The 57,671-nt window shown below is 44.5% G+C and carries 48 protein-coding genes, 1 tRNA gene and 1 riboswitch; of the genes, 18 read left to right on the forward strand and 31 right to left on the reverse strand.

Annotated elements, in window-relative coordinates; genetic code table 11:
- Nucleotides 1-98 precede the first annotated feature (98 nt).
- The 5 genes from K7R11_RS12710 (at nucleotide 99) to K7R11_RS12730 (ending at nucleotide 5,159) form a co-directional block, all read left to right on the forward strand.
- Nucleotides 99-311, forward strand: a complete 213-nt coding sequence (locus K7R11_RS12710; protein ID WP_224491115.1) for a hypothetical protein — start codon at nucleotides 99-101, stop codon at nucleotides 309-311.
- Between the two features lie 93 nt (nucleotides 312-404).
- Nucleotides 405-590 (forward strand): hypothetical protein, encoded by a 186-nt coding sequence (locus K7R11_RS12715; protein ID WP_224491116.1) that lies wholly within the window; start codon nucleotides 405-407, stop codon nucleotides 588-590.
- Between the two features lie 82 nt (nucleotides 591-672).
- Nucleotides 673-1,755, forward strand: a complete 1,083-nt coding sequence (locus tag K7R11_RS12720) for a flavin monoamine oxidase family protein (RefSeq protein ID WP_224491117.1) — start codon at nucleotides 673-675, stop codon at nucleotides 1,753-1,755.
- A gap of 75 nt (nucleotides 1,756-1,830) precedes the next feature.
- Nucleotides 1,831-2,595, forward strand: a complete 765-nt coding sequence (locus K7R11_RS12725) for a DUF6090 family protein (RefSeq protein WP_224491118.1) — start codon at nucleotides 1,831-1,833, stop codon at nucleotides 2,593-2,595.
- Between the two features lie 329 nt (nucleotides 2,596-2,924).
- Entirely contained in the window at nucleotides 2,925-5,159 is a 2,235-nt protein-coding gene (locus K7R11_RS12730; protein WP_224491119.1) for a DUF748 domain-containing protein, read from the forward strand.
- A gap of 363 nt (nucleotides 5,160-5,522) precedes the next feature.
- Here the strand turns inward: K7R11_RS12730 and K7R11_RS12735 are convergent, their stop codons facing one another.
- Both K7R11_RS12735 and K7R11_RS12740 read right to left on the reverse strand, forming a co-directional pair.
- The gene (locus K7R11_RS12735; RefSeq protein WP_224491120.1) at nucleotides 5,523-6,110 is read right to left on the reverse strand and encodes a WG repeat-containing protein; all 588 of its coding nucleotides are present in this window, start codon (nucleotides 6,108-6,110) and stop codon (nucleotides 5,523-5,525) included.
- A 251-nt stretch (nucleotides 6,111-6,361) separates the two neighbouring features.
- Nucleotides 6,362-7,663, reverse strand: a complete 1,302-nt coding sequence (locus K7R11_RS12740; protein ID WP_224491121.1) for an O-acetylhomoserine aminocarboxypropyltransferase/cysteine synthase family protein — start codon at nucleotides 7,661-7,663, stop codon at nucleotides 6,362-6,364.
- Between the two features lie 118 nt (nucleotides 7,664-7,781).
- Nucleotides 7,782-7,906, reverse strand: a riboswitch (SAM riboswitch).
- A 194-nt stretch (nucleotides 7,907-8,100) separates the two neighbouring features.
- Between K7R11_RS12740 and K7R11_RS12745 the strand changes: the two genes are divergently transcribed.
- The gene (locus K7R11_RS12745; protein ID WP_224491122.1) at nucleotides 8,101-8,313 is read left to right on the forward strand and encodes a YgaP family membrane protein; all 213 of its coding nucleotides are present in this window, start codon (nucleotides 8,101-8,103) and stop codon (nucleotides 8,311-8,313) included.
- A 327-nt stretch (nucleotides 8,314-8,640) separates the two neighbouring features.
- On the opposite strand, the gene K7R11_RS12750 is transcribed toward K7R11_RS12745, so the two are convergent.
- Entirely contained in the window at nucleotides 8,641-9,882 is a 1,242-nt protein-coding gene (locus K7R11_RS12750; protein WP_224491123.1) for an NAD(P)/FAD-dependent oxidoreductase, read from the reverse strand.
- Between the two features lie 207 nt (nucleotides 9,883-10,089).
- Entirely contained in the window at nucleotides 10,090-10,698 is a 609-nt protein-coding gene (locus K7R11_RS12755; RefSeq protein ID WP_224491124.1) for a peptidylprolyl isomerase, read from the reverse strand.
- Nucleotides 10,699-11,019: 321 nt separating this feature from the next.
- Here K7R11_RS12755 and K7R11_RS12760 point away from each other — a divergent pair, with 321 nt between their 5' ends.
- On the forward strand, nucleotides 11,020-12,669 hold the full coding sequence (locus K7R11_RS12760) for a dipeptidyl-peptidase 3 family protein (protein WP_224491125.1): 1,650 nt from the start codon (nucleotides 11,020-11,022) through the stop codon (nucleotides 12,667-12,669).
- 206 nt (nucleotides 12,670-12,875) lie between these two features.
- On the opposite strand, the gene K7R11_RS12765 is transcribed toward K7R11_RS12760, so the two are convergent.
- From K7R11_RS12765 to K7R11_RS12800, 8 genes are all read right to left on the reverse strand, one after another.
- Nucleotides 12,876-13,847: a type I phosphomannose isomerase catalytic subunit gene (locus K7R11_RS12765; RefSeq protein ID WP_224491126.1), complete on the reverse strand. Its 972-nt coding sequence runs from the start codon at nucleotides 13,845-13,847 to the stop codon at nucleotides 12,876-12,878.
- A 23-nt stretch (nucleotides 13,848-13,870) separates the two neighbouring features.
- The gene (locus K7R11_RS12770) at nucleotides 13,871-15,703 is read right to left on the reverse strand and encodes a glycoside hydrolase 5 family protein (RefSeq protein ID WP_224491127.1); all 1,833 of its coding nucleotides are present in this window, start codon (nucleotides 15,701-15,703) and stop codon (nucleotides 13,871-13,873) included.
- Nucleotides 15,704-15,707: 4 nt separating this feature from the next.
- Nucleotides 15,708-17,081: an MFS transporter gene (locus K7R11_RS12775; protein WP_224491128.1), complete on the reverse strand. Its 1,374-nt coding sequence runs from the start codon at nucleotides 17,079-17,081 to the stop codon at nucleotides 15,708-15,710.
- The gene (locus tag K7R11_RS12780) at nucleotides 17,066-18,328 is read right to left on the reverse strand and encodes an AGE family epimerase/isomerase (protein ID WP_224491129.1); all 1,263 of its coding nucleotides are present in this window, start codon (nucleotides 18,326-18,328) and stop codon (nucleotides 17,066-17,068) included. The genes K7R11_RS12775 and K7R11_RS12780 overlap by 16 nt, the downstream gene beginning before the upstream one ends.
- A gap of 4 nt (nucleotides 18,329-18,332) precedes the next feature.
- Complete coding sequence (locus K7R11_RS12785; RefSeq protein WP_224491130.1) at nucleotides 18,333-19,523, reverse strand: glycoside hydrolase family 130 protein; 1,191 nt, start codon at nucleotides 19,521-19,523, stop codon at nucleotides 18,333-18,335.
- A 152-nt stretch (nucleotides 19,524-19,675) separates the two neighbouring features.
- Nucleotides 19,676-21,361, reverse strand: coding sequence for a hypothetical protein (locus K7R11_RS12790; protein WP_224491131.1), 1,686 nt, complete (start codon nucleotides 21,359-21,361; stop codon nucleotides 19,676-19,678).
- A gap of 18 nt (nucleotides 21,362-21,379) precedes the next feature.
- Nucleotides 21,380-22,975, reverse strand: a complete 1,596-nt coding sequence (locus K7R11_RS12795; RefSeq protein WP_224491132.1) for a RagB/SusD family nutrient uptake outer membrane protein — start codon at nucleotides 22,973-22,975, stop codon at nucleotides 21,380-21,382.
- Between the two features lie 11 nt (nucleotides 22,976-22,986).
- Nucleotides 22,987-26,073 carry a SusC/RagA family TonB-linked outer membrane protein gene (locus K7R11_RS12800; RefSeq protein ID WP_224491133.1) on the reverse strand — a complete coding sequence of 1,029 codons (3,087 nt, stop codon included), beginning with the start codon at nucleotides 26,071-26,073 and terminating at the stop codon, nucleotides 22,987-22,989.
- Nucleotides 26,074-26,500: 427 nt separating this feature from the next.
- Here K7R11_RS12800 and K7R11_RS12805 point away from each other — a divergent pair, with 427 nt between their 5' ends.
- The 5 genes from K7R11_RS12805 (at nucleotide 26,501) to K7R11_RS12825 (ending at nucleotide 31,340) form a co-directional block, all read left to right on the forward strand.
- Nucleotides 26,501-27,373 (forward strand): AraC family transcriptional regulator, encoded by an 873-nt coding sequence (locus K7R11_RS12805; protein ID WP_224491134.1) that lies wholly within the window; start codon nucleotides 26,501-26,503, stop codon nucleotides 27,371-27,373.
- Between the two features lie 189 nt (nucleotides 27,374-27,562).
- Nucleotides 27,563-28,621, forward strand: a complete 1,059-nt coding sequence (gene rsgA / locus K7R11_RS12810; RefSeq protein WP_224491135.1) for a ribosome small subunit-dependent GTPase A — start codon at nucleotides 27,563-27,565, stop codon at nucleotides 28,619-28,621.
- A gap of 65 nt (nucleotides 28,622-28,686) precedes the next feature.
- Complete coding sequence (locus K7R11_RS12815) at nucleotides 28,687-29,481, forward strand: HipA family kinase (RefSeq protein ID WP_224491136.1); 795 nt, start codon at nucleotides 28,687-28,689, stop codon at nucleotides 29,479-29,481.
- Complete coding sequence (locus K7R11_RS12820; protein ID WP_224491137.1) at nucleotides 29,459-29,842, forward strand: DUF3037 domain-containing protein; 384 nt, start codon at nucleotides 29,459-29,461, stop codon at nucleotides 29,840-29,842. The genes K7R11_RS12815 and K7R11_RS12820 overlap by 23 nt, the downstream gene beginning before the upstream one ends.
- Nucleotides 29,843-30,017: 175 nt before the next feature.
- A complete protein-coding gene (locus tag K7R11_RS12825) occupies nucleotides 30,018-31,340 on the forward strand; it encodes a DEAD/DEAH box helicase (protein WP_224491138.1) in 1,323 nt (440 codons plus the stop codon).
- Between the two features lie 1,267 nt (nucleotides 31,341-32,607).
- Here K7R11_RS12825 and K7R11_RS12830 read toward each other — a convergent pair.
- Nucleotides 32,608-32,692: transfer RNA gene (locus tag K7R11_RS12830), tRNA-Ser, on the reverse strand.
- 198 nt (nucleotides 32,693-32,890) lie between these two features.
- Here K7R11_RS12830 and K7R11_RS12835 point away from each other — a divergent pair.
- The 4 genes from K7R11_RS12835 to K7R11_RS12850 all read left to right on the forward strand — a co-directional run bounded on the left by K7R11_RS12835 (nucleotide 32,891) and on the right by K7R11_RS12850 (nucleotide 36,250).
- Nucleotides 32,891-33,643: a sulfite exporter TauE/SafE family protein gene (locus K7R11_RS12835; protein ID WP_224491139.1), complete on the forward strand. Its 753-nt coding sequence runs from the start codon at nucleotides 32,891-32,893 to the stop codon at nucleotides 33,641-33,643.
- 62 nt (nucleotides 33,644-33,705) lie between these two features.
- Nucleotides 33,706-34,335: an NAD(P)H-dependent oxidoreductase gene (locus tag K7R11_RS12840; RefSeq protein ID WP_224491140.1), complete on the forward strand. Its 630-nt coding sequence runs from the start codon at nucleotides 33,706-33,708 to the stop codon at nucleotides 34,333-34,335.
- 75 nt (nucleotides 34,336-34,410) lie between these two features.
- Nucleotides 34,411-35,607 (forward strand): DegT/DnrJ/EryC1/StrS family aminotransferase, encoded by a 1,197-nt coding sequence (locus K7R11_RS12845; protein ID WP_224491141.1) that lies wholly within the window; start codon nucleotides 34,411-34,413, stop codon nucleotides 35,605-35,607.
- An 88-nt stretch (nucleotides 35,608-35,695) separates the two neighbouring features.
- A complete protein-coding gene (locus K7R11_RS12850; RefSeq protein ID WP_224491142.1) occupies nucleotides 35,696-36,250 on the forward strand; it encodes a hypothetical protein in 555 nt (184 codons plus the stop codon).
- 26 nt (nucleotides 36,251-36,276) lie between these two features.
- Here K7R11_RS12850 and K7R11_RS12855 read toward each other — a convergent pair whose 3' ends face one another.
- The 10 genes from K7R11_RS12855 to tpx form a co-directional block, all read right to left on the reverse strand.
- A complete protein-coding gene (locus K7R11_RS12855; RefSeq protein ID WP_224491143.1) occupies nucleotides 36,277-37,254 on the reverse strand; it encodes an amidohydrolase family protein in 978 nt (325 codons plus the stop codon).
- Between the two features lie 97 nt (nucleotides 37,255-37,351).
- On the reverse strand, nucleotides 37,352-38,137 hold the full coding sequence (locus K7R11_RS12860; protein WP_224491144.1) for a PhzF family phenazine biosynthesis protein: 786 nt from the start codon (nucleotides 38,135-38,137) through the stop codon (nucleotides 37,352-37,354).
- An 86-nt stretch (nucleotides 38,138-38,223) separates the two neighbouring features.
- The gene (locus K7R11_RS12865) at nucleotides 38,224-39,534 is read right to left on the reverse strand and encodes a dipeptidase (RefSeq protein WP_224491145.1); all 1,311 of its coding nucleotides are present in this window, start codon (nucleotides 39,532-39,534) and stop codon (nucleotides 38,224-38,226) included.
- A gap of 193 nt (nucleotides 39,535-39,727) precedes the next feature.
- Nucleotides 39,728-40,768 (reverse strand): acetylserotonin O-methyltransferase, encoded by a 1,041-nt coding sequence (locus K7R11_RS12870; protein WP_224491146.1) that lies wholly within the window; start codon nucleotides 40,766-40,768, stop codon nucleotides 39,728-39,730.
- Nucleotides 40,769-41,094: 326 nt separating this feature from the next.
- On the reverse strand, nucleotides 41,095-42,228 hold the full coding sequence (gene ribB, locus K7R11_RS12875) for a 3,4-dihydroxy-2-butanone-4-phosphate synthase (RefSeq protein ID WP_224491147.1): 1,134 nt from the start codon (nucleotides 42,226-42,228) through the stop codon (nucleotides 41,095-41,097).
- 40 nt (nucleotides 42,229-42,268) lie between these two features.
- Nucleotides 42,269-43,741: an LptF/LptG family permease gene (locus K7R11_RS12880; protein ID WP_224491148.1), complete on the reverse strand. Its 1,473-nt coding sequence runs from the start codon at nucleotides 43,739-43,741 to the stop codon at nucleotides 42,269-42,271.
- A 3-nt stretch (nucleotides 43,742-43,744) separates the two neighbouring features.
- The gene (locus K7R11_RS12885; protein ID WP_224491149.1) at nucleotides 43,745-44,389 is read right to left on the reverse strand and encodes a LolA family protein; all 645 of its coding nucleotides are present in this window, start codon (nucleotides 44,387-44,389) and stop codon (nucleotides 43,745-43,747) included.
- A gap of 4 nt (nucleotides 44,390-44,393) precedes the next feature.
- Complete coding sequence (locus K7R11_RS12890; protein WP_224491150.1) at nucleotides 44,394-46,811, reverse strand: FtsK/SpoIIIE family DNA translocase; 2,418 nt, start codon at nucleotides 46,809-46,811, stop codon at nucleotides 44,394-44,396.
- 61 nt (nucleotides 46,812-46,872) lie between these two features.
- Entirely contained in the window at nucleotides 46,873-47,232 is a 360-nt protein-coding gene (locus K7R11_RS12895) for a diacylglycerol kinase (protein ID WP_224491151.1), read from the reverse strand.
- Between the two features lie 3 nt (nucleotides 47,233-47,235).
- Complete coding sequence (gene tpx, locus K7R11_RS12900) at nucleotides 47,236-47,733, reverse strand: thiol peroxidase (RefSeq protein ID WP_224491152.1); 498 nt, start codon at nucleotides 47,731-47,733, stop codon at nucleotides 47,236-47,238.
- A 122-nt stretch (nucleotides 47,734-47,855) separates the two neighbouring features.
- Here tpx and K7R11_RS15135 point away from each other — a divergent pair, with 122 nt between their 5' ends.
- Nucleotides 47,856-48,203: a four helix bundle protein gene (locus K7R11_RS15135; RefSeq protein WP_224491207.1), complete on the forward strand. Its 348-nt coding sequence runs from the start codon at nucleotides 47,856-47,858 to the stop codon at nucleotides 48,201-48,203.
- 112 nt (nucleotides 48,204-48,315) lie between these two features.
- Here the strand turns inward: K7R11_RS15135 and K7R11_RS12910 are convergent, their stop codons facing one another.
- The 4 genes from K7R11_RS12910 to nhaC all read right to left on the reverse strand — a co-directional run bounded on the left by K7R11_RS12910 (nucleotide 48,316) and on the right by nhaC (nucleotide 51,178).
- Entirely contained in the window at nucleotides 48,316-48,579 is a 264-nt protein-coding gene (locus K7R11_RS12910; RefSeq protein WP_224491153.1) for a DUF6952 family protein, read from the reverse strand.
- A complete protein-coding gene (locus tag K7R11_RS12915; protein WP_224491154.1) occupies nucleotides 48,560-48,874 on the reverse strand; it encodes a thioredoxin family protein in 315 nt (104 codons plus the stop codon). The genes K7R11_RS12910 and K7R11_RS12915 overlap by 20 nt, the downstream gene beginning before the upstream one ends.
- 6 nt (nucleotides 48,875-48,880) lie before the next feature.
- The gene (locus tag K7R11_RS12920; protein ID WP_224491155.1) at nucleotides 48,881-49,519 is read right to left on the reverse strand and encodes a peroxiredoxin; all 639 of its coding nucleotides are present in this window, start codon (nucleotides 49,517-49,519) and stop codon (nucleotides 48,881-48,883) included.
- 207 nt (nucleotides 49,520-49,726) lie between these two features.
- Nucleotides 49,727-51,178 carry a Na+/H+ antiporter NhaC gene (gene nhaC, locus K7R11_RS12925; RefSeq protein ID WP_224491156.1) on the reverse strand — a complete coding sequence of 484 codons (1,452 nt, stop codon included), beginning with the start codon at nucleotides 51,176-51,178 and terminating at the stop codon, nucleotides 49,727-49,729.
- 256 nt (nucleotides 51,179-51,434) lie between these two features.
- On the opposite strand from nhaC, the gene K7R11_RS12930 reads away from it, so the two are divergent.
- Nucleotides 51,435-52,394 carry a UDP-glucuronic acid decarboxylase family protein gene (locus K7R11_RS12930; protein WP_224491157.1) on the forward strand — a complete coding sequence of 320 codons (960 nt, stop codon included), beginning with the start codon at nucleotides 51,435-51,437 and terminating at the stop codon, nucleotides 52,392-52,394.
- A gap of 76 nt (nucleotides 52,395-52,470) precedes the next feature.
- Here the strand turns inward: K7R11_RS12930 and proB are convergent, their stop codons facing one another.
- The 4 genes from proB to argH all read right to left on the reverse strand — a co-directional run bounded on the left by proB (nucleotide 52,471) and on the right by argH (nucleotide 57,488).
- Nucleotides 52,471-53,247 (reverse strand): glutamate 5-kinase, encoded by a 777-nt coding sequence (gene proB, locus K7R11_RS12935; RefSeq protein ID WP_224491158.1) that lies wholly within the window; start codon nucleotides 53,245-53,247, stop codon nucleotides 52,471-52,473.
- 129 nt (nucleotides 53,248-53,376) lie between these two features.
- On the reverse strand, nucleotides 53,377-54,573 hold the full coding sequence (locus K7R11_RS12940) for a glutamate-5-semialdehyde dehydrogenase (RefSeq protein WP_224491208.1): 1,197 nt from the start codon (nucleotides 54,571-54,573) through the stop codon (nucleotides 53,377-53,379).
- A 184-nt stretch (nucleotides 54,574-54,757) separates the two neighbouring features.
- Complete coding sequence (gene proC, locus K7R11_RS12945) at nucleotides 54,758-55,552, reverse strand: pyrroline-5-carboxylate reductase (protein ID WP_224491159.1); 795 nt, start codon at nucleotides 55,550-55,552, stop codon at nucleotides 54,758-54,760.
- 652 nt (nucleotides 55,553-56,204) lie between these two features.
- Nucleotides 56,205-57,488: an argininosuccinate lyase gene (gene argH, locus K7R11_RS12950; RefSeq protein WP_224491160.1), complete on the reverse strand. Its 1,284-nt coding sequence runs from the start codon at nucleotides 57,486-57,488 to the stop codon at nucleotides 56,205-56,207.
- Nucleotides 57,489-57,671: the final 183 nt, after the last annotated feature.

A 57,671-nucleotide genomic window follows, 5' to 3' on the forward strand; every position in this document is an offset into this window, starting at 1 on the left:
AAACTTCATTCATCAATAACAGGATGATACCGATTCGCCCAAATTTACAGCTATCAACCGCAGTTATAACGAAATTGAAAATTATAAAAACACATATCATGAAAACTTCTTTAATGAATTACAGGCATTATTTTCTTTTTGGCATTGTGGTGATGATCTTCGGAATTATCCTGGCTACCACATGGCTGGGTAATGATATCACAGCCCTTGGAAGCGGATTAATCGCCTTTGGGGCCCTGTTGGTGATCATTGGGGTCAAACAAATATGGGATAATACAGAATACCGCAATCATTTGGGTGACCACTGGTGACCTTCCGGGGTATAATCTTTCTTATTGCAGGTCTGTAATCAAATTACCCCTAAGGAAACAACATGTTCCTGAGGGTTCAAAACGATGACAATCATGAAGGGTGATGATGAAAAATACCGGCGCTACCTGCTTTTTGGAATGTTGCTGATTTCCCTGGGTATTGTATTCAACACAACGCTCAGGGAGATTTCCCATTCCTTTGGGATCGTACTCATCGGCTTCGGCGGCTTACTTTTTATTAAGGGGATGAAGATGAAAGGAGAGCAGGATAACGACTAGGAAATTCAACGAAATCTCCAGTAACGTATTCATTGACGAAGAGGATGTCTTATTTTTACAGTCTAGCTGTGAATATAAGGATATGGATAACAACATAAATGATCGCATTCAAGCCGACATCGTTATCATTGGGGCCGGATTAACGGGGTTATCCCTGAATTATTTTCTGCGAAACAGTGGTTTACGCGTATGTATAGTCGAGGCACGGGAGCGAGCCGGTGGGCGGATATGTACGGTAAAAGAGAAAAACGAACCCACTGTGGAAATGGGAGCTACGTGGTTCGGACCCAAACATCAAAACCTGGTAGCCCTGCTTAGAGAATTAAAACTCGAAGCCTTTCCGCAACACATGGGAACCACCGCTATTTATGAGTATATGTCAACCAGTCCGCCCCAAATGGTCCGGCTGCCTGAAAATGAAGAACCAACCTATCGTATCCGGGGTGGCACACATGTGCTTATCAATACCTTGATGCAGTACCTGGAGAAGGACACCTTATTTAACGGGAGGGAGGTGCGTGATATCAAAACAGAGAATGGGCAGGTGCGAATTACCACGGGGAAGGAGACTTTTGTCGCCAAAAAGGTCGTATCCACATTACCACCTCATCTATTTCTGAACAAGATTCAAACCGACCCGCCGGTTCCCGAAAATATGCGGGAATTAATGGGACTCACTCATACATGGATGGGCGAATCCATTAAGTTCGGACTAACTTATAAGACGCCATTCTGGAAGCGCGAGGGAAGTAGCGGAACCGTTTTCAGTAATACCGGTCCGGTTACCGAGATGTATGACCATTCTGATTTTGAAGACGAACATTATGCCTTAAAGGGGTTCCTCAATGGGGTGTATTATTCGCTTTCAAAGGAAGAGCGCCTGGAAATGATCTTAGCTCAGTTGCGCAGATATTACGGGAAATCTGCAGATACCTATACCAATTACCACGAATGTGTCTGGACAAAGGAAGCCTTTACCCATTCCCCGTATGAGCGCCACGTGCTGCCCCATCAGAATAACGGACATCCTGAATATCGACAACCTCTTATGTCAGGAAAACTCTACCTGGCCGGTTCAGAGACCGCTTCCCAATTCCCGGGATATATGGATGGAGCTGTAGAGAGTGCGAAATGGGTATATCAACAACTCTGCGATAGTTTATAAGCCTGAAGTTATCCCTGTTATTTTTCCTGCATTTAATAGATTTTATTAGCTTTATTAAGATGTAAAGCTTTAAGAATGTTCAGGATATTTAGAAAAGTAAGAGAGAAACTCCTCAGAAAAGGAGCCATTGCCGCCTATTTAAAATATGCCATTGGAGAGGTTGTGCTTATCATCATGGGTATATTTCTGGCCTTACAGCTGAACAACTGGAATGAAGAACGAAAGCAGGGGGAAGAGGCTCAAAGATATATGAAAGCGCTTAGATCCGAATATCGTTCCAACCTTCAAAACCTGGAGGAGATCATGGAAATTAATACCAGAAATTTACAAAGTGCAAGAGAACTCCTGAACTATATGGGGCCCGACCCAAAGGACATTTCTGATGAAAAATTAAGTGCCTTGTATTTTGGAGTTATGGCCTGGGAAGTGGAATTCAGGCCGGGTTCCGGGGTATTGAATGAGGTGATCAATGCCGGAAAGTTGTCCATTTTTGATCATGAAGAACTTAAGGCGCTGCTGTCTTCCTGGGATGGAGAGGTACTAAAGGTAAGATTTCAGGAAGAAGAGCATGGAGCCACGAGAATGGAATTCATAGAGATTCTGAAGAATTCCGGGTTCAGTTTCCGCAAGAGCGTTTATGATAATTTCAAAGATCATTTTGGATTTGACCAGACCGACTTCAGCACGAATAATAAGAAGATATTACAGATACAAACAGTAGAAAATTCCTTGGTAAGTTTTATTGTAACCGGGGAATTGCTCCACCAGAATTACTATATGGATATTCATGAAAAAACCCTGAGAATTCTGGATATCCTGGACAGGGAACTAAGCTCCTGAGTTTGTATAGGCAAGGTTTTCTTACACTATAGATTCATTATCGATGTGATCAACTGCCCGGAACTCAGCGTAGAATCCGGTTTCTCTTAATGAAGTCATTGGATTTATTGATATTAAAACAGGATTGTCAGTTTTTTAATGATTTGATATTCAGTATTTAAGGGTTATATTTAAAGTCCTTATTCAGGATACCGGGAAGCAGTTCGTTTCTCCATCCAATTACTTCCCCTTATCCCTGAACTTCTTCCTTTACCGATTCCGGTAGTACTTTAACTGTGGTTTAGATAAATTAAAAATGAACTTTAAAGAAAATGCTCTAATCGAGATCTATGTCAATTAGAAAAACCACACTAAGAAACATATTCGTAATTGCCCTTGGGGTTATTTTGGTCTTTTTAATTCTATTGCCCGGAATAGTTCGAAGATATGTAGTGAATAACAGTAAAGAGCTTTTAGGACGGCAGGTAGCTATAGAAAAATTACGCATTAACTATTTAACAAGTACCCTGAAGGTATTTGACTTTAAAATGTATGAGGCAAATGATAAGGAAGTCTTTATATCCTTTGACACCCTTATCGTGAATTCCGAACCCTACAAGTTTATCGGTAAAACCCTTTCCCTGGATCAATTCTATCTCAGGGGATTAAATGTACAGGTTAGCAAAAGGGATTCTGTTTTTAATTTTGATGACCTGGTCGCCTATCATTCCAGTCCGGATACCCTTACTACCGAAGATGAGGGAGAAGATTCGCCCTTTAAGTTTGAACTCCGGGATATGGAGTTGAAGGACGCTACCCTGGAGTTTCACGACCAAAACGTAGATCAGACCTTTGGGGTGGAAGACCTCGTTTTCTTTGTTCCCTATATTGAATGGGACCAGGAGAATAACAGTGAGGCCGATTTTGAACTGAACTTTAAGCGGGGAGGCACCCTGCGTTCAGATTTTACCTATCAACCGAAAACCAGGGATTTCCAGGGGTCCATCAACCTGGATAAAATGCCCCTGGAGGCCTACGGGAATTATGTAGCCCAAAGTGCGGATATCAGCTCCCTCGACGGAAAGCTGAATGCAGAGATCACGCTCAGGGGAAATTCGCAACAACCGGACGAAATTCTTATCTCAGGTGAGATAGAAGTGGATAACCTGGAATTAAAGGACACTCAGGATAAGAAATTCCTTGGGGCTGCCATGGTTGAATGTACCATTGATGAGATCGCTTTTGCAAAAAAAGAATTCCGGCTTGGTCAGCTGGTTGTCGATCAGCCATACATCCGTTTCGAGCTGGACTCGGTTTCCAATAATTTTTCGAGGATCTTCAGGGTGGATTCGCCCAGGGAGGCCACTGCCGAAGAGAGTGCCGAAGCCGGGGAGGACAGTCTGAATACGGAGATGGCAAATAAGACCGGCGATACCTTGAATACATCTTCGGGGGGTAATGATATCTTTTATGCCCTTAGAAAATTCCAGGTTAAAAACGGCGTACTGGATTATACCGATAATTTAACCGGAGAACCCTTCGATTATCATCTGAGTGAAATCGAAATCGACACCGATAGCATTTACAGCGATACCGATTGGTTGGATATCAATGCCGATATGGTGCTTAACGAAAGGGGAACCCTGGATGCAGCACTTGGCTTTGATCCGGGAAACCCTAAAAATTTGGACCTGGATATTGCTATCAAAGATTTTGTATTGTCTGATCTTAATATCTATTCGACCTATTACACCGGGCATTCGATTCTCAAGGGCGACATGTTTTATTTTTCGGATTCAAAGGTGGCAGATGGTAAGATAGAAAGTAACAACACGCTTCTCGTCAAGGATGTGTCTGTGGAAAATACCGAAAGCGGAATCATGTCGATCCCCCTGAAACTTGCCGTATTTATACTTAAGGATAAAAACGGGGATATCGAACTGAGTGTTCCCGTTCGCGGGGATCTGAATGACCCCGAAGTGGATATTTGGGACCTGGTTGGTAACACGTTTAAGAAAAAGATATTTGATACGGCAGAGAACCCGGCCCGTGGGTTGGCCAAGGTCGTTGATGCTGCTCCCGAAGATATAGAAGTCCTGTTTTTGAATTATCCGGATACCACCCTGACAGAGCGACACCAGGAACAATTGGACCTGATCCTGGAACTGGAAGAGAAAAAGAATGGTTTGGGAATAGAATTGAGCTTTATGTATGACAAGGAGGTGTTTATGGATTCCTTGTTTAAGAAGCAGGAGAAAGGGGTAGGAAGCATTTCCGGGGGATCAGCAGATCAGGCCAAAGCAGAACTAACCGTAGCGGGTAATCTTCCGGAGGAAGCAGAGCTGGATACGGTGCTCGCCGATTATGGGAGATCTTTCCGGGGAAAGATTGAAAACTATATAGAGGCGAAGAACAGCAATTCAGGGATCATTGTTAGGTTAGCAGAATTGAGTGATCCCAGCCAGGTGGAAACGATGCCTCAGTTTAAAGTTAAGTATACCCTGCGGGAGGAAGAAAATCCGGAGCGACCTTCGGGAGATTCTCAAAACTCAAACAAAGGGGAAGGTGATACCCAATCCCGGTAATTGTTAAAAAGGATAATCACAGGTTTTCGGGGGCTGACTTCATTTTGTTGCCCCTGTGTTATCACCCATGTATGCCCTTGGCAGTTCTTCCCCGGGAGCGATCATGATAATTACTCATTGAGCTTTTTCAGGATTACAGGTCTTAAGAAAAAGGTTGCTGGCATAAGGGCAGAAAGTGCAATCAGGGGTAAGGGGTTCTATTGCACCTGAACATCAAGGTCGGCAATGAGGTGCCGGAAAAGCAAACCTTATCTTTGGAAAGAGTAAGGGCGGAGGAACCGGATTTGCTTTTCGCATAATGCTAACCGGGGAGCCCCCCGGGAAATGTTATTATGATCCCCTGGGGGTAAGAGATATTCACCTTTAATATTTAATGACCTTCCACGTGCCCTGATCATCGAGGGTGGCTACGAGGTCTTCAGAAAGGATCCTGGAGATAATTTCCGGTTGTTTGTACTTCCTGGCATCCAGCATTACATCCTTGTGAGGGTTGAGGTACTTTAATTCATCTCCCATCCTGTTAATGAGCACCTCGTCATAATTTCTTGAAATGATATTCTTGTTGAGGTATTCGTTGGTTCCCCGTACCTGTTCTTCCACCTTAAGCACCACGGCGTGCCCGTCTTTGAATTCACTTGCATTAAGGTATTTGGGCTCGATCACCGTTTGGCCATCTACATCCATATACCCGTAATATGGAATCCCTTCCCGGGTTGTATGTATCCTGCAAAGTCCCTCTTTAAAAGCGGGGGCCTCATCAGTTGGTGCAAGATCGTCGCGATAACCGATCACCGGGGTTCCGCTTGTGTCAATAAACCCCCATTTTCCGTCTTTCTGTACGGCGATCAGGCCGTCAGATAATTCCCCGATAGCTGTAAATCCGCTAAGCTCCTGAGCCGAAAGCGAAAATATCATGACTATCGGAAGCATGATGTATAAGAGCTTTTTCATTGTATTGGGTTTTAAAGGTTAAACATAAAGGTATAGCGGTACATCACAACAGAAAATGACAGGGGTCAATTTGCATCGGGATTAAGGGGCATTTTGAAGGCGTAGGGTAGGACCCTTCATTCCTGGCAGGAGGGAATTTCAATAAGCATTCAGATCATCTGTTTTTCTTGTGTTGGAAGAATGTGTAAAACAAAAAAGCGTTTCAATGTGAAAGTTAAAACGCTTTTGGTTGGTACAGCCGTACCGTATGGCTATGAAGGTGATACCGGGGTGTTATTCCTTACCCGTTTTAAGGCCTCTTTCAGATCGGCCTTCAGGTCCTCAATGTTTTCCAATCCCACCGACAGGCGGATCAGATCCCTGGAAACACCTGTTAAAAGCTGGTCTTCCTCACTTAATTGCTGGTGGGTGGTGCTGGCCGGATGAATAATAAGGGATTTGGTATCTCCGATATTGGCGAGAAGGGAAAACAGCCGGGTGGTATCCGCAATGGTCTTTGCGGCCTCATAGCCTCCCTTCACTCCGAAAGTTACAATGCCGCTTTGCCCTTCAGGCAGATACTTTTCTGCTAAAGCCTTGTAGGCACTGCTCTCCAGGCCGGGATAGTTTACCCAGGTTACCTCGGGCTGCTTCTCCAGCCATTGGGCGAGCTCCAGGGCATTTTCGCTGTGTTTTTTGATCCTGATCTCCAGTGTTTCCAGCCCCTGAATGATCTGGAAGGCGTTAAACGGACTTAAGGCGCTCCCGTAATCCCGGAGCCCTTCGATACGCACCTTGGCGATAAAGGCTGCGGCCTCCAGGGCTTCGCTGTACACCAGGCCATGATACCCGGGCGAGGGTTCGGTGAATTCAGGAAATTTTCCGTTGCTCCAGTCAAAGGTACCCGCATCTATAATAGCGCCTCCCAGGGCCGTTCCATTCCCATTAATGTACTTGGTCAGGGAATGGATAACTATGTTTGCCCCGTGGGCAATGGGATTTAATAAATAAGGGGTAGCCACGGTGTTATCTACAATAAGCGGAACCTTATGGGCCCTGGCTTCTTTTGAAATGGCTTCAATGTCCAGTACGTCCAGCTTCGGATTTCCCAGTGATTCAATAAAGAATGCCCGGGTGTTCTCTTTTGCAGCCTTTTTGAAATGGTCCGGATCAGACGGGTCAACAAAGGTGGTGGTGATCCCATGTCTCGGCAGGGTAACATTAAGCAGGTTAAAAGTACCTCCGTACAAGCTGTTGGAGGCCACAATATGATCGCCGGCTTTAAGCAGGGTGAGCAGGCTGGTGGCTATGGCTGCTGTACCCGAAGAAGTTACAACAGCGGCGATCCCGCCTTCCAGTGCAGCAAGTCGCTGTTCGAGAATGTCGTTGGTCGGATTGTTGATCCGGGTGTAAATGTTTCCCGGTTCGGCCAGGGAAAATAAATTGGCAGCGTGATCGGAATCTTTGAACACGTAGGCTGTGGATTGATAAATGGGAACGGCTCTGGTTCCTGCATTCGACCGGACATCGTGCCCTGCGTGCAAGGCCTGGGTTGCAAATTTTTGTGTACTCATTTTTCTTTTTTTTGAGTTTGTAAATAATTAAACCCAAAGTCAAATAAGCCTCTGAAGAAGCATACTTAATAGAAAAATGTTAAAAAGAATGACGTAAAAGCCGGAGAGCTGTTACGTTAAGTTATCTATCCGAAGCAGCAGCGTACGCCTGCGGTCTTCAAGTAGAATGTAGCACCTTCTTAAACGGGTTAAGGGTTGCTAAGGCTTCACAGGGTCTATTCCCTCCGCCTTTCTTGATAACATTTCAGTAAGTCTTTGAACTTTGTGAGTACAAATATTTTAAATTAAAAATGAAATATCCAAGTATTTTGGTGTTTTTTATATAAATTCTATCGGGTAACTAGAATAATTGCTAGCAATAAAAGGAGTGATTCGTTACATCTTGAAAATATCACGGAATTGCGTAACTTCCATTTAAATCAACTAAAACCATTATTATGAAAAAAAACATGGGTTCTGCCGACCGGATTATTCGGGTAATAATCGCAGCGATCGTTGCCGTATTGTATTATACGGGTACTATTTCCGGAACACTGGGTATGGTGTTACTGGCCCTTGCCGGGGTATTTGTTTTGACAAGCTTTATTAGTTTTTGTCCGCTATACGCCCCCTTTGGTATTAGCACCTGCCGCATGAAAGAGAAAGGATGATGTAATTCGCGAATACAAAAAAACCGGAGGCTGCAACTGCAGTCTCCGGTTTTTTATATTCCCCTGTTTCAGGAATAATGCCTGTTGTCAAGGTACCAAATAACAGATTACATAAAGGTTGAAGAACATTTGTGCTTAGAAGTCATCAGGTTCCCATTTCGCCTTTGTCCCTTCACTCATAATCCTGCCTTCGATTTAATGCTGTGGAAACCTGGGGAGATCGCCACGGCCATTTAATGGCCTCGCGAAGATGAATAATTTTAACTGCATAACCCCTAACGCGTAACCCGTACCTCGTACATCGTACCTCGTACCCTGTCACCCCGGTCACCCTATCTTCTCTGCTACTCCTAAAGCCGCCCGTTCTCCCGATAGCATAGCCGCATTTAAGGACCCATTAAGCAGGTAGTCTCCTGCGAGAAATATGGTGGTAGTTAATTGGGTCTCCGAGGGAAGCATTTCATAATGCAAACCGTTTAACTGCGGTAAGGCCTGCGATATGGAATAATGTTTAAGAAGGCTGAGCGTATCAATATTACATAGGGTTTTCAATTCATTTCGCACCTGATCTATGAGGTCCTGGGCTGATAACTGGTGTTCCTTTACAACAGTAACCGATAACAGATGACGCTCACCTTTAGAAATTGAAGGCAGGCTGGTATGGTAAAAAATATTATTGATCAGGGCATCCTTTTGGGCAATGAGTCCGATCAGGTGTTTTTTAATGCGGGGGGCGCCCGTTTCAAAATACAGGGTATCACAGGATACCCATTGTATATCCTGATTCTTTAAATTGGAAACCAGCGGGCCGGCTGCCGTTGCTATAATGGTATAATCACTTTCCAGGGAGGTGCCGTCAGCGAGTACGATCTGGCCGTCTGACACCGACCGGGCTTTGGTGTTAAAAAGAAACCTGGTGTTTTTCAGCTGACCTTTTATCTGTTTCGGAATGGCTTCCATCCCTGCTTTAGGGAGGGCAGCATATCCTTCTCCAAACATTTTGTACACAAACTCAAACATTCTGCTCGGGGTTTCCAGGCGCGGCTCCAGGAAGATACCGCCGAAGAATGGCCGGAAAAACTCTTCGATCATTTTTTCCGAAAACCCGAGATCCTGCAGGTACTGCATGGTGGTCTTTTCGGGTTTTTCGAATATTTCAGGTAAAGTACTTCTCTTTAGGCCACTGTTTAGCTTCAGCACTTTTATTTTATCTGCCAATGTCCCGGTTCCTGAGAAGAGGGTAGGCAGCAGGAGACGGATATTGCGGAGAGGATCCCCGAGAACGTTTATTTTACCATCCTTAAAAATAGCCGCACCCGGGAGAAACCGCTGTAATTCCAGGGCCTCAAGATCTAAATAGTTTTGGGCCGCAGGGTAGGCGGTAAGCAGTACCTGGAAGCCGTGATCCAATTGATACCCATTTACGATATCGGTTTTCACCCTGCCCCCAACCCGGTCGGTGGCTTCTATCACCACCGGTTGATAACCATGTCTTTCAAGGATCAGGGCTGCAATGAGACCGCTGATCCCGGCTCCTATAATATGTATTTTATGATCTTTCTTTTCCATAAATAACTATTAACAATGCCAGTATATCCTACTATGAATTTAACGGTTTTATTCGTTAGTACTACCATGTTTGAGGATATTCAAAAGAGTAGGGGCTTAATCTGAAAAGCTGAAAGAAAAGAGGATGTAGCCGGGAACCGGGGAAGGAAAGAATTAAAGATTTGGCAGTACAAGAATCAAACTGGTATGTACTTGACCTTATTCCGGTTACTGATCCACCTGGTACCCCAGTTTTGCCAGGTATTCTTTACTCAAATACAGGATGTTCACATCGAGGGTTATGATCTTTTCAGGAGCATCCAGAGAATCGGTGGGTACTGTCGCAATTTCTTCGAGCACATCGAGCCCTTTTATGACCTGGCCAAAAATAGTATAATTTCCGTCCAGCCTTGGAATACCTTCTTTGTTATGTACAATGTAGAACTGACAGCCTGCCGATAACTTTTCCGGATTGTTATCACGGCCTGCACCAACAGCACCATAAATATGCTTCAGTTTGTTATTGAATTCCGGTTCGATCAGGTAGGGGGAATCACTGAATCCTTCCGGGGTATCCGGACAGCCACCTTGTATCACAAAATCTTTGATCACCCGGTTAAAGCTCAAAGAATCCCAATAGTGTTCTTTGGCGAGCTTAATAAAATGATCCTTATGATTCGGGGTTTCATCATGAAGCCAAATAAGCATTTCCCCTTTCTCGGTAATAATCTGACCAATAGGATAGTTTTCGGTTTGCCCCTTTGTAACAGTTCCCGAAAAAAGGATTCCTGCTCCAAGGGTCAGGCAAAAGCTAATGGCAATGTAGAGGGTTCTCAAGAGCTTGATAAATTATAGGTTCGACTGACGTTGTGGTTTCTTGTTCAAGATAGGAAATAAGTGGTAAAGCCGATGTATTCACGCATCCCTGTTCCTGTAATTTGTATTTTTTGATCTTTCTTCTCCACAGCTAATTATCTGTGAATTAAGGGAATGACACCACGAACTCAGAAGATTTATTCTTGGTTTAGAATTTGAGCCGGTTTATCACTTGAGCAGGAGCGTTTATAATTGTTACTACTAGTGCTCACATGTGACCTATCACGTGAAACTTTATTTTTTCGTAATTTTCAGAGACAATTAATAACAATCAAAAACGCCATGAAAAAACTGATCCTGACCGGGTTAATCCTGAGTCTTGTTGCCTGCCAATCAAAAAAGGGAGAGCAAAAAAGCGATGATACCACCAATGATACCACCACCATGAATCCTATAGAGCAAAAAGTGGATGAATTTGCCGAGTTCACTTTGACAACCGATTTATCCGTCCTCAGTGAAAAGGAAAAGCAAATGTTACCCCTGCTCATTGAGGCCGCGCAGATCATGGATAAACTGTTCTGGAAAGAGGCCTATGGCCATAAGGATTCCTTATTGGCGAATATAGGACCTGCAGAAAAAGCCTTTGCTAAAATAAATTATGGCCCCTGGGAGCGCCTAAATAATGACAAGCCCTTTATAGAAGGAGTAGGGCCAAAGCCGGAAGGAGCACAGTTTTATCCGGAAGATATTACCAAGGAAGAATTTGAAGCCTGGGACAACCCCGACAAGGCAAACGCCTACTCTTTTGTGAGAAGAGATGAGCAAGGAGAACTCTACCTGGAACCCTATCACGAGGCGTTTAAGGAAGAAGTGACCAAGGCTGCCGGTCTGCTGCAGCAAGCGGCCGGGCTCGCTGAAGAAGAAGGACTTAAAAAGTATTTGACGTTAAGGGCTGAGGCCTTGTTGAATGATGAATACCTGGAGTCTGATATGGCCTGGATGGATATGAAGAACAATACCATTGATATTGTAATCGGTCCGATTGAGAATTATGAAGACAAGCTCTATAATTACCGTAACGCACATGAGGCTTATGTTCTTATTAAGGACAAGTCCTGGAGCGAGCGGTTGGAGAAGTACGCTTCTTTCTTACCCGAGTTACAAAAGGGATTACCTGTTGATGAGGCCTATAAAAAAGAAATGCCCGGAACCTCTTCCCAGTTAAATGCCTATGATGTGGTTTATTATGCCGGAGATTGTAATGCGGGAAGTAAAACCATCGCGATCAACCTGCCTAATGATGAAAGGGTGCAGCTTGAAAAAGGATCCAGAAGATTACAGTTAAAGAACGCTATGAGAGCTAAATTTGACAAGATCCTGGAGCCGATTTCGGAGGTTCTGGTTACTGAGGAGCAACGAAAGCATATTACCTTCGACGCCTTTTTTGCCAATACCATGTTTCATGAGGTTGCCCACGGATTGGGTATTAAAAATACGATCGACGGAAGTGGGACCGTCAGGGAGGCACTTAAGGAAAAGGGATCAGCCCTGGAAGAGGGTAAGGCCGACATTCTGGGTTTATACATGGTAACTAAATTGCATGAGATGGGGGAAATTGAAGGGGAACTCATGGTTTACTATGTGACCTTTATGGCTGGGATCTTCCGTTCGGTACGTTTTGGAGCGGCCAGTGCTCATGGCCAGGCGAATATGGTGCGTTTTAACTATTTCCAGGATATGAATGCCTTTAGTTTTGATCAGGCCACCGGACAGTATGCGGTGAATTTCGAGAATTTCCAGCAGGCCATGAATGCACTGTCAGAGACAATACTGACCCTTCAGGGAGATGGCGACTATGAAGGGGTAACCCAACTTTTTGAAGAAATGGGGCACGTGAGCCCTGAACTGCAAAATGCCCTCGACAGGGTATCAGAGGCCGGTATTCCAAGGGATATAGTTTTTGAACAGGGTACAGCGGTATTAGGCTTGTAAGGAGAATTCATTTCAGAAGAATAAAAAACCGATGCTTTAAAGTATCGGTTTTTTTGGTTAGTGATTGATTGGGAGGTTTTCATTTTGATTTCCATGATACTGTGGTTTCCATCGCGATCAATGGGATTACGACATGTTATGCGGAGCGTCCTGTGGGTATTTTGACCGCAATTAACGGGGCTGAAAGATTACAGATGATGGAATGACTATATATAGACTTCCAGAATTCTGGCGGACTCAGACTTCAGGCGTATTTTCTTGATACAAGCCGGTATAAGAATGATTTCTCCGGTATTTAGCGCAAAGGTCTCATTATTCCAATATAATTCTAAAGACCCTTCAACGCAGATATAGATCACAAATGAGTCCAGGTGCCTGAAATCCTTATTTATCAGGCCTTCCAATACTACAATATCAGATTTAAAATGAGCTGTGTGCACCAATTTGCACGATGTATTTGCATTGGTAGTATAGGTGGTCTTATACGCTTTGGGAAGATGATAATCTAAGGCGTCCAGGGCCAGATCGGTATGCAATTCTCTTTTTGTTTTAGATACGGGATCAACACGGTCGTAATCGTAAATACGGTAAGTGATATCGGAAGGTTGCTGAATTTCTGCTAATAGTACTCCGGCCCCTATGGCGTGTATTCTTCCGGAAGGAATGAAGTACGTATCACCTTTGGATACTCTTTCGGTGTTTAATACCTCGAGTACCGTTCCACGGGCAATATGCCGGGAGCATTCGTTCTTTTCTATGAGTTTATTAAAACCAACAATGAGCTCCGCAGTCTCGTCTGCCTGCATGATATACCACATTTCGTTTTTTCCAGGGGAATTGTGACGTTGTTTCGCTAAAATATCATTTGGATGAACCTGAACGGATAACGGAGCCTGTGCATCAATGAATTTTATAAGTAAGGGGAATTCATCACCAAACGCAGTATATACCATGGAGCCTACAAAATCAGCTTGATAATCTGTAATCAGTTCGCTGAGAGTACGTCCTTTAAGTGCGCCATTGGAGACGTGCGTTTCCATTCCCTGAATCCCGGAAATCTCCCAGGACTCTCCGATGTTATTTTCTGTATAATTTTTATTAAGCTTTGTTTTTAGTTTTTCACCTCCCCAAATCCGATAGCAAAAAACAGGGTCAAATTTTAATGGATACAGTTTCATTTCAAAGGTTGGATGAAAATGGATTAATTATAGGTGATCAAAACCCTGCCAAGTTGAGCCTGGTTATTAAATTCTATTTTCAAAAATTGTGTGGAGTTCAGAACATTGGATACCTCATAAAGTTTGGCATTCCAATACCCATAATCGCCTTCTCCTGAATTTTTTCCGGATACATCTGATTGTAAACCCTGAAAATCTGCACCATCATGGGAGGCCAGTAATTTCAATCCTTTTTCTGAAGAGGTTTCGAAAGCATAAATTTTAATTTCCTTGATGTTTCCGGGAACAAAGTATATTATTTCACTATTGGCCTTCCCCTGAATACGGTCTGTGTCTTCTTTAAACTTCCTGTCGTCTCCTGTCTCAAGGGTAAGGTCTTTATATGAATAAAGAGTCATCAGGTTATTCATTTCATCGATCAAAGCTTTTTCTCTAACTGTGATAGGGCCGATGGTATTGGATAAGGGCGATACCCCGGAAGCGTTCAGCGCTTCGGCTCTGTAGAAATAAGTCTTCCCTAATTCTGCAAGGCGATCATTAAACAGTGATGAATATTGAACTTTAGCATCACAAACATTATAACCAATTTGCTCCCAGGGACCTTTTTCTGATTCTGACCGATAGATGTTATATCCGGTGGCACCGGCAGATCCTTGCCAGGAGATGGAATATACATTTTCAGAGGGTAAAAGGGTAGGAGCCTCCGGAACAGGAAGATCGGGAGGTGTTGTCCCATTAATTTCATAGGCCTTTCTTCTCATTAGGGCGAGTAATCCTTTTTCGTCATAGGCATTACCTGAATTAAAACCGGGCCAATGATATGATTTATAGAGGCCATGTCCCACAGGTTCGGAATGCCAGTAAAACCCTCCTTCGCGCCGGTGAGATCTGATGCTCCAATTTAAGGTTCCGGCTATTTGCTCGTTGGCAATGATATAATCGTATATCCGTTCATGGGCAGAGGTACTTTCAAACCCTAATTCACCAAGGATATAGGGTTTTCTACCTTGGATGATATCGAGGTTAACTTTAATGTTTTCTAATTGACGGAGGGGGTCTCTTTCGTAATGATGTGAAGATAGAATGTCAATATTAGGGTCCTCAACAGATTCTTCATGTACATACCTGTAATCATCTACGGCATGAAATCCGTCCATTAACAGGTGATTCGAATCGATCTCTTTGATGTATGCGGCGATTTCCTTTACCCAGGGATAAGGAGACATCAATTCATTTCCTGTTTCCCAGCAAAGAATTGCTTTGTCATCTTTGTATTTAATCCCCGTTAAAGTATTGATCCGGTTAAGGGTGAATTCAATGGTTTTTTTGAAATCATTAATTAGTTGTTTATCGGTCCAGAAGTCCTCGGGATTTTTACCTCTGAAAGCAGCATACTGTGGGACTCCTCCCATCCATTTCCAGTTATTGGAGAGCGAAAAAATGATGCGTATTTCCATTTCATTGGCGATCTTCAGCATCAGGTCATTCACTTCAAAAGCTTCCTCTACAAACTCTCCCGGACCAGTAATGAAGGTTGGATTATTGGGCTCGTCTTCTCTTTTAACAGGAAGGGTATAAATTCGAATGACCTTCCCACCCATTTGTTTCACAGTTTTGAAAGCATCCCTGATTTCATATTCATCAGGATACCTGTAGGGCCCTTCAGCAGAAAAACTTAATTCGTCTTCAACATAGTTCAGGTTTGGAACATTCATGGAGATAAAGCGAAACTCCTGATCCCCATCCATGAGCATATGTCCGTTTTTAGTTATAAAATTTTCAAAACCCGATTCTTCAGGCCTGGAACAGCTAAAAATAAAGGAGGTAATTACTAATAAGAATAGTATTTGTTTCATGATCTTAAAATCGTCTTGCTGCCAGGGTGCTGGTGATACCATCCATTACCGTGTCATTCAGTTTATAAGTTGATAATACAAGCGAAGCCAGTAGTGCCCCTAAGGCAGGGTAAATGCTCATCATCATTTTAATACCTTCTAAGGATTCTGCCGATTGTTGTGTATTGGCTTCAAAGCCGTAAATAGCCAATAACCACCCTGTAACAGCACCCCCAAGGGTCCAGCCCAGTTTTTGTGACATCGAAGAAGAGGAAAACACCAGGCCTGTGGCTCTTCTACCGGTTTTCCATTCAGAATAATCAGCGATGTCGGCGTACATGGACCATATTAAGGGTAAAACTACTCCGGCAGAGAGGCCAATGATCAGATTGAAGGCAAAGATGACCCCTACGGCCTCTGGGTCGACCCAATAAAAGAGAAAGCTAAATATAGATGAGATGAGCATGGAGGCAATGAATGTGCTCTTCTTTCCAAATTTTGCTGAAACAGGTTTTGCCAAAAGAACTCCTAACAGGTTAGCTACCAGCCATAGGGTCATATAGGCTCCTGCCAGTTTATCCCATTCCACTAATCCTACAATGGGTAAATTTTGATCTTCGGTGAGGTATTTAAAATAAAACATGATACTACCATCACGAAGAGAGTTAAATATTAAAACGGCGACCCCGGCTCCCAGCATGATAAACCATTGACCGTTTTTTGCCAGGTCCTTTAAATCATTTGCGATGGAAGATTTTTGAGTTAATGGTGCAACACGCTCCCGGGTCCATTTATAGGTCATGATAAAAAAGATGGCGGCTATAACGGCATAAACCGCTACGGTAAGTTGATAGCTTTGAGCTTCGTTTGAGCTAAAGCTTTCGAAAAAATCCAACAAATAGGGTACGGTGGCAGTCATAAAGATTCCTCCGGAGTAAGCTCCGATAAACCTGAAAGAAGCTAAGGATGTACGTTCTTTCGTATCGGAAGTCATAACTCCCATTAAGGATGAATAAGGAACATTAATGGCGGTATATATCATCATCATCAGGGTATAAGTAACGTAAGCATAAATGAGCTTACCAGACGGGCTGAAATCGAAAGTTGAAAAGGTCAGCACCCCTATTATCCCGAACGGAATGGCTATCCATAACAGATAAGGTCTGAATTTCCCCTTTTTAGTATTAGTCCTGTCTGCAATGATACCCATGATAGGATCATTCAGACCGTCCCATAATCGGGTAAGTAAAAACATGGTACCCACAGAGGCAGGAGAAAGCTCCACCACATCGGTGTAGTAAATCATAAGAAACATGGAGAAGAGTTTCCAAAACATGGAGGAGGCAAAGTCTCCAAATCCATAGCCTACTTTACCTTTAAGTCTTAAGGTGTCTTGCATAATGTAAGTTGGTTAGTTTGGTCAATTCGCTTAATGAGTTCAATCAGGGCTCTGGAGTTGTGATAAGGGCATTTCCAAAGGCCCAGTTTATCATCGTTCGGGTTGGGGTGTCCATGTTCATCAACACGCCAGAACCATTCGCCATTTTCCCGATCAATAAGCTTTCCCTTTATAAATATCCAAAGGTTAATTACGGCATCAAGATATTCAAGCCTGGGGTCGATTGCAAATGCATCCATAAAACCAACCATAGCTTCGGCTTGTGGCCACCAGTGCTTGTCTTTATCCAGAATATCATTTTCAATGCCGTTAAATACAGCACCATCCTTGTCCCTTCCATGCACCATGGTATTATTAGCTAATTTTAAGGCAGACTGCCTTATCGAGTCAATGAGGCTTTGATCTTCCAGAACTTCGGCTGCCTCGTTTAACAACCAGGCACCTTCAATATCATGTCCGAAGGAAACAGATTGAGATCTCACCTGCCAATCGATATCAAAAAATAAATTGAAATGCCCAGTAGCTTTATCGATGATTTTATCTTGAAATATAAAGAGCAAATTAGCAATACTTTTTTTAAGGGTTTCATCCTTCCAAACCCGATAGAGGTTCGTGTAGGGTTCAATAATATGCAGATGCGTATTCATTGTTTTCGGGACATTGAGTTCTTTCTCGCTTAAGCGCATATCTTCAATATGACTCCAATCATTTTGTAAGGCTTCTATATATCCCGAATGCTTTTGATCTTTAAATTTTTCCTCGAGCAGGTTGAATAGTGTTACAGCATATTTTAGACTCAGGGAATTGTTGGTTGCGCTGTAGTATTCTGAAAATGCATAAATTCCGAAACCCTGAGCATAGGCCTGTTTCCTTTTATTTGTGGGAATGCCTTTAAAGTCAACCTCCCAAAACAATCCGCCGTATTGATAATCCCAGAAATGTTCGAGAAGATAGGCGAATATCGCATCCGCTTTCACTTTAAATGCCGGGTTCAGTGTTGTTTTGTAAGCTGCCGAAAAAGTCCATAACAACCGGGTGGTTAGCACGCAGCCTTTTGGTGCTGTATCATAGCGATTGCCATAATGATCAATTCTTCCTATGACACCGCCGTTTTCCAGATCCAGGGCTTGATTACTCCAGAATTTGAGTAAAGTTTCTAATTCGCATTGCAATTCTCCCTTAAGCGAAACTAGTTTCCGGGGATATCCCTCGAGGTTGTATTTTGTAGAAGGAGTGTTAAGTTTCATCAATTTACGGTTGAAGGGATGTTGGGTTAAGAATACTGGTGTTGGATTTAATTAATTCATTAATGGTCTCCACAGAACAATGCGAGTATAATTTATCTTCAGGTGAGTTGATGCAATAGTCTGTCAGCTTTTCAACACTTGTAGTAGCAACGTGCATTCTGGTATCTGAAGATGCGTAATAGATAAATACCTTTCCGTCTTCATCTTTAATCCATCCATTAGAAAATGCAACGTTGGAAACATCTCCCACACGCTCCTTTTTAAGTGGAGCAATTAAATAACCGTGGGGTTTATGGATGATTTCCCATGGTTTTTCCAAATGCGTCATGAACAGATATAAAGTATAGCGTAAGCCAGCGGCGGTATTTCTAACGCCATGGGCCAGGTTCAACCATCCTTCATCGGTTCGGATAGGGGCAGGGCCCAGGCCATTCTTTACTTCATAAACCGTGTGATATCTTTTAGAATCTACAATCGTTTCACTTTCTATTGTTGGATTCTCAATGGTTTCGGATAATCCAAAACCTATACCTCCACCTTTACCGGTATCAATAAATCCGTCTTGGGGTCTGGTGAAAAAAGCATATTTCCCGTTAATAAAATGAGGGAATAAAACTACATTTCGCTGTTGACCGGAATGGGTTATGAGATCCGGCAAGCGTTCCCAGGTTATCAAGTCTTTAGTTCTTACAATCCCTGCCGCAGCAATTGCCGATGAGGTATCTCCCTCAGGTGCATGAGGGTCTTTACGTTCAGTACAAAACACGCCATAAATCCAGCCATCATCATGCTGGGTTAATCGCATATCGTAAACGTTGGTATCCGGGTTACTGGTTTGCGGAATGCTGATGGGACGATCCCAAAATTTAAACTGGTCGATTCCATTTGGGCTTTCTGCAATGGCGAAAAGGGATTTTCGGTCATTGCCTTCGACCCGGGCTACCAATAAATATTTCCCATTCAGTTTGATAGCTCCCGCATTGAAAACAGCGTTAAAACCAATACGCTCCATAAAAAATGGATTGGTTGTTTCATTAAAATCAAAACGCCAGTTCAGGGGTATATGCTCCCTTGTTAATATGGGGTATTTATAACGGTTGTAAATTCCATTAGTACTAAACAATTTAATATTGGATCTGTTGACCAAATTGCTGTGCTGGTCTGTGATCTTTTGCATTCGATCTGAAAAATTCATATCTCTTTAGTAATTCGTCAAATGTGATTTAAGCGATGCTGCTTTTCGGTGAAATGCTTATATATTGATCGTAAGCATGTTGAAATGGGGTATTAAAACAATACCCCATTCAACACAGAACAATAAATCAACCGGTGTTGAAATCGCTAATTTTAATATCTGGGGCCCTCTGTAATTACAACTTCATCGATACTAATCCCAATGGTATTGGCATCGTTGCGATTTACAATGATTTCTATCCGGTCTATAGGCTCATCTTTGTTAAAACGCCTTAAAGTCGAATAGTGCGCGCCTAATTCGGTACTGCTATCACTCCAGTTCTCCATATCGGTATTGAAAAGACTGAACTGGAAGGTTTCCCAATTGCCATTGGTATCCGGGAAGAATTTTTGAACCAGAACGAGCTGTTCGTCATATTGATACATGCGTACAATAATATATTGAGCAGAGCCCTGGATTGAATTTAAGGCCAGCGACAAATAAGGATCATTAAATACAGAAAGCTGGGAATCTTTCATGTCTTTGGAAATGGATTGACCCCAGTAGCCACTCCAATTTCCCAAGGATCCGTCATCGGTATAGGTGTAGAATTCTTGCCCGTAAAATGGATTTATCTCGTCTTTTCTATAGTTCAGCGATGCAACCGTTTCAGTCCCGTTCATCAGGTCTGGCCAAAGGGATGTATCTTCAAAATCCATCACAGCAATTTTCGCGGGCTTGGTTGAACCCACCAGGGCGTCGCCTATTTCCTGGCTTCCATCGTACTTCCCTTCCGTAATTTTTACGTAGGCTATATCGATATCCTGATTAGAGCCGGCATTTCCGGCCTTAAGTCCGAGGGTAGGTAAAAAGGTTGCCGGATTCCAGCCATCACCTTCCCAATTGTCTTCCAGCGGTTGTGAAATTATAATCCATTCACCTCCGGTGTCAAAACCGTAACCGAAATGTCTCCACGAGCCTGGGGATTCCATTTGGAAATATCCGGCGCTTCCTGCAGGGGTTCTAACGGCAAAGGTTAAATGTGGATTGACCAATGTGCTGAAATTAGGTGTTTCGGCAATAGAAATACTTCCGGTTGCCTTATCCCATCCGTATCCAGGCGCTCTTAGAGAGAAGTAACTCTCCTGATTCCCCAATACCTCTCCGGTTTCAATGGTAGCCGTTCCCTCTCCCTGGTACGGAATAACGCCATCTTCAAAATCCCACAGGATCACTTCGTCATATGCGATAAACGGATAGATAACATTGATTTTTTCTGCAGTTGGAATTTCATTTCGGGCCAGACTTTTAAAAGAGATATCCACCAGCATTCCAGCTCTCAGATCCAGATTAGAAACTGATAAAATTATCTCTGATTCTGATTTTGAGATAATAGGGACCGTCTCTCCGTCAACGGTAACTTCAGTCAAAAGATCTACGTTTTCTCCGGTTACTTTAAAGGTCAGGCCAACCTGAATTTCGCTCACTTCCATAACGGTAGTTTCCTGAATCAGCGGAACAAAATTTTCACTGGTCTGATAACTCTGTTCGTATTCATTTGTAACGCGTATAGGTGCACCACTTACTGACATATTCCTGGGAACAACAACCGTCAGCGAATTTTCATCTGCAGCAACTTCCATGTCTTCTCCTGCCACTTCCCCAAAGTATACGTTGGTTACTTTGGTGAAATTTCCCGTAAGGGTTATTGTACTGGACAGATAATCACTAAAGGTACTAACACCTGTTATCGTAGGAACTGGCCAATTGATGTCGTAAAAGGAATCATCCTTTTGGCAACTAATAACTGTTGTCAAAGCAAGAATGATAACCGCGATGTATGTTATATGCTTTTTCATTTCTGTAATTTTTAGTTTTTAGTAACCTTTGTTTTGAGTTAAGCCAAAGGCGTTCACATCCCCAATAGGAATAGGTAATAATCCATCATGGGATATATAGTTATCTGTAAAAGGCAGGAGTTCAATTCTCCCGGTTCTAACGATATCAAAATATCGTATTCCTTCCAGGGCCAGTTCTAATCTGCGCTCTTTCCAGATATCCTGCAATAAGACATTTCCGGTGGAAAGAATATCAGGAACGGAGGCACCTGGAAATACATCATAGGTATAGTTGGAAGTTTGACCTTCAGCAGAACCCAATGGCATCGTTGAGTTTTGAGCACGTCTTCTTACCATATTGACGTAGTTTCTTGCTTCACCTTCAAACCCTTTGTAATAGGCAGCTTCTGCATGTGCTAATAGCACTTCCGCATATCGCATCACCCGTTTGTTCACGTCCTGGTTGTTGTGATTTCCATGTCTTGCCTCTTTAGCCAGGGCGTATTTCCTGTTCAATCGACAGGCAGTTAAAAAGTCTTTTGTACTATCATCAGACAGGGTCCAAAGCTGCTTATCCCAGATTTGTTTTACCCCAAATAAGATATCGTATTCCTGTCCGTAAATGGTACAGAACAACCGTGGATCTGATTCTGAAAATGTATTGTACAGATCGTCGGTAGGCAGATTGAAACACCAGCCCCAGTCATCCCGGTTACCCATTTGTACTATGGTGGTATTCCCTACACTTTCTCCCCATTCATTGTTAGTTTGCTTGTGTTGAATTTCGAAAATGGATTCGATGTTGTTTTCACCTTCTTCTTCCCAGATGGTCGCAAAGTTTCCCGCCAACGCATATTCGCCTGAATTAATAATTTCATTGGTCAGGTTGTAAACTTCATCCCAATTGGTGGCAGGATCCACATTATGACCGGCGGATGATGCTAAAACTGAATTATAGGTATAACCGGTTTCCTGCATAAGTACCCTTACCTTGAGCATGCGGGCGGCCCCTTTGGTGGCACGTCCCAGATCTGCAGTCCTGTATTCGTTTTTTTCGGGCAAGGCAGTTATAGCATCGTCCAGATCTTTTTTAATGAAGGCATATACTTCGGAGACTGAACTACGAGGTGCTGTGAGGTTATCGACCGTAAAATCGGCCTCAATCAATGGGACGCCTCCGTAAAGCGGAACAAGTTTTGAATAGGCATAGGCGCGTAAAAACTTGGCTTCCCCAATAATTCGTTGTTTTAAATCCTCATCAAAAGTAGCCTGAGATACTGAATTTATGACCTCATTAGCTCTGACAATAGTGGTGTAGAGCAGGGTCCAGGTGCCACCTGAGACTCCATTCCCGGAGTTTGCTGTAAACTGTCTCAGGTATTCCCGGTCTACCCAGTCAAAGAAGCTGCTGCCACCCTTTACAGCGTCATCAGATAGAATATCGCCATAAACAAAGTATTCATCATCCTGAATTGCAGCATATACTGAGGTAAGTCCCGCCAGGGCATTATCCGGATCATTGAAATAAACCGTTGCGGTTTGAGTACCAATGTTTTCAAGATCTGTTAGATCTCCTTCACAAGAGTTAAGAAATATAACAGCTAAAGAAAATGGAATAAGTTTATATAGTTTCATTGCTGATTTTTTTAAAAGTTTATGTTCAATCCGAAATAGTATAATCTGGGTTGGGGGTAGTTCCCAAGGTCTACGCCAATCCCCAGACTTCTTACATCGGTGGCTGCGTCCTGTGTCAGGTCACCGATTTCAGGGTCGTATCCTTTATAATTGGTTAAGGTCCACAGGTTCTGGCCTGATACATAAAAACGCAAGCGATCAATTCCGGAGTCTCCCATCAATTTTGAGGGGATGGTATAGCCAATTTGAAGATTTTTCAATCTTAAAAAGGAACCGTCTTCGACATACCTGTCAGAAAAACGAAGATTATTATTTGCATCAGATAAAGTAACCCTTGGCTGTGTACCATTGGGATTATTATCGGGATGAAAACGATCTAATCTGTCCTGGTATGCATTGTAATAGTCATTTACATCCAGGAGCCTTAAACTCATTCCGTTAACGATTTCTGCACCCTCAACTCCAAAGAAATTTCCTGACAGATCGATCCCCTTCCATTCCACGTTGAAAACAAATCCGTAGTAGAAATCGGCCTGCCCGGAACCGAGATAGGTCCTGTCATCGGCCTCAATGGTCCCATTGCCATTCAAGTCGACAAATCTTACATCACCCACCCGGGCATTAGGCTGTATGCTGGCATAGGCATCGACCTCGTCCTGTGATCGGAAAATACCATCGGTCTGATAGCCGTAGAAATATGCGATTTCTCTACCGGATTCTGTCCTGGTTGTAAAGCCAAGCTTGTCAATGAACCCACCATCGATAAATGCATCTTCATCAGAGTTTAATTTGGTGATCTCATTGTCTATCAAAGTGATATTGGCACCAACAGAAAAATTAAAATCTCCAAGACTTTTGCCATAATTGGCAGCAAATTCGAAACCTTTGTTGTTCATGGTTCCAATGTTTGCGTTGGGCAGGTCTTTTGGGTAGTATCCTGGAAGGGCTACCCGGGTGATCATGTCTTTGGTGTCTTTTATAAAATAATCTGCTGTAAGGCTAAGATCTCCCTCAAGAAAGCCCATGTCGACACCTAAATTCAAGGTTTCTACGATTTCCCATTTTAAATTGGGAGTAGGAATGTTGGTTGTTGTTCCTCCCTGGTATTGGATGCCGTTAAATACGTATTGCATGGAGTAGTTGCCTATGTTGGCTACATCGGATCCGGCCTGCGCACTGGCCTGGTTACCCACACGGCCCCATCCTGCCCTGAATTTTAAAGCTGAAAACAGGTTCAGGTCCTGGATAAATTGTTCTTGCTCTGCTCTCCAGGATGCCCCAAAGGAAGGAAATACCCCCCATTTGTTATCTCCCGAAAATTTACTGGTTCCGTCATATCGAACTGTTCCGGTAAGCATGTATTTATTGTCAAAGGAGTAGAAGGCACGTACAAAATAGGATTGCGTACCACCCTGACCCTGGTAGGCATTGACACGTTCGTTAAAAGACGTGGCAAGGTTTAAATATTGCAAAGGTTCTTCCTCAGGTACATCTATACCGGTTGCACTAAACCCTTCGCTTCTGTTGTAAGATGATTCATGCCCCAAGGTGGCCATGATTCGGTGTACCTCATTAAACGTTTTGTTGTAATTCAGTAAGTTGATCCAGGTCCAACTGTAGAAGTCCCCCCTTTGTTCAAACAGCTGACTCTCCGGCCTGTTGAAATTTTCACTTAAATAATAGGCAGGGCTGAAATTTTTATTGTGGATGGCACCATTAGAGACCTGATAGGTAGTTCTGAAATTTAGCCCTTCGATAATATCGATGTCGAGCCATGAACGAAACATATAGGAATTAACGCTATTTTCCCCATACTTCAATTGGTCGACAATAAGTGCCGGATTGTTGCCAAATGCAGTCATCATCGGAATAAATTCCCCTTCTGCGTTTCTTGGGCTGTCAAGGGGACTGGAGGTTAAGGCCAGCGGAATAGGGCCATTATATATTCCTTCAGGGAAATTGCCGAATTCGTTGCTGAAGAGGTTGATCTGAACTCCGGCGTTAACGTTTTTATTGAAATAGTATTCTGTTTTCGTGTTGAAGATGTACTTTTTAAAGGCGGTATTCTTCACAATACCATCCTCGTCGAAAATACTTCCACTTAAGGAGTAAATAAGTTTTCTTCCGGAATCATCATTGCTTGAGATTCCTCCCCGGACACTTAAATTGTAGTTTTGCTGTTGTGCCTGGCGAAACACTTCGTTTTGCCAATTTGTTCCTTCAGCGTTATTGGCGATAGCGAAGTTTATGCGGCTTTCCAGGTTGGTTGGAAGGGTTTGTCCGTCATTAGCAGCTGCCTCGAGGATCAGTTGTCCATGTTGTGATGCGTTTAAAAGATCTACTCTATTGGGTGTTTCTGCAATCCCGTAATACGTATTAAACGAAAATTCGGGCTTTGTGGTGGCACTTCCACTTTTTGTGGTTACGATGATTACACCATTAGCCCCTTTATTTCCATAGATCGCGGTGGAGGAGGCATCTTTTAATATTTCAATACTTTCAATATCTTCCGGAGCAAGAAATTCTATATCATTCCCCATGGGTACTCCGTCAACCACGTATAGCGGATCTGAATTATTGGTACTCCCCACACCCCGGATTCTCACCTTCATCCCGGCTCCTGGTTGTCCGGAAGTCTTATTGATAACAACACCGGCCACCCTTCCCTGGATGGCTTCTACCGGGCGGTTGGAGGCAACCTTCAAAAGGTCATCTCCGCTTACGGAGGAGACCGCCCCCGTCAGATCACTTTTTTTAACAGCGCCATAACCAATGACAACAACTTCGTCGAGTCCCACCATATCGGTCTGGAGGACAACGTTTATGATGGTCTGATCTTCTACCACAACCTCTTTAGTTTTAAAACCTACATAGGAGAAAAGTAAAACATCTTCTCCCTCCGATAGCGTGAGAGAATAATTACCATCAAAGTCGGTGGAAGTTCCATTATTGCTTCCCTGTACTATGATTGAAACACCGGGTATAGGCATGTTACCTTCATCAGTAACAGTACCACTTACCGTTTTGTCTTGGGCATACACTGTCCATAGTGGCGCAAGCAGCAGGATAGATAGAACAGTGCGAAGGTGGTTTGTCATAATTATTAGTTTAGTTGATATACTCCATATAGCCAGAAAAACTCAAAATATTTATCAATTTTTAATGGCAAATATGTGCTTAATTTTCATGCTTCTAAATTATATACTCTCCCTACTTCAATTAAATATTATTACATCGATTAATGATACTATTCTATCAATATCAATATTTCCACTGTTAAACAGATCATTTCATTTCTAATAATTATAAATTAGATATATTGTAAATCATTAAATTAGCTTGTTAATATTTGAGGATTTCTAAAATTTGAATTTACTTTTGTTAAAATAGAAGCGATTATGATTAATATAGCACATGTGCTATATCATTAAATAATATGTACTATTCAATCAATTAGGAGTGATACTTTTGAAACGATGGGTTTCCTGTTAATACGTTAATTGTCAATTTAATCCTACAGTAATTATGGTTATACATAGAGAAATAACACCCCTGAAAGAGGATGATTGTTTTTTGGTTTTTGATCGAAGTCGGAATGATTTTACCTTTCCAATTCATTTTCACCCGGAATACGAGATCAACTTCATCCAAAATGCGAAGGGAGCAAAAAGAATTGTTGGAGACCATATCGGAGAAATTGATGATTACGAATTGGTGATGATAGGGCCGAATGTTTATCACGGGTGGGAGAATTATAATAATGATACCTCCCGAACCTTACATGAGATAACTATTCAATTTCCAAAGGATTTATTTGATAGTCTTTTGTTAAATAAAAATATCCTGAAGCCAATCAAAGAGCTTTTTAAGTCTTCCCGACATGGTGTCTTATTCTCAAAAGAAACTGTGCTGGCTGTGGAGTCCAAATTACATTCCCTTAGTAAAAAAAGTGGTTTTGATAATTTTTTAGCCTTTCAGTCCCTATTATATGATCTGGCGGTATCGAGAGATAAAAAGACCTTGACAAATTTTTCGATAGGTGACCCGAATGATTTTCACAATAGTGAGCGTATTGAAAAGATGTATTCCTTTATAAAAGAAAATTACCAGCAAAGAATTAAAGTAGAGGATGCTGCGGATCACATAAATATGACTGAAATCTCGTTTAGCAGGCTCATTAAAAAGAGTACAGGAAAAACCTTTACAGAACTGGTGAATGAGTTCAGGTTAAGGTATGCTACCAGAAAACTTATTGAAACCAATGAAAGTATCTCTGAAATTTGTTTCGATAGTGGATTTAACAATATCTCCAATTTTAATCGAAGATTTAAAGACAAACAAGGGTGTACACCAACAGAGTTCAGGGCAAATTATATGGGGACGCCCACTATATTTTGATCGTTTTGGATGCATTTGGCGCTGTGTCACCCTTTTCTCCCCTGTTACTTTGTAACCCGTAACCCGTAACCCATAATCTGTAACCTGTAACCCGTAACCCGTAACCTGTAACCTGTAACCCTTAACCCTTAATCTATAATGGAAATCCCTAACTTAGGGATCATTTGCATTTCATTGACAATCTATACCATGACATTACAGGACCTCGGCTATCACGACCAATTAGATCCATACATAGCAGCCAATGGTTTAGGTGACCTTTTGGTGGGCAGGGTTGTTACAGAGCATAAGGAGCGATATGTGGTTAAAACCCCTGAGGCGGAATACGAGGCTGAGATACTGGGAAACCTGCGTTTTACTGCACAAAGCAGAGCCGACTTCCCCGCCGTGGGCGATTGGGTGATGTTTCAGGCCTATGACCGTACCAGGGGCTTGATCCATGCAGTGTTGCCCAGAACCAGCATTTTGGAAAGGCAATCGGTATCCCGCAAGGGAGAAAAACAGATCATAGCCACCAATATAGACCGGGCCCTTATTGTTCAGGCAGCCGACCGCGATTTCAGTATCAATCGTTTGGAACGATATCTGACCATTTGTAATGCTTCGCAGATCACTCCTGTAATTGTTCTGAATAAAACAGACCTGATACCTGAAGCAGGGGTTCTAACCCTGCTGGAGGAGATAAGGAAAAGGATCAGCGGAGTGGATGTATATGCCGTAAGTAATAAAACCGGATCGGGAATGGAAGCCTTGAAGCAGATTTTTGAAAGGGGTAAGACCTATTGTCTCCTGGGATCTTCCGGGGTAGGGAAATCCAGTCTTTTGAACACGCTTATGGGTGAGGAACTTATGAAGTCCGATGATATTAGTGAACATTCCAACCGGGGCCGGCATGTAACTACCCACCGGGAATTACGGGTGCTGGCAGGAGGAGGGATCCTGATCGATAACCCCGGAATGCGGGAAATTGGTATTACCGATGCGTCCGGTGCACTCGAGGTAACTTTTGATGGTATTCAGGAGCTTGCGGCAAACTGCAGGTTCAGGGATTGTACGCATACCAGCGAGCAAGGGTGTGCAGTGCTGGCGGCCGTTGATAATGGCGACCTGAGCGCAGCTTCCTACGATAATTTTTTGAAGATGCAACGGGAAAAACAGCATTTCGAGGCCACTGTGGCCGAAAAACGGAAAAGGGATAAGGAATTCGGGAAGATGGTGAAGCATATCATGAAGAATAAAAGAAAGTAATGCGCTCATGTTCTAAGTCCCATTAGCAGTCCATTTTCTATCTTTGCTTTCACTGAAATGAATGAATGAAAAATACACCGGATATTCGTACGGTAAATGTCATGCGCTACATCCTGCCCTTAAGGGAAGGAGGCTCGCTGCCGGCATTGGCAGAGGCTGATGACGATTTTAATTACGTGGTCAAGTTCCGTGGCGCCGGGCATGGGGAAAAGGCCCTGATCGCAGAATTGCTGGGAGGGGAGATCGCCAGGGCCCTGGGGTTTAAAGTCCCGGAACTGGTTTTTGTGTACCTGGATGAAGCTTTTGGCCGGACGGAAGGCGATGAGGAGATACAGGATCTGCTGAAGTTCAGTGAAGGGCTCAACCTGGGCCTGCATTTTTTGTCAGGAGCCATCAATTATGATCCCCTGGTGATGGAAGTCGATGAAACCCTGGCCTCAGAAATTGTCTGGCTGGATGGCTTTATCACTAATGTCGACCGTTCTTTCAGGAATACCAATATGCTGATGTGGCATAAGGAACTGTGGTTGATCGATCACGGGGCCTCCTTTTATTTCCACCATAATTTCGTGAATTGGGAAAAGCAGGCCATAACCCCCTTTCCTATTATCAAAGATCATGTCTTACTGCCCCGGGCCGGTTCCCTGGAGGCAGCAGATGCCAGATTCAAACAGATCCTAACCGATGAGCTGTTAAGAGAAATCGTACAGCTTATTCCTGATGCCTGGCTGCAGTGGAAGGAAACAGAACAATCCCCGGAAGAATTAAGAGACATATATTATCAATTTATGAGATCCCGTCTGAATCAATCGGATATTTTTGTAAAAACCGCCCAGGATGCAAGAAAAATACTTATATGATTACGCTGTGATTCGCGTGGTTCCTAAGGTTGAAAGAGAGGAATTCGTTAACCTTGGGGTGATCGTGTATTGCAAACCGAAGAAGTTTCTGAAAGTGAAATATCATATTCCAAAGGAGAAACTGAATCATTTTTCTACCGAGCTCGATCTGGAAGATCTGGAAAAGAACCTGCTCGCCTTCAAATGGATCACTGAGGGAGCCGGGGAAGGCGGGCGCATTGCAGAACTGGAGCCTGCAGAGCGCTTCAGATGGCTTACCGCTGTACGAAGTTCCTGCATTCAGACTTCCAGGCCTCATTCCGGGTTTACCGAGGATCCGGAAGCTACCCTGGACCGACTCTTTGAACATCTGGTGCTGTAACCCTGTAACCCTGTAATCTCTGTAACCCTGTAATCTCTGTAGGCTCAAAGGGAAGGGAACCTTGCAAGGAAAATCCCGGCAATTGCAGTTACATCATACAAGTTAACCTGAAAGATGTACCTTTACACCCAATCGTTGACTGAATTCTAATTTAGAGTCAACACAATATACATCTATGTCATTTACTTCCCTGGGGCTCTCTGAGGCCCTGCTTAAGGCGATTAGCCAACAAGGATATACGCAACCTTCACCCATACAAGAAAAAGCCATTCCCCGTATTTTAGAGGGAAAGGATGTGCTGGCATCTGCCCAGACGGGAACCGGTAAGACTGCCGGGTTTACCCTGCCTATGTTGCAGTTACTTTCACAGACAACGATCTCCCGACACCGTCCTGTAAAGGCGCTGGTACTTACCCCAACCCGCGAACTTGCGGCCCAGGTAGAAGCGAGTATTAAGCAATACGGAGCCTTCCTTTCGCTGAGGTCTATGGTGATCTTTGGAGGCGTTAGTCAGCACGCTCAGGTACAGGAATTAAAAAAGGGGGTCGATGTACTTATCGCAACCCCGGGCCGACTCCTGGATTTGCATCAGCAAGGCCTCTTGTCGCTCAGGCAAGTCGAAATTCTTGTATTGGATGAGGCAGACCGAATGCTGGATATGGGATTTCTGAGGGACATTAAAAAGATCCTTGCTTTGTTGCCCGCTAAGCGCCAGAACCTGTTGTTTTCGGCGACATTTTCTCCCGAGATCAAAGCGCTGGCACAAGGTTTTATGCAGCGCCCGGTTTTGGTGGAAGCCACCCCGGAAAATACAACTGTGGAAGTGATCGAGCAGAAAGTATTTCTGGTGGATAAGAAAGCCAAGCCAATTTTTTTGATCAATAAGATCAAGGAGGAGAATTGGAAGCAGGCCCTGGTATTTACAAGGACCAAGCATGGAGCCAATAAGTTGTGTAAAAAACTGATGAATCAGGGTATTACAGCAGCCCCCATTCATGGAAATAAGAGTCAGACCGCCAGAACCAAGGCCCTGGCCGATTTTAAGTCGGGGGCCATCAGGGTGCTCGTGGCTACAGACATTGCAGCACGGGGACTGGATATCCCGCTGTTACCCCATGTAGTGAATTTTGAGCTTCCCAATGTTCCCGAAGATTACGTACACCGCATTGGCCGTACAGGACGGGCAGGAGCATCCGGAGAGGCGATTTCTTTGGTCGATGGAGAGGAAGTGGCCTTGTTGAGAGCCATTGAGAAATTCACCTCCCAGCGCATTGCTGCTACCCGTATTAAAATGGAGGTAGGAGAGGAGAGCGGATCTTCAGAGAACCAGTCTGAAAGACCTTCATCATCTTCCCGTTCCCGCAGTCGTAACTCATCGACTGTAAATAAAAATAAGCCATCATCTACCCGTTCTCGTAATGGTAAGCCATCGTCATCAGACGGAGCAAAGTCCTCCACCGGAAAAAGACGTTGGTATGGAAAGGGAAAAAAGAAGTAGAAAGGCAGCCTTCTAGAGGTATTCGTTTGTTACCATAGCCTCTGGGTTACCCGCTTCATTGCATTCCACATAGTATTACTGGCACCCACCCTGGTTGGGGTGGGGTGGCTCAGACTTCGCCTGAGTCGGGGAGGGTTGTTATTGTAACCTTTGTAACCCTTGTAACCCATGTAACCTCTGTAACTACATCAGGATTACTCGCTCCACTGCGTTTGCAGAACGATTTTAACGGAATATAAATTAGAAACGGGTTCCTTCCCCTGTTGGGGGAAGGTGACCACGCTTATGGCGTGGACGGAAGGGGGCGGGATTACTCGCCCTGCTTCGCAGGACTCGTGAACCCAAAGGGGAGTCCTTGCAAAGAAAACCGGAAGTTTAAACTATTATGGGTTCCCCGCCCTGGTCAGGGTAGGGTGGCTCAGGCATTACCTGAGTCGTGATGGGTTGTGATTGTAACCCTTGTAACCCTTGTAACCTCTGTAACTACATCAGGATTACTCGCTCCACTGCGTTCCGCTCGTGATCCCAGTGGGGAGTCCTTGCAAAGAAAACCGGAGGCTTGCTGCGCTCGCTTCCCTGGTTTATTCATGCCCTTTCGCCTTCATTGAAGCAAACTTTACATTTAATAGGATAAGGGGTTATTCGGAACGCCTTCAGCGTTCCTCATGATCCAGATGGGGGAGTCCTTGCAAAGAAAACCGGAAGTTTAAACTATTATGGGTTCCCCGCCCTGGTCAGGGAGGGGTGGCTCAGGCTTCGCCTGAGTTGGGGAGGGTTGTTGTGCCCCTTGTCACCTGCTACCTATTACTTGTTATGTCTGTCACTTGTTACCTCAGAAGGATTACAGCCCCTCCTTCGTCGGTGCTGTGATCCAGGTGGGTGACCGACCGTTAAGAAAACAGCCAGTGGCTGTTTTTAGGGAAAGGGGCCAGCCGGCGTGGTGGCACAAAGAAAACCGGAAGTTTAAACTATTATGGGTTCCCCGCCCTGGTCAGGGAGGGGTGGCTCAGGCTTCGCCTGAGTTGGGGAGGGTTGTTGTGCCCCTTGTCACCTTCATTGAAGCAAACTTTACATTTAATAGGATAAGGGGTTATTCGGAACGCCTTCAGCGTTCCTCATGATCCCAAGGGGAGTCCTTGCAAAGCAAACCGGAAGCTTGCTGCGCTCGCTTCCCTGGCTTTTTTATGCCCTTTCACCTTAGGAAAGCAAGCTTTCCACGGCTTCAGGGCATAAAAAAACCGGATCGTTTCCGATCCGGTTTTCTTTGCGGAGAAAGAGGGATTCGAACCCCCGGAGGTGTGACCCTCAACAGTTTTCAAGACTGCCGCATTCGACCACTCTGCCATTTCTCCGTGCATCTTTCAGGAGGATTATCCTGCGATTGCGGGTGCAAATATAGAAAGCTTTTTTATTTTTCTACAAATAAATCTGTAATTTTTTTAACCCCGTACCTTCGGTGGTTGCTCATGTACTGCTTTTCAGAGACTTAATTTTTCATGTCGCTTTATTTCATTCTAAAATTCTATTTTAGCCTTAACTAAACCGATGCTATGTCGCCTGTACTTGAAATTATTATTCTGGTGGTGGTAGGATTCCTTGTGGGGGTTATCAACACGATCTCGGGGGGAGGATCCATGCTTACCCTGCCCATTTTAATTTTTTTCCTTGGAGATTCTGCCCTGGCCAACGGTACCAATCGGGTGGCGATCTTTTTGCAAACCATTTCCTCGATCGCCGGGTTTCGTTCCAAAGGGCTTAAAGTGCCCCATATCAGTTGGTGGCTGGGGATCACCGCTACAGCAGGCGCCCTGATCGGTTCCTATATTGCAGTGGATATAGACGATAGTTTTTTCAACCGCATCCTGGCCATATTTATGATCGTTATTGTGGCCTTTATGGTGATCAAACCCGTAAAGAACCTCAATGAAGCGGTAGAGCGTTTTACCGGGAAATACTTTTGGGGGAGCCTGGTTGCTTTCTTTCTCATTGGTATCTACGGCGGATTTCTGCAGGCAGGAACAGGTATTTTTATGCTTCTGGCCCTTTCCACCATTAACCGGATGACCCTGGTACGATCTAACCTGGTAAAGGCAGTGGTGATGCTAATCTATACTGCTGCCAGTCTTTCCGTATTTTTCTGGTATGATAAGGTAAACCTTAAATACGGACTGGTACTTGCTTCCGGACAGTTTGTAGGAGGATGGGTGAGCAGCCGCTGGTCGGTAAGCAAAGGAGACGGACTGGTAAAGACCTTTCTCATCATTATGGTGATCGCCATGGCCGTTAAGCTCTGGCTGTTTTAAGTCTTTCTTCACAGGGTTATACTTTATATTCATGTATTTTTGCCCCAAAATTGCAAACTGGAATGAATATCATTGAAGCCCTTCAGTGGCGCTATGCCACTAAAAAATTTGACGGCAATAAAAAGCTTTCTGCCGGAAAACTGGAAACCCTGAAAGAGGCCTTTAACCTTACGGCGACCTCCTTTGGTCTTCAACCGGTAAAATTATTGATCATAAGTGATCAGGCCTTAAAAGAGGAACTCTTCCGCCACAGCTATAACCAGCAACAGGTAACAGATGCATCTCATCTTCTGGTCTTTGCTGTGGAAACTGACCTGGACAAAGAATACATCAACACCTATTTTAACAGGGTAAAAGACATCAGGCAAACTCCGGATGAGATCCTGAAACCGTTCAGGGATTACCTGGAGAGCTCTGTAACCGGTATGGAGTCTGATCACAAGAAGGAATGGATCGCAAAACAGGCCTATCTGGCCATGGGGAACCTGCTTACCGTATGTGCTGTTGAAAAGATCGATGCCTGTCCGATGGAAGGATTTGAAAAAGAGGGATACGACCAGGTACTCGGACTTCGGGAGAAAGGACTGACTTCTGTCCTGGCAATGCCCGTAGGTTACCGGGCAGACGATGATATGTTTGCCGGATTTAAAAAGGTGCGTAAGCAACTTGCAGAAAGCATTGTGGAAATTTAAACGATCCGACTTTCTTTGAAGCGGGGAATAACCTCGTTTTCCTTTCCTATATTTGGGGCATAAAATCATTATATCATGCCCGGATTTGAATTATTTGGAGATCAGGAACGGAACGAAGTAAATAAAGTATTGGATTCCGGTGTGCTCATGCGCTACGGTTTCGATGGAATGAGACAAGGGCAGTGGAAGGCTTTAGAGCTGGAGACTGCCCTTGCCCGCAGAATGGAGTCCCGTTATGCCCAGGTGGTGAGTAGTGGAACAGCGGCCCTTACGGTGGCTCTTGTGAGCGCAGGGGTAGGAGCAGGAGATGAAGTGATTGTTCCGGTATTTACCTTCGTGGCCAGTTTCGAGGCGGTGCTCGCTATAGGAGCTGTACCTGTACTTTGTGATATAGACGATACCCTGACCCTGGATCCCGGAGCGGTGGAGAAACTGATCACCCCAAGAACCCGGGTGATTATGCCGGTGCATATGTGTGGTTCCATGGCCGACCTTAAACCCTTAAAAGAATTGTGTGAGAAACACGGACTTGTTCTTCTTGAAGATGCCTGTCAGGCCATCGGGGGTACCTATGATGGAAAACCACTGGGCAGTTACGGTGACCTGGGATGCTTTTCTTTTGACTATGTAAAAACCATCACTTGTGGTGAAGGTGGCGCTTTGATCACCAATAATGAAACCTATAAGAACAACGCAGATCATTATTCAGATCACGGTCACGATCATATCGGTACCGACAGGGGGGCAGAGTCGCATCCCTTTCTGGGCTATAACTTCAGGATCTCCGAGTTAAACGCTGCCGTGGGGGTGGCCCAGCTGGGGAGGCTGGATGATTTTATCAGTATTCAGAAGAAACATTACAGCATCATCCGGGAAGCGCTTTCCTCCATTGATGGGGTAACCTTCAGGAGGGTACCGGAAGCGGGAGAAGAGAATTATTCGTTCCTAAATTTCTTTCTTCCTGATGAGAACCTCGCCAGGAAAGCACATAAAGCCCTTGCTGAAGCAGGAATTGACGGATGCTTTTACTGGTATGATAACAACTGGCATTACATCCGGAAATGGGATCACCTTAAAAATAAGGAAAGCCTGGGTAAACTACCCCGGGAGGTCGCCGAGCAGATGCCCGATTACCATACTGCAGACTTTTCTGCTTCCGATCACTGGATGGGACGAAACATTTCTGTGTTGATCAAACTGGGGTGGGAGGAAGCCTCAGTAAAAGAAAGAGCCGGAAAAATGGCGACTGTTATTAAAGCAGTGCTTGGGTAACTGTACACCGCAGTTTTGTATTTAAAGAGCTTGTTGTGATCGTAAGAAACTGAAAAACAGTTAGTTGTCGTTAATTTTGGTTAAATTTATGTACCAACCAATTAGAATTACGACAATGGCCATTGATCAACCATCACCAACCCCTGAATTAAGGACTTTCACTCACAACGGGATAGCATTTCCATTTCTGGAGACCCCTGAGCGCACTCCAAATCCGCCACAGTCTCTGGAGGAACTGACAGATGAAGGAGAACTTTCCGCAAGAAACCCATGGGTTTCCTCCTCTTTTTATGTGGAGACGCATTATTTTGATATTACTCCGAAAGAGAATTGTTTTGAAGCCCGGTACGATACTCCAAATGAACTGAGAGTCTTTTGCTGTGGTAAAGCAGGCGTGAAATACCTGGTGGAGATCGAGGTGGAATGTTTACAGGTCAATACCTATACGCAAAAAGCCACGATGAAAATAAATGACGTGATTGCTTATGATTTTTATTTGAAGGAACGCCACACCATGAGCTTTATACAGCAAACACCGGAAGACGGACAATACCGGGTGCGTCTGAAGGAATCCACAACAACCGGCGGTGATTACCGGGCGAGGTGGAAAGTGCACCATATCCGTATCACCAGGTTACAGTAGTGGTGTAATTATATCCGCTGCTGCGATCATTTTAAGGCCTTATGGGCCTTGATCTCTTCTTCAGATAGTTCGAGAAAGCCGGCGGCATTGTTGTAAAATATATCTTCCTTTTGTTCCATGGTTAGAAAATCTGCAGTATTTACAGCTTCGATTCCGTCTGCAATCGTCGAGGGCCAGATCATTTGATCGGACCCATACATGATCCTTTTTCCGAACCCGGCATCGATCAATCCCTTGAGGTAGTTGTGAAATTCTTTTCGGGGTAAATTCCAGCAGATCACTCCGAGTTCAACATAGACCTGCGGGTGGGCATACATAAGGGCCTTCAGGTCTTCCAGGTACGGCCATGCTGCATGCATGATATAAAGCTTCATTGAAGGACGTTTAAGCAGAATTTCCTCTAGCTGAAGAGGCTTTCCCTGGGACGCCCTGGTCATAGGGTAGGGCCCGTAGGCACCTCCCTGTGGCCCTCCCGGAAAGAGGTGGTAACCCACCGGTATGTCGAGCTCATATGCAAGGTCAAAATAGGGCTCCAGGCGGGCATCTGTTGGAAGAATGCCCTGATAATTAGGGGCTACTTCGCCCAGGACATGAAGTTGGCCTCGCTGGTGCCGAACCCTTAATTCTTCAACAGGTATGCCAATGCCGGACCCTATAATGATTTTGTCCGGAGCCTCATTATGCCAGTCGACCCCCGGAGAGGTCATGGCCTTTACAATGTTATGCTTTTTGAATTGGGCGAAAGTCTCTTTTTTAACGGCCTCAAAACTGGCAGGAGCGCTATGTGGGGTGAGGCCTTCCATTCCGGGCCTGGGAGGCATGTCCTGCCCAAGAAGGTCGGAAAAGCCGGGATTATCGGTAAACCCATGTATGTGCATGTCTATAATGGGGCCACTGTAGTTTGCGGTATCAATACCGGGATCAGCCTTTTGCTCCTTGGCTTCCGTTTGTATACAGGAAGTAAAGAGCGCCGCGATGGCAACGAGGGTAAAAAAATACTTCATTGGTCAGATAAAAATTTTGTTCCCTTTAAGATATTGGAAAAATCCCGCAATGTAAAGTTAATTGGCTGATAAAGAGTATTTAAGGAATCAGTTGCGTTTAAATGTGGATGTGGCCTTTCATGTACAATCTGGCTTCTCCGCTAATGATGACCCGCTCTCCATGATCTTCACATTGGAGGAACCCTTTTCTGTGGGATAGCTGTAGGGCCGACATTTCCTTTTTGTCGAATATCCTGCTCCAGTAAGGTGTTAACGTCGTGTGGGCCGAACCGGTAACCGGGTCTTCATCTACCCCCGACTGTGGGGCGAAGAATCGGGATACAAAGTCTGTTTCGGTACCTTCAGCAGTTACGATAATACCCCGGGCATCCAGCTTTCTGATCTCTTCAAAATTCGGCTTCAGGTTGCGGATATCCTCTTCAGAGTGGTAGACGAGCATGATATCTGTTTTTCCCCTGAAGGCTCCTGCAGGCTCTATATTAAACCCGGCTTTCATCTGTGAGGAAAGCGCAATTGCCCTTACCGGGTCAGAAGGAAAGTTCAAACTTAGGAGTGCTCCCTTTTTTTCCACCAGGAGTTCCCCGCTTCTGGGGGAATGAAACCGGATGAGATCTCCATGGTGGCCTTCTTCTTTGAAAAGCACAAAGGCCGTGGCCAGTGTGGCATGGCCGCAAAGATCGACCTCGGTGGTAGGAGTAAACCAGCGCAGCTCATAGTGGTCCTCGGCTCTCACGTAAAAGGCGGTTTCAGAGAGGTTGTTCTCGGCTGCAATGGCCTGCATCAGGTCGTCCTCCAGCCAATGTTCCAGAGGGCACACCGCAGCGGGATTTCCGGAAAAGGCTTTTTTGGCGAAGGCATCTGCCTGGTAAATTTTTATTTCCATAGGAGTCAAACGATCAGATTTAAAGTTAATTAAAAAAAGCCCTCATTTCGGGAGGGCTTTATCAATAATTCTTTGTGTGCTAAAATTTATTCGGATTCCTGGAGGCTGGCAGCCACCCGCTCCACTTCTTCCATAACTCTCAGGAGGTTATCTCCCCAAAGCTTTTGGATCTCCTCTTCAGTGTATCCGCGTCTCACCAGTTCAAGTGTAACATTAAAGGTCTCTGAAGCATCGTTCCAACCATAAATACCGCCACCACCGTCAAAATCAGAGCTGATCCCTACGTGGTCGATCCCGATCTTTTTAACCAGGTAGTCAACGTGGTCTACAAAGTCAGAAACGTCAACCGGATCACCTGCCATCGAGAGCGAATCGATCTGAGACTGTGCAGATGCCCTTAGGGCCATGTATTTCTTATAATAGGCGTTGCGTTCTTCATCAGGCAGCTGTCTCGCAGCACCTCTGTCCAGAAGCTCAAATCCTTGCTCTGCAGCTTTTTCAGAAAGGAGTCCCAGTACGCTGGAATTAAAGGCCTCATGCTTATCCTGGTTTACATAGGTACTAAAGGCTACGGTTTGAACAACCCCGCCGTTTTCCTTGATCCATTCCAGCTGCTCATCATCAAGATTTCTACTGTGATCGCACAAGGCTCTGGCAGAAGAATGAGACGCGATGACCGGAGCTTTAGTAAGTTCGATCATTTCTTTAATGGCCGGTTTTGATGGATGTGAAATGTCGACCATCATTCCGTATTTGTTCATTTCACGGATAACTTCTCTTCCCAGATCACTTAGACCGTTATGAAGCCATACGCTGTCCTTCTCTCCTGTATTGGAATCCGACAGCTGACTGTGTCCCTGGTGTGCGAGCGACATATAGCGGCCTCCCATATCGTAGAACTTTTTAACATTATTGATGTCGGTTCCAACAGGGTATCCGTTCTCTATACCGATCAAAGCCACTTTCTTGCCCTTTGCAGCAATGTTGCGTACATCCTCTGCGGTATAAGCGAGTTCGATCGCTTCGGGGGCAATTTCCTCGGTTAATCTGTGGATAGCTTCGAACTTCGAAATCGCATTGGCATATGCTTTTTCATAGCCTTCAGCATTGAGTTCGTCCTGGCCTGTATAAACAATGAACCAGGCAGCATCGAGTCCACCTGCTTCCATTTTAGGAAGGGTGATCTGGGTGTCTAATTCCTGGGTGTAATTGATAGAATCGGTGAAGTTGTTGACATTAATATCACAATGGGTATCGATGGTGATCACCTTTTCGTGAATGCTTCTGGCCAGGGCCAGGGTATCTACAGGTTGTTCTGTACTGGCCATGGATCTGTCCTGGTCTTTACAGGAAATTACAGCCAAAGCAGTGGTGAGATACAAAAGTGATTTTTGCATGTGAAAGATTTTGGTTTAGGTTAATAAGAAAATTCTGCCCCAATTTAATGATTATATATGAAGAACCATCCTTCATATTTCCTATAATGCGATAGCTTTACATATGGATTACAGTGATTTACCATTTGTAATGCGTAGTTGACATAAAATCAATCACATAGGGGAGGCTCAAAGAAATAAGACCCAAATGCATTTAGCTCTTATAAGCAATCAGGGCGCTCGAAGGTCCGGTTAATGGTATCTTCTTTGTATGAATAAAGCCGCATTCCCTTGCCCATGTGTCAAAATCCTGAGCAGAATAGTCAAATCCGCCCGGAGTTTCAATTAGCATATTTAAAGACATGAGGAGTCCGAAGGCATTATTCCTTCGTTCATCGTCGATTACATTTTCTATAACGATCAGGCATCCTTTTTCATTAAGGGCCTTACAGACCTTTGCAATGAGATTTTTCTTTTCTTCCAGGTTCCAGTCGTGAAGTATATTGCCCATGGTTATAATATCGGCCCTCGGAATTTGGTCATTGAAAAAGTCTCCGGATGCTACTGTAACCTGTTCGCTGAGCCCTGCCTTATCTATATTGGATTGTGCGATAGGGGTTACGGCAGGCAGATCGAAGGATACTGACCTTAGATGGGGTTGGTGCCTGGAAAGGGTCATCGACAGGTGAGCCCCGGAACCACCAAGATCACAATGCGTGGTATAAGGCGAAAAATCGAAGGTTTTGGCCAGGGTCATAAAATTTGCCATTTGGATCCCTGCCATGGCGTCGATGAATTCCCGGGTACTCTCTTCAGTAGCATATAGGGTTTCAAACACCGGTTTGTCGCCGAACTTCACTTCATTTTGAGGTTCCCCGGTTTTTAGACCTTTTTCCAGACCATTCCAGAAACGAAATAGCCTTGTATTGGACATTTCAAGGATCCCACCAATATACGTTTCGCTGTTTTTGTCAAGGAACAGGGAGGTTTCAGGGGTATTCTGGTACACGGCATTGTCTCGAATGCCTGTCGATCGTTCCAGAAAACCAAGGGCGACAAGAGCATCCAGAAAATCATAAAGACTGCGATCGTGGAGATCTAGTTCTTTTTTGATCTCATTTCCATGGAGTTGTTGGTTTCCCAGTAGGGTGAATAGTTCCAGGCCAACGGCGGTGAGGAGGGTCTTTGAGCCCCAGTACCCCATGCCGACCTGTAAAATTTTCGAAGGATTTGGAAGGTTTACATTTTCTGACATGATTTAAAATAGTTTATTGACCGGTTGATAATTAAAAATACAACCACAATCATACAGGTTGAAATGGATAAGATTTCAGGAAGACTGAACATAAAGAACGGTTAAGTTCTCCAGAGAATACCCTTAGAGGGAAGTGTTTGGGAAGTTCGTGAAAGCAAGTGAAAGGGAGTGCTTTCGAGATAAGTTTTGTAAAGTACTAAGGTAACTAATATTCCTGCGATTGACTGGGGTGGATTGCCTCAAAAGATGGGATCTTTTGCGGAAAAAAATTGCCCGGATGGGAATTATCCGGGCAATTTTTTATATGCTATACCAAGGTGGGTATCTTAATAAGTTACATATTCCACGATCTCCAGGCCATATCCAATAATCCCGACTCTTTTGGTATGGGCCGAATTCGACATAAGACGGATCTTGGAAATGTCAAGATCGTGCAGGATCTGTGCTCCGATCCCAAAGTCTTTATTATCCATAACGATCTTAGGCGCTTTGATCTCGCCCTCTGCCTGTAAATTTTTAAGTTCCCGAAGTCTGTTTAAAAGATTAAGCGAACCGCTTTCCTGGTTGATAAACACAATAGCACCCCGGCCTTCTTCATTCAGGGCCCTGAACATATCATCCAGTTTTTTATCGGCATTATTGGTAAGCGTACCCAGGATATCATTGTTCACCAGGGTAGAATTGATCCGGGTAAGTATAGGTTCATTGAGTTTCCAGGATCCTTTGGTGAGTGCCAGGTGGATCTGGTTGTTGGTGGTTTGTTTATATGCTCTCAGTCTGAAATTTCCGAAGCGGGTTTCGATATCAAAATCTTCCTTTTTTTCGATAAGGCTGTCGTGCTGCATCCGGTAGGCCACAAGGTCTTCAATGGTAACCACCTTGAGGTCGAATTTTTCTGCTACCTCACAAAGTTGAGGCAGGCGGGCCATAGACCCGTCCTCGTTCATGATCTCAACGATTACTCCGGCAGGCTCTAGTCCGGCAAGTCGTGCCAGGTCTATTGCCGCTTCAGTATGTCCGGTTCTCCTAAGTACCCCGCCTTCCTTGGCAGTGAGCGGAAAGATATGTCCCGGACGGGCCAGGTCATGCGCGTGGGTATTGCTTTTGGTCAGGGCCTGAATGGTTAGTGCCCGGTCTGATGCGGAGATCCCTGTTGTTACCCCGTGTCCCCGGAGGTCTACCGACACGGTAAAGGCGGTTTCCATCGGGTCGGAATTATTGGTTACCATGGGGTGCAGATCCAGCTCCTTACAGCGCTTTTCAGTAAGCGGGGTACAGATAAGTCCCCTTCCATGCTGCGCCATAAAATTGATCATCTCCGGAGTCACCTTTTCGGCGGCTGCCACAAAATCGCCTTCATTTTCCCTGTTTTCGTCGTCTACGACAATAACCACCTTTCCGGCACGAATATCGGAGATGGCTTCTTCAATGGTATTGAGTTTGATTTCTTTTTGAGACATGATGTTTAATGGCTTCATCTGCAATTTTCGGCAAAGATACTTAATTTGATATGGTCTCTTCTTTTTTACGGAAGATTTTAAAGACCCCTCTGAACTTCTCCAGAATACTGTCGGGGTCGAATACAGCCTTATCGGCGGTAGCTCTTTTAGTAAGCCAGATTCCAAGAGGGAGCATAATAAGCGTTGATATCCAGGAGGCCCAAACAGGGTCCATGCTTCCGTCTTCTGCGTAGTTTTTGGTAAAGATCCCGATAAAGTAATAGGTGAGGAACAATCCGACGGCCATCACCATAGGCAGCCCCAATCCCCCTTTCCGGATGAGTGCACCAAGGGGTGCACCCACGAAGAACAGGATGAAACATGCTATGGGCAGAGCGTATTTTTGATGCAGGGCTAGGAAGTGAACATTTAGCAATTTTATACGCCGCTGCAGATCAGAACGTTTTCCTTCCAAAGATCGCTTGGTACTGGCAATGTTATTTTTGGCCATTTCCGTGATCTGTGATTTTCGCCAGGGCTCATAAAAATCCATAAGCTCCGGAACACTTTTCCCCGTTGGATCTATGGTATCCTTAGCAGGAACCCGGATGTTGTCTTCCGCATCGAGATTGTTGAATCCTGTACGGGTCTGAATGCTGTTTCCAAAAGACTGGAATACCTTTCGATTGTCCGTGTACAGGGAGTCAATAGCAACATTAAGCTCTCTTGCATTAAGCATTTTGTGCGTATTGCTGACATTTTCCTTTTCCAGGTCTTCGTTGTTCAGTTCAGAAAGGTCCACATTCATAATGTAGGTATCAAAAGAAGCCTTGGCAAAAGGCACTTTTTGCCGGTCACTTACCGTTTTAGCCTGTATGTCCTCGTAAAAGTGGCCGTCCTTCAGGATAAGCTGCAGAACATTTGAGCCCTTTCCACTGACAAGCTCCCCGGTTTCAGATTTTATAACCTGGTTATTGAGTCCGCCTTTGCTAAGTTTGTGGATGACCACCTTATCTAAAAGCTGATCGTTATCGCCATGTTTGTCGTTTACCTTGATATTGATATCGGTCTCGGGAATATTGTTAAAGATCCCTTCGGTAATGGCCAGTGCCGGTTTCGCCTGGGCAATATTTCGTCTTAGGTTATAGGATTTGAGCTCGGCTTCCGGGATCACATTGTTGGCGAAAAAGAACGTTCCTATGCTGAGCGCGGTAATGAATATGATCAGGGATCGCATGGCCCTGAAAAGTGAAATGCCGGAAGCTTTCATCGCAGCGAATTCGTAGTTCTCCGCCAGGCTTCCGAAAGTCATGATGCTTGCCAGCAAAACGGTTAGTGGCAGTACCATGGGGATCAGGTTGGGGGAATAGTAAAGTAAAAATTTTCCCACGATCAGCAGGTCGATGCCCTTCCCGGCCCATTCATCAATAAAGAACCAGATGGCCTGGAAAATAAAGATGAGCATCAGGATCACAAAGGAGCTGAGGAAGTTGTAAAGGAACCTCGAAAGGATATAACGATCTAACGTATACAAAGCTTAGTTGTTTATGATGTAATAGCCCATTTCCTCATATTTAGGGCGATCAAAGGTAAATAAGCTTTTTGATATGGGTTGATCGGTTTTAAAAGAATTAACAGTAATGGTGGTCTTGGTGCCATTCTGTCCCACTTCGATCAGGTTGTAAATGTGTTTGGTCTGGGTGTCGATTCCTAAAAGGATCTGTTTGATCTCGGAAGAGGAGTCGATGGGTACCAGTTCGATGTACTGGATATTCCTTCCCTTGATATTCTGGGCGATGTCCCATTTGTAATTATATCCATCCTTGTAAAAAGTAAGCATCTTGGATGGGGTAATGGTGCCTTCGTCTTCCCCGTTAGTTCCTTCAATGACCACTTCCTCATTTTCAGGGATAATGGTGTAGGTGTTGTTTCCGTCAAATATCTTGGTTGCTCCCAGGTAATTAAAGCGGTATTTATCTCCTTTGAGGGTTACATCTCCGCGGGTTTCCTGGTGAATGTTTTCCTGGGTATTATCCAGAACATATTTAAAATCAATGAAGATATTGTCATAGCCAGACACCTTTGCGTATACCTCGTCAAGCAAGGTTTTCGCCTTACTGTCACTTTGAGCGTTCAGGTTGGCGGTCAGGGCGATCAGCAATACAAAGACAATTTTTCTCATAATATCAGTTGTTGTTTTCATTATTCAGTAATTCATCCAGGGCTATGATATCCTGTATCAGTACCTGGCGGGCTTTTGACCCTTCGAAAGGCCCCACGATTCCTGCGGCTTCGAGTTGATCGATGATGCGTCCGGCCCGGTTGTATCCGAGTTTTAACTTACGCTGCAGCAAAGAGGCCGAGCCCTGCTGGGCCGACACGATCACTTCTGCTGCCTCCCGGAAGAGCGCATCCCGCTCCGAGACATCTATATCAAGTCCTGTGCCAGAGTCTTCCCCTACATACTCCGGAAGCAGATGGGCTTCAGGATAGGCGCGCTGCCCACCGATATAGTCTGTGATCCTGGCCACTTCCGGGGTGTCTACAAAGGCACATTGTAAGCGGGTCAGGTCGTTCCCCTGCGTGAAGAGCATATCTCCACGGCCAATAAGCTGGTCGGCTCCGGGGGAGTCCAGAATGGTCCTTGAATCGATCTTAGAGGTTACCCTGAAGGCAACCCGGGCCGGGAAGTTGGCTTTGATGATACCGGTGATCACATTCACCGACGGACGCTGGGTAGCGATGATCAGGTGGATACCGACAGCCCTTGCCAGCTGAGCCAGACGGGCAATTGGGGTCTCTACTTCTTTTCCTGCAGTCATAATGAGGTCTGCAAACTCATCGATAACCAGAACAATATACGGCAGGAACTGGTGACCGTCATTGGGGTTCAGCTTACGCTCCTTGAATTTTTCATTGTACTCCCTGATGTTTCTTACCATCGCATTTTTGAGCAATTCATAGCGATTGTCCATTTCAATACAGAGGGAGTTCAGGGTGTTAATTACCTTGGTGTTGTCAGTGATAATAGCCTCTTCGCTATCCGGTAATTTTGCCAGGAAGTGACGTTCTATTTTATTAAAAAGGGTGAGTTCTACTTTTTTAGGGTCTACAAGTACGAACTTCACCTCTGCCGGATGTTTCTTATACAGCAGGGAGGTAAGAATAGCATTAAGACCAACCGATTTACCCTGTCCGGTGGCTCCTGCCATAAGAAGGTGAGGCATTTTCGCCAAATCAACCACAAAGGTTTCATTGCTGATGGTCTTACCAAAGGCAATGGGAAGTTCCATCTCTGCGTTCTGAAATTTTTTGGAGGCGATAACCGAACGCATGGATACCACTGCCGATTTTTTATTGGGCACCTCGATCCCTATAGTACCTTTACCTGGGATAGGCGCAATGATACGGATGCCGAGTGCCGAAAGGGACAGGGCGATATCGTCTTCCAGGTTTTTGATCTTGGAGATCCTGATCCCGGCAGCGGGTACGATCTCGTACAGGGTAACGGTAGGACCTATGGTGGCCTTGATCTGGGAAATCTCGATCTTATAGTTCTTGAGCGTATCTACGATACGGTCTTTATTTTCTTCCAGTTCTTTCTGGTCAATGGTAATACTGCCCGCTCCGTAGTCCTTAAGCAGGTCAAGGGGTGGGAACTTATAATTGCTAAGGTTTAGTTTCGGGTCAAATTCCCCGAAATCGCTAACCAGTTTATCAGCAAGAATTTCAGTTTCCTCCTTCTCTTCGCGGATACTTTCCACTTCCATCTTTATTCCGCCTTCTTCTTCTGATCCTGGGGAGGGTATTTCCGGCTCTGCAGAGGTCTTCACCTCAAAAGACCTTTCAATATCCAGGTCATTGGGCGATGGTGTTTCCTCCTCCTCCGAAGCGGTAAAGCGGATCTCTGCCGGCTCTTCTTCAAAGGAATCCGGAGCGTTTGTTTGCTCTACGCTGGTTTCTTCCTTTTCTTCCGGTTGGGACCGGAGCGAACTCAGGCTCGATTCTATTTCGTCTTTAGTGCTGCGGAATGCCAGTACGATCTTTTCGGGAGTCAGTTTCAGTCGAAGTACGGAATAACTGATCAATACGAAGATCAAAACCAGGCTGATCCCGATATTTCCGATGTAGTCTTTGAGGAAATCATTCATTTCAAACCCTACAGTACCTCCTAATAAGGGGGCACTGTTGGCGAAAAAGCCCATCAGAACAGACATCCAGATCATGATAACAAACCCCCAGAACCAACGGTTAAGTAGTTTACGCGTGCCGATATTGAGAAAGAGGTAAAGTCCGGTTTGGAAGACCAGGATCAAAAAGATAAAAGAAGCTACCCCGAAGCCTTTAAAAATGAAAAGGTGACTGATGGCTGCACCAAATTTATTAAGCCAGTTGCGGGCTTCCAACTCCCTGTTGGCGAATTCGCTGATCAGGCTCTGATCGGACTGCCAGGAGGAAAAAAAAGAAACAAAGGCAATAAAGCACCCGATGCTGAGCAACATCAACAGGCTACCCAATATGATCTTTTGTTGATGCGCAAGTTGAAATTTGGGTAGGTTGTTGCCTGAAGAACTTTTATTTTTTCTATTCTTTTTACGGGCCATCAGCATTGTTAGGTTTAAAACAAAAGTACAAATTACAAACGTACGTTTTGAACTTCAGTTTTTAAAATATTTTAGGAATGTAAATCAACAAACCTACCAATACGGCTCCAAAAGCGGTGATAAAAACGGCCCCTGCTGCGATGTCTTTAATAAACCCGATTTTGCGGTGTTTTCCCGGGTGGATGAAATCTGCGGTTTTTTCTACCGCTGTGTTCAGGCCTTCTGCGGTCATTACCGTCGTGATGCTTAAAATTTGAAGACACCATTCTGTAGTGTTAAGCTCAAATAAAAAACCCAGAATGGTCATTATTACGGCAATACCGGCCTGAACCTGTATGCTCGGCTCGCTTTTAAGTAAAAGATATGCCCCTTTAGAGGCATATCCTATACTTCGAATGCGTTTTCTAACGAAGTCATTCATGACCTAGATCACTGACAAAGCTGCTTCGTAATCTGGTTCATCAACGATTTCCGGTACCTGTTGTGCATGCTTCACAACACCATTCTCATCAATTACCACTACTGCACGACTGTGCAGGCCTTCCAGGGGGCCGTCTGTAAAACTGAGTCCATAGGTCCTTCCGAAGTTTCCATCCCGTATGTCAGACAGGTTGATCACATTATCCAGGCCTTCTGCTCCGCAAAACCTGGCCTGCGCAAAAGGGGTGTCGCGGGAGATACAAAGTACTTTTGTATTCTCGAGAGAAGAAGCCTTTTCGTTAAAGGTGCGCACGCTTTGTGCACATGTGCCGGTATCAATACTGGGAAAAATATTCAGGACGACCTTATTTCCCTTGAAATCCGACAGGGATCTGGTAGACAGATCTGATGCCACTAAGGTGAAATCCGGGGCAGCGCTTCCCACTTTTGGGAGGTTTCCGGAGGTGTGAATTTCATTTCCTTTTAAAGTTACTGTTGCCATAGGATTGATATTTTTACCTAAAGGTAAAAAAAGTTAAGCGGTTATAGGGTGATGCGGTTATACGGTTTTAATATAAAAGATAATTATAGAAAATATCCCGTATTTATTATAATTAATAAAGCCTGGTACATAAAGATAGAAAGGTAAGGCAGAAGGGTATGGTATTGTCCCGGAAGGTTTTTCATTTAACCGAGGGACTTCCAAAGGGAAGCAGTTTTGTTTTGAAACAGCAATTACATAAGACTGCTCTTTCTGTACCTTCCAATATTGCAGAAGGGGCAGGTTGTACCCCGAGAAAAGAATTGTTGAGATTACTGGATATTGCGAATGGATCCTTGACTGAGCTTGAAACTCAACTTATACTGGTAAGAAATTTAAAGTGCGAGGATACCTCAGGTTTAACAGAAGGGGATATAACCATTATCAGAAAGATGCTGCATAAATTTAAACGTTCGATCCGCAGCAGATAAAAATGTAAATAATACGATGTGTCACCGTATCGCAGCTTCATCGAATAACTAAAAAACCCTCCTGAAAAGGAGGGTTTTTGTTAGCAATTTTTTCCCATTTTCACGGGTTCTGTTACTCCTTGTCTATGGAGCCCAGAACACGTTGCATGAAGGCGTTAACCGCCTTCTTCTGGTCCATTCCTTCTTCGCGGATCATTTTATGTACCTCCAGCGCCCCGTACATATTGGAGAGTAACTCTCCGATAACGTCGAGTTCCTCATCCTTCAGGGAAGGTACTTCCGTGATGGCCTCGAGGGTCTCTATGGCTTCCAGTACATAGTCCTGATCGTTTTCGGCGATGAAGCCCGTAAGTTGCTTAATTACTGGTAATTTCATCTATAAGCGATTTTAGGACCTCGGTCTTATTGGTCTGAACCTGGCTGGTAACCTTCCCGTTTTTAAAAGCAGCAAAAGTAGGCAGGTTGTCTACCTTGGCCAGTTTTCGGGATTCGGGATATTTCTCGGCATCAGCGATCACAAACAAGGTGTTTTCGTGATCCCGGGAGAATTTCTTGAACTTAGGTTTCATGATACGGCAGTTTCCGCACCATCCGGCAGAGTACTGCACCACCACGTTCTGGTTCCCTTCGATAAGTTCAGACAGGTTATCCTTTTCTAGTTCCAGCAACATAACTTCTTAGTTTAAGCTTAGGTATTCTGCTACCCCGGTTCTGTCGGCAGTCATAGCCTGCTTTCCTTCTTCCCAGTTGGCAGGACATACTTCTCCGTTCTTCTGTACGTGAGCGTAAGCGTCAATAAGTCTCAGGAATTCATTCACATTTCTTCCAACAGGCATGTGGTTAACTCCTTCGTGGAAAACGGTTCCTTCCTCATCGATCAGGTAGGTTGCTCTATAGGTTACATTATCGCCTTCAAGCATATAAGTTCCGGTTTCCTCGTTATAGGTCTCGGTCTGAGCGTCAAGGATTCCTAGGATATTAGCAAGGTTTCTGTTACTGTCGGCAAGCAGCGGGTAGGTTACTCCTTCGATTCCGCCGTCGTCTTTTTTGGTGTTTAACCAGGCAAAGTGTACCTCTGCAGTATCACAAGAAGCACCGATTACCACGGTATTTCTTTTTTCGAATTCTTCCAGTGCAGCCTGAAAAGCGTGAAGCTCAGTCGGGCAAACAAAAGTGAAGTCTTTTGGATACCAGAACAGCAAAACTTTCTTGTTGTTCTTTTTGGCTTCTTCCAGGACATTGATCTGGAAAGTGTCGCCCATTTCATTCATAGCATTCACGGCTACATTTGGGAATTTCTTACCTACTAGGGTCATATAGTTTAATTTTTGATTTGTTAAACAACGGTGGCAAAAATACTACTATATCCGGCAAAATCCCGGGAGTCAGAATTGTATTCTCCTATGGAAGAATAAGCGATGAAAATCGGCCCCTTATTCGGAGTGTAATATTGCGAATCTAAAAAATAAAGCCGGGCATTTTTAAGGACCCGGCAAATATTCTGTTAATATTAAAGTGGAGATTTATTTTCCGGCGAGGCGCTTAATTTTGATGTTAAGTGCGGCATAGGTGAGTGTCATGAACGGACTGAGGTAATTGAAGAAAGCATAACCTATATAAGCTGTGGTATCTACCCCTAAAACTCCGCTTTGGTAAGCTCCACAGGTATTCCATGGTACCAGCACAGAAGTTACCGTTCCTGAATCTTCAAGGGTACGACTGAGATTTTCCGGAGCGAGGCCTTTATCGGCATACGCCTTGGCGTACATTTTTCCAGGCACCACAATGGCCAGGTATTGATCTGAAGCGGTAACATTAATGGCGAGACAACTGGCAACGGTACTGGCGAACAACCCGAATACGGAATTGAAAGCTTTGAGAAGCGCTCCGCTTATTCGAGACAGGGCGCCAATGGCGTCCATGATACCTCCAAAAACCATGGCACAGATAATGAGCCAGATGGTACCCAGCATCCCGTACATTCCCCCGGAGGAGAAAAGATCGTTGAGCTTGTCATTACTGGTCTCTACCGCCGTTTCTACTGTAATGGCGTCCATAACACCCCGGTAAGCAGAAATAACATTGAGTTCTGTGGCACCGGTAATACCCATCACCACTTCGGGCTGAAAAATAATAGCGAAAACAGCACCGAGCAGGGTTCCGATAAGCAGGGCAACCAGGGGAGAGGTTTTTTTGACGATCATAAAGATCACCGCAGCCGGTACGAGGAAGAGCACAGGGCTGATATAAAATGATTCTTCAATGGCGCTTAGGAGGTTACTGGTATCCGGGGCAGAGGTGGTTTCCAGGTTGAGTCCGATAATGGTGAATATAACAAGGGTAATGATTATCGTAGGAACGGTAGTCAGTGCCATATAGCGAATATGGGTAAACAGGTCGGTTCCGGCCATGGCAGGGGCCAGGTTGGTGGTGTCGCTCAGGGGCGACATCTTATCCCCGAAATACGCTCCGGAGATCACGGCTCCGGCGGTCATTCCGGGAGTAATGCCCAGGGCATCCCCAATACCGACCAAAGCGATACCTACAGTAGCAGAGGTGGTCCAACTGGATCCGGTAGCAATCGAGATCACCGCACAGATGATCACGCTGGCCGAAAGAAAAAAGGTTGGATTCAGGATCTGTAACCCGTAATAGATCATGGAAGGGATCACTCCGCTTATAAGCCAGGTTCCAGCTAAAGACCCCACAAATAAGAGGATGAGCAGGGCACCGGAAGTAGATTTCACATTTTTCGCCACTTCTTCAAGCATGTCATCCATGCTTACCTTGTTTCTCAGTCCCACCATGGCGGCAACCGCCCCACCGAGTAACAGGATAAACTGGTTGGACCCGCTCAGGGCTTCATCTCCATAAACATAAACGTTAAAGGCCAGCATGGCAACCAAAACAAAAACCGGGAACAGGGCCTCCCAAATATTCAATTCTTTATTCTGATGGATCTTGGTGTCTTCCATGAAATTCAAGGTGAGATTTGTCGGTTCAAAAATTTAAAACGACCGTAATGTTACGATTTTAACCCTTTGTGTGCAAATCCAATTTCCGGAGCCCTGATTTCAAGGTGTTCTTTAGCCTCCTTCAGGAAGCAGGATGCGAATACTGCGGTTAACAGCCGGTATTTGTCTACCTCATCCGTAAAATCCTTTATTTTGTCCTTTCTTATTGTGGGTGCTTGTAAAATCTCCTACATTTAATTTCATATAATTCAAGAAAATGAAAAGAATATTGGTAACCGGAGGGGCTGGGTTCATAGGGTCACACTTATGTGAACGGCTGTTAAAGGAAGGGAATGAAGTGATCTGCCTGGATAATTATTTCACCGGCAGTAAGGATAATATCCTCCACCTGATGGATAATCCCTATTTCGAACTGGTTCGACACGATATTACCCACCCGTATTTTGCCGAGGTGGATGAGATCTATAATATGGCTTGTCCGGCCAGTCCCGTGCACTACCAGTACAATCCAATTAAAACCATAAAGACCTCTGTTATGGGGGCTATTAATATGTTGGGGCTGGCCAAGCGGGTTAAGGCTAAGATTCTTCAGGCCAGTACTTCTGAGGTATACGGAGATCCTAACGTACATCCCCAACCGGAATCCTACTGGGGTAATGTGAACCCGATTGGGCTTCGCTCCTGTTACGATGAGGGTAAGCGGTGTGCCGAGACCCTGTTCATGGATTATCACAATTCCAACAAGGTGAATATCCGCATTATCCGGATCTTCAATACCTATGGTCCGCATATGAACCCTGACGACGGGCGGGTGGTATCGAATTTTATCGTGCAGGCCCTGCAGGGAAAGGAGATTACCATTTACGGGGACGGACTGCAAACCCGTTCTTTTCAGTATGTGGACGACCTCGTGGAAGGCACGGTTCGAATGATGAACGCCCCCGACGATTTTATCGGTCCGGTAAACATCGGGAATCCTCATGAGTTTACCATGCTGGAACTGGCCGAGACCATTATTGATCTTACGGGGAGCTCCTCCAAACTGGTGCATATGCCCCTGCCTAAAGATGATCCAAAACAACGTCAGCCCGATATCTCTCTGGCTAAAGCCAGGCTTGGTGGCTGGGAGCCAAAAGTGCAACTTCGGGAGGGTCTGACCAAAACCATCGGTTATTTTGAAGGTATACTGCAGAAAACAGTAGTGAATACCCATTGAAACAGCCCATTGAACTGTATAAAAAAAGCCACCCAAATTCATATGGGTGGCTTTTTAGTGTAAAATTTTAATGGCGTTATGATATTTTCGTAAACGCGGTATTCTCGTTAATGGTATTGAGAATGAAATTGTCTTCAAGACCGTTAACGATCCAGGTTTCAATATTCGCTTTATTGGCGATCTCCAGGGCCATAACCTTAGAGCTCATCCCTCCGGTACCATGCGTCGATTTATCTTCGTCGACGACCTCTTTCTTCAAGTCAGAGAAATTATCAACCTCTTCAATGGTTTCAGGGGACTTGTTTACAAACGATTCCTTGGTGTAAATACCATTGGTGTTGGTAGCGATCACCAGCAGATCTACTTCCAGCAGGGCTGCAGTCATTGCTGCCAGTCGGTCGTTATCTCCAAACTGGATCTCATCGGTAGCCACGGTGTCATTTTCGTTAATGATTGGGATATAGCCGTTTTGTACCAGGATATCCACCACATTTTTAATGTTTTCCCTGGAAACCTTCTTCTCAAAGTCGGCATAAGACAATAAACACTGAGAAGCCAGCAGTCCCAGCTCTCTGAAGCTTTCCTGGAAGATTCGAATCAGGTGGGGCTGCCCGATGGAGGTCAGCGCCTGTTTAACATTTATATCTGCATAGTCGCTCTCCAGTTGCACGAATTGCTTGGCCACAACCTTGGCTCCGGAGCTTACTATAATAAATTCATACTCGTCTGATAAGGCAGCGATCTGCCTTCCTATATCCTCTATTTTACCGCGGGATAATTGATCGGATTCTTTTGTCAGGGTGTTAGACCCAATTTTTAACAGTACTCTCTTTTTCTTTGTTGACGTACTCATTTTTTTGTTTTTAGAACGCTTTTCAAGGCGTTCAATTAAGATTTAGGAACACCTCCCGGGCGATCCCGGGAGATGATTTTTCCTTTTATTTAGATTACCTGAAATTGTTGAAATGGATCAGGGTTTATATTAACGGGTTTGTCCGGCTCCGTGAATGTACCACTTATTGGTCACCAGGTGTTGCAGCCCGATTGGCCCTCTTTGGTGTAACTTGTCTGTACTGATGGCCAGTTCGCCACCAAGTCCGAGTTGCCCCCCATCGGTGAAACGGGTAGAGGCGTTGTGGTATACAGCCGCGGCATCTACATTTACCATAAAGGTATCTGCTGCCTGCTGGTCTTTAGTTATAATAGAACTGGAGTGGCCTCCGGAATATTTATTGATCCACGCTACCGCATTTTCAAGGGATTCGGTTTCCCCGAGTACGATCTTATAGTCGAGAAACTCCTCGTACCAAACGTCTTCATTTTGCAGGGGAGCGGTTCCGTCGAGTCCCTTAAGGGCTTCATCGGCCAGGATCTCCACATCACTTTCTCTTAGTAAACCTGTAAGTTCCTTAAGGAAGGCTTCTTTGCCTTCCAGGTTCTTATCTATAAGGACCTTATCCAGCGCATTACAGGCTGAAATTTTCGCCGTTTTTGCGTTCAGGATCACTTTTTTAGCCAATTCCTTATCGGCATCTTTGTGAACATAAACAAAATTGTTACCCCGGCCGCTTACAACTACGGGACAGGTGGCGTGTTCCTTGACAAAGGCGATCAGTCGTTCTCCTCCACGGGGTACGATCAGATCGATCTTTTCTGTCGGATTGGCAAGGAATTCCTGGGTTTCCTGGCGGTTGAACCTCAGGTAGGTTACCCAGTCTGTGATAATGTTGTGTTCCTTCAGGGCACGGTGCCAGAGGTCAACGATTACCAGGTTGGAATTGAGCGATTCCTTACCTCCTTTAAGGAGGATCTTGTTTCCTGACTTAAAGGCAATTCCTGCAGCCTCGACGGTAACATCAGGTCTTGATTCATATATGATCATTACCGTACCGAAAGGTGCTGTTTTGTTAGAGACTTCCATCCCATTGTCATGGGAGAAATGAAATCGTTCTTTTCCGAGCGGATCTTCCTGAGAAGCCAGCTCTTCCAAAGAAGTGATCATCCCTTCGATCTTTGCATCGTTAACTTTTAACCGGTCTTCCATGGCGAGATCTTCCCCATTGTACGAATCCAGGTCTTTCTTGTTAGCATCGAGGATCGCGTCTTTCTCCTGGCGGATCAGGGTTGCCATACTCAATAAAACATTGTTACGCTCTTTGATCGTAAGTATTGTATTCATCACTTTTGTGCCGGTAGTGTTTCTGTTGTTTTCAGTACCGGTCTTGAGGGTGTTAAGTTTTATCGGAGGAACCGGATCTACGGACACCCTTTTTGTTTTTTCCGTGATCGGGTCCTTTTTAGAATAATTAATTGTTGTTTAAATCGTTTTTTAGGTCGTAACCAGCAAAGTCAACCTTTAAGGCTTATTGCCCGTTGATATTACTGATCTTATCGTAAGCCGCCATCACTCCCTGGATAACAGCCGAACTCAGTCCGTTGTGCTCCATGGCATTTAATCCTTCAATGGTACACCCCTGTGGCGTGGTTACATTATCCACCTCGACCTCCGCCTGGGTTCCGTCCTCAATAAGGGAGGCTGCTCCAATGGCTACCTGTGCCACAATCTCCTGTGCCTCATGTGGGTGAAAACCCATTTGAACCCCACCCTGGGTGAGGGCCCGAAGGAATCTCAGGAAAAAGGCCGTACCGGATGCTCCCAGAACCGTTGCTGGTTTCATCAGGCGCTGTTCGATAATAATGGCTTTACCAATGGTTCCAAACATCTTTCTAACGAATTCCACATCTTCATCATCATTGTTCTCGGCGCAAATGAATGACATGGATTGCTGCTTAACTGCGGCGGTATTCGGCATGGCGCGAATTACCTTGTTGTTAGGAACGTATTCGTTAATTTCCTCTGTGGTTACCCCGGTTACGGTGGAGATCAACACCTGATCCTCCTTAAGATGACCCTTGATCTCTTCCAGTACCACTTTCAGGATCCTCGGCTGAATACACAGGATGATCCATTTTGAATCTTTAATGGCTTCTACGTTGTTTGCTGTAACACTCACTCCGGCCTGCTCTTTTATGATCTCCAGGTTTTCAGGAGAAGCATCGGCCACCATGATGTTCTTTGGATCGAACAGATCGCTGCTCGCGAGTCCACTGATTATAGATTTTCCTAAATTTCCCGATCCAATTACAGTTACTTTCATGTTTTGTTTTTAAGGTTAATATTAATTCTTGTACCTAATGGTTCATCATTCGTGCCAAAGACCTTGTTTCTGAAATTGCTTTCGAACCGGGTCTTTTTTAAAGAAAAGAGGTAGCAGAATAAATGATGTGCTACAAGCGTCTTTTCTTACAGGCGCAAACTCCGAACTGCTACCATTATAATATTATATGTCTCAAATCCAAGTTTCTACAGGGGTTTTACATAATATTAAGGTCCAAATATTTTTTGTTAAAAAATGAAATTTTAAACGGGTCAAGGCTGTTTTGACGTTGGTGGTTATCGTAAAGAAATTCTTATAACTTATTCCAATCTGCTTATTTCCAACGTTTGAGTATGATACCGGCATGAGGTATAATCCGGATACTTTTAAAAGTCCGGAAATGAATATTTATGACGGAGCGGGGGAGGACTTTCGCCATTTTACATATTATTTTTTAACTTAATTTTAACAAATTGAAAATGGCTGTTTGGGGAGATAAATAGGAGGAATTAGTGGTAAAATCTTAGAAAATAATCTTCTGACGGATTATAAAAAAAGGATCTTCCCCTGGAATATGAAGAGGAAGATCCTGCACTAATATTTAAAGTTGCTGTCGAAATGACAAAGGAGCATCTGACAAGATGTCGGGATGTTACTCGCTGAAGCGTTTCATTTTATTCCGGATCTCCTGCAGCGCAGGTTTCCCAATGCTTCCGGTATGAGTATGGTGAATATCCCTGTGAGGGGTATACGTTCCTTTATCTATACTTTCGCCCATTTGCCTGTAGGCTTCCCTGAAAGGAATACCATCGAGTACCATCTGGTTTAGGGTGTCCACGCTAAAAAGGTATTGGTACTTTTCTTCTTCCAGGATGTTTGTGTTTACTTTCATTTCCTTAATGCTGAAAGCGGTCATTTCCAGGCAGCTTTTCATTTCCTGAATGGCGGGTACAATAAGCTCCTTGCACAGTTGGAGATCACGGTGGTAACCACTGGGCAGGTTGGTGGTCAGCATGGCTAGGGTGTTAGGCAATGCCTGTAATTTGTTGCATTTACCCCGGATCAGTTCGAATACATCGGGGTTCTTTTTATGGGGCATGATACTGCTTCCCGTAGTGAATTCCTTTGGAAAACTGATGAAGTCAAAATTCTGGCTGAGATACAGGCAGATATCCATAGCCAGTTTTCCGAGGGTACCAGCCAATCCGGCCATGGCATAGGCCGTGTGTTTTTCAACCTTTCCGCGCCCCATCTGGGCGGCGACAACATTGTATTTCATGGTGGCGAATCCCAGCGCTTCAGTGGTGAATTCCCGGTCTATCGGGAAAGAGCTCCCATAACCTGCGGCACTTCCCAGCGGATTCTGATCACAGATCCTGTGGGCTGTGTTCAACATCAGCATGTCGTCTGCAAGGCTTTCTGCGTAGGCACCGAGCCAAAGGGCGAATGATGACGGCATGGCTACCTGCAAGTGGGTGTAACCGGGCATCAGCACATCCTGGTAAGTTTTTGCCAGGTTTAACAAAATATCGAACAGGTCGAGGGTAAGGGCTTTCATGCTGTTGATCTCTTCCCTGAGATATAGTTGCATGGCCACCAGGACCTGGTCATTTCGGGATCGGGCGGTGTGGATTTTTTTTCCTGTATCTCCCAACTCTTCGATAAGGAGGTATTCGATCTTGGAATGCATGTCTTCAAACTGGTCTTCTATGGTGAAATTACCGGCATCGATCTCCTTTTCGATACGATCGAGCTCACCAGTCAGTAATGTTCCTTCCTTTAGCGTGATCAGGCCTGTAGAGGCCAGCATTTGTGCATGTGCCCTGGAGGCGATCACGTCGTATTTCGCCAGAAGCAGATCCAGTTCCCTGTCGGCTCCAACGGTGAAGATGTCTATTTTTTCGTCTGTTTTAAATCCTTTGTCCCAGAGTTTCATTTCTTTTAAGGTTACGGGTTACGCCTGCTATTCCTGCCGGGAGGAAATCCTGTCGTACATGCAGGTAGCCAGGGGTTACGGGTTACATTTATATAATAGTGGAATTTGAAAAATATCCTTTTATACATTTATCTAAATTCACAACTAAAAACTAACAACTAACAACTAACAACTAACAACTAA

It is taken from the genome of Robertkochia flava, from assembly GCF_020166515.1.
In the GTDB taxonomy this organism is placed as follows: domain Bacteria; phylum Bacteroidota; class Bacteroidia; order Flavobacteriales; family Flavobacteriaceae; genus Robertkochia; species Robertkochia flava.

What these genes read in the sequence shown, in the direction of transcription:
- K7R11_RS12790 (WP_224491131.1), bottom strand. Translation starts at nt 21,361, where the DNA reads ATGAAAAAGCATATAACATACATCGCGGTTATCATTCTTGCTTTGACA.
- K7R11_RS12745 (WP_224491122.1), top strand. Translation starts at nt 8,101, where the DNA reads ATGAAAAAAAACATGGGTTCTGCCGACCGGATTATTCGGGTAATAATC.
- K7R11_RS12750 (WP_224491123.1), bottom strand. Translation starts at nt 9,882, where the DNA reads ATGGAAAAGAAAGATCATAAAATACATATTATAGGAGCCGGGATCAGC.
- K7R11_RS12770 (WP_224491127.1), bottom strand. Translation starts at nt 15,703, where the DNA reads ATGAAACAAATACTATTCTTATTAGTAATTACCTCCTTTATTTTTAGC.
- K7R11_RS12805 (WP_224491134.1), top strand. Translation starts at nt 26,501, where the DNA reads ATGGTTATACATAGAGAAATAACACCCCTGAAAGAGGATGATTGTTTT.
- rsgA (WP_224491135.1), top strand. Translation starts at nt 27,563, where the DNA reads ATGACATTACAGGACCTCGGCTATCACGACCAATTAGATCCATACATA.
- proB (WP_224491158.1), bottom strand. Translation starts at nt 53,247, where the DNA reads ATGAGTACGTCAACAAAGAAAAAGAGAGTACTGTTAAAAATTGGGTCT.
- K7R11_RS12815 (WP_224491136.1), top strand. Translation starts at nt 28,687, where the DNA reads ATGAAAAATACACCGGATATTCGTACGGTAAATGTCATGCGCTACATC.
- K7R11_RS12885 (WP_224491149.1), bottom strand. Translation starts at nt 44,389, where the DNA reads ATGAGAAAAATTGTCTTTGTATTGCTGATCGCCCTGACCGCCAACCTG.
- K7R11_RS12730 (WP_224491119.1), top strand. Translation starts at nt 2,925, where the DNA reads ATGTCAATTAGAAAAACCACACTAAGAAACATATTCGTAATTGCCCTT.
- K7R11_RS12725 (WP_224491118.1), top strand. Translation starts at nt 1,831, where the DNA reads ATGTTCAGGATATTTAGAAAAGTAAGAGAGAAACTCCTCAGAAAAGGA.
- K7R11_RS12915 (WP_224491154.1), bottom strand. Translation starts at nt 48,874, where the DNA reads ATGTTGCTGGAACTAGAAAAGGATAACCTGTCTGAACTTATCGAAGGG.
- K7R11_RS12920 (WP_224491155.1), bottom strand. Translation starts at nt 49,519, where the DNA reads ATGACCCTAGTAGGTAAGAAATTCCCAAATGTAGCCGTGAATGCTATG.
- K7R11_RS12840 (WP_224491140.1), top strand. Translation starts at nt 33,706, where the DNA reads ATGAATATCATTGAAGCCCTTCAGTGGCGCTATGCCACTAAAAAATTT.
- K7R11_RS12940 (WP_224491208.1), bottom strand. Translation starts at nt 54,573, where the DNA reads ATGAATACAATACTTACGATCAAAGAGCGTAACAATGTTTTATTGAGT.
- K7R11_RS12775 (WP_224491128.1), bottom strand. Translation starts at nt 17,081, where the DNA reads ATGCAAGACACCTTAAGACTTAAAGGTAAAGTAGGCTATGGATTTGGA.
- K7R11_RS12865 (WP_224491145.1), bottom strand. Translation starts at nt 39,534, where the DNA reads ATGCAAAAATCACTTTTGTATCTCACCACTGCTTTGGCTGTAATTTCC.
- K7R11_RS12795 (WP_224491132.1), bottom strand. Translation starts at nt 22,975, where the DNA reads ATGAAACTATATAAACTTATTCCATTTTCTTTAGCTGTTATATTTCTT.
- K7R11_RS12720 (WP_224491117.1), top strand. Translation starts at nt 673, where the DNA reads ATGGATAACAACATAAATGATCGCATTCAAGCCGACATCGTTATCATT.
- K7R11_RS12800 (WP_224491133.1), bottom strand. Translation starts at nt 26,073, where the DNA reads ATGACAAACCACCTTCGCACTGTTCTATCTATCCTGCTGCTTGCGCCA.
- ribB (WP_224491147.1), bottom strand. Translation starts at nt 42,228, where the DNA reads ATGTCTCAAAAAGAAATCAAACTCAATACCATTGAAGAAGCCATCTCC.
- K7R11_RS12835 (WP_224491139.1), top strand. Translation starts at nt 32,891, where the DNA reads ATGTCGCCTGTACTTGAAATTATTATTCTGGTGGTGGTAGGATTCCTT.
- K7R11_RS12715 (WP_224491116.1), top strand. Translation starts at nt 405, where the DNA reads ATGAAGGGTGATGATGAAAAATACCGGCGCTACCTGCTTTTTGGAATG.
- proC (WP_224491159.1), bottom strand. Translation starts at nt 55,552, where the DNA reads ATGAAAGTAACTGTAATTGGATCGGGAAATTTAGGAAAATCTATAATC.
- K7R11_RS12860 (WP_224491144.1), bottom strand. Translation starts at nt 38,137, where the DNA reads ATGGAAATAAAAATTTACCAGGCAGATGCCTTCGCCAAAAAAGCCTTT.
- K7R11_RS12760 (WP_224491125.1), top strand. Translation starts at nt 11,020, where the DNA reads ATGAAAAAACTGATCCTGACCGGGTTAATCCTGAGTCTTGTTGCCTGC.
- K7R11_RS12765 (WP_224491126.1), bottom strand. Translation starts at nt 13,847, where the DNA reads ATGAAACTGTATCCATTAAAATTTGACCCTGTTTTTTGCTATCGGATT.
- K7R11_RS12895 (WP_224491151.1), bottom strand. Translation starts at nt 47,232, where the DNA reads ATGAATGACTTCGTTAGAAAACGCATTCGAAGTATAGGATATGCCTCT.
- K7R11_RS12850 (WP_224491142.1), top strand. Translation starts at nt 35,696, where the DNA reads ATGTACCAACCAATTAGAATTACGACAATGGCCATTGATCAACCATCA.
- K7R11_RS12825 (WP_224491138.1), top strand. Translation starts at nt 30,018, where the DNA reads ATGTCATTTACTTCCCTGGGGCTCTCTGAGGCCCTGCTTAAGGCGATT.
- K7R11_RS12890 (WP_224491150.1), bottom strand. Translation starts at nt 46,811, where the DNA reads ATGGCCCGTAAAAAGAATAGAAAAAATAAAAGTTCTTCAGGCAACAAC.
- K7R11_RS12785 (WP_224491130.1), bottom strand. Translation starts at nt 19,523, where the DNA reads ATGAATTTTTCAGATCGAATGCAAAAGATCACAGACCAGCACAGCAAT.
- nhaC (WP_224491156.1), bottom strand. Translation starts at nt 51,178, where the DNA reads ATGGAAGACACCAAGATCCATCAGAATAAAGAATTGAATATTTGGGAG.
- K7R11_RS12845 (WP_224491141.1), top strand. Translation starts at nt 34,411, where the DNA reads ATGCCCGGATTTGAATTATTTGGAGATCAGGAACGGAACGAAGTAAAT.
- K7R11_RS12870 (WP_224491146.1), bottom strand. Translation starts at nt 40,768, where the DNA reads ATGTCAGAAAATGTAAACCTTCCAAATCCTTCGAAAATTTTACAGGTC.
- K7R11_RS12855 (WP_224491143.1), bottom strand. Translation starts at nt 37,254, where the DNA reads ATGAAGTATTTTTTTACCCTCGTTGCCATCGCGGCGCTCTTTACTTCC.
- tpx (WP_224491152.1), bottom strand. Translation starts at nt 47,733, where the DNA reads ATGGCAACAGTAACTTTAAAAGGAAATGAAATTCACACCTCCGGAAAC.
- K7R11_RS12780 (WP_224491129.1), bottom strand. Translation starts at nt 18,328, where the DNA reads ATGAAACTTAACACTCCTTCTACAAAATACAACCTCGAGGGATATCCC.
- K7R11_RS12735 (WP_224491120.1), bottom strand. Translation starts at nt 6,110, where the DNA reads ATGAAAAAGCTCTTATACATCATGCTTCCGATAGTCATGATATTTTCG.
- K7R11_RS12930 (WP_224491157.1), top strand. Translation starts at nt 51,435, where the DNA reads ATGAAAAGAATATTGGTAACCGGAGGGGCTGGGTTCATAGGGTCACAC.
- K7R11_RS12820 (WP_224491137.1), top strand. Translation starts at nt 29,459, where the DNA reads ATGCAAGAAAAATACTTATATGATTACGCTGTGATTCGCGTGGTTCCT.
- K7R11_RS12910 (WP_224491153.1), bottom strand. Translation starts at nt 48,579, where the DNA reads ATGAAATTACCAGTAATTAAGCAACTTACGGGCTTCATCGCCGAAAAC.
- K7R11_RS12740 (WP_224491121.1), bottom strand. Translation starts at nt 7,663, where the DNA reads ATGAGTACACAAAAATTTGCAACCCAGGCCTTGCACGCAGGGCACGAT.
- K7R11_RS12710 (WP_224491115.1), top strand. Translation starts at nt 99, where the DNA reads ATGAAAACTTCTTTAATGAATTACAGGCATTATTTTCTTTTTGGCATT.
- argH (WP_224491160.1), bottom strand. Translation starts at nt 57,488, where the DNA reads ATGAAACTCTGGGACAAAGGATTTAAAACAGACGAAAAAATAGACATC.